The 57,671-nt window shown below is 30.0% G+C and carries 41 protein-coding genes and 3 tRNA genes (1 of these 44 running past the window's edge); 25 read left to right on the forward strand and 19 right to left on the reverse strand.

The window, feature by feature from the left end; genetic code table 11:
• From JAO71_RS14765 to JAO71_RS14790, 6 genes are all read right to left on the reverse strand, one after another.
• Nucleotides 1-5,906 (reverse strand): choice-of-anchor L domain-containing protein (locus JAO71_RS14765; protein WP_203001563.1); only part of this gene is annotated, 5,906 nt, incomplete at its 3' end.
• Between the two features lie 394 nt (nucleotides 5,907-6,300).
• The gene (locus JAO71_RS14770; protein ID WP_028290406.1) at nucleotides 6,301-6,672 is read right to left on the reverse strand and encodes a methylglyoxal synthase; all 372 of its coding nucleotides are present in this window, start codon (nucleotides 6,670-6,672) and stop codon (nucleotides 6,301-6,303) included.
• Between the two features lies 1 nt (nucleotide 6,673).
• Complete coding sequence (locus JAO71_RS14775; protein ID WP_203001565.1) at nucleotides 6,674-7,537, reverse strand: N-acetylglucosamine kinase; 864 nt, start codon at nucleotides 7,535-7,537, stop codon at nucleotides 6,674-6,676.
• A gap of 94 nt (nucleotides 7,538-7,631) precedes the next feature.
• On the reverse strand, nucleotides 7,632-8,633 hold the full coding sequence (gene gap / locus JAO71_RS14780; RefSeq protein WP_116822594.1) for a type I glyceraldehyde-3-phosphate dehydrogenase: 1,002 nt from the start codon (nucleotides 8,631-8,633) through the stop codon (nucleotides 7,632-7,634).
• Nucleotides 8,634-8,661: 28 nt separating this feature from the next.
• Nucleotides 8,662-9,648, reverse strand: a complete 987-nt coding sequence (gene pfkA, locus JAO71_RS14785; protein WP_028608147.1) for a 6-phosphofructokinase — start codon at nucleotides 9,646-9,648, stop codon at nucleotides 8,662-8,664.
• Between the two features lie 160 nt (nucleotides 9,649-9,808).
• Complete coding sequence (locus tag JAO71_RS14790) at nucleotides 9,809-14,182, reverse strand: translocation/assembly module TamB domain-containing protein (protein ID WP_215906998.1); 4,374 nt, start codon at nucleotides 14,180-14,182, stop codon at nucleotides 9,809-9,811.
• Between the two features lie 194 nt (nucleotides 14,183-14,376).
• On the opposite strand from JAO71_RS14790, the gene tsaD reads away from it, so the two are divergent.
• The 7 genes from tsaD (at nucleotide 14,377) to JAO71_RS14825 (ending at nucleotide 20,317) form a co-directional block, all read left to right on the forward strand.
• Nucleotides 14,377-15,399, forward strand: coding sequence for a tRNA (adenosine(37)-N6)-threonylcarbamoyltransferase complex transferase subunit TsaD (gene tsaD, locus JAO71_RS14795; protein ID WP_116822593.1), 1,023 nt, complete (start codon nucleotides 14,377-14,379; stop codon nucleotides 15,397-15,399).
• 82 nt (nucleotides 15,400-15,481) lie between these two features.
• On the forward strand, nucleotides 15,482-16,114 hold the full coding sequence (locus JAO71_RS14800; RefSeq protein ID WP_116822592.1) for a peptidylprolyl isomerase: 633 nt from the start codon (nucleotides 15,482-15,484) through the stop codon (nucleotides 16,112-16,114).
• Nucleotides 16,115-16,819 carry a 16S rRNA (uracil(1498)-N(3))-methyltransferase gene (locus JAO71_RS14805; RefSeq protein WP_116822591.1) on the forward strand — a complete coding sequence of 235 codons (705 nt, stop codon included), beginning with the start codon at nucleotides 16,115-16,117 and terminating at the stop codon, nucleotides 16,817-16,819.
• A gap of 5 nt (nucleotides 16,820-16,824) precedes the next feature.
• Nucleotides 16,825-17,466: a DUF4159 domain-containing protein gene (locus tag JAO71_RS14810; protein WP_054850809.1), complete on the forward strand. Its 642-nt coding sequence runs from the start codon at nucleotides 16,825-16,827 to the stop codon at nucleotides 17,464-17,466.
• Between the two features lie 42 nt (nucleotides 17,467-17,508).
• Nucleotides 17,509-18,015 (forward strand): TrmH family RNA methyltransferase, encoded by a 507-nt coding sequence (locus JAO71_RS14815; protein WP_203001567.1) that lies wholly within the window; start codon nucleotides 17,509-17,511, stop codon nucleotides 18,013-18,015.
• A 24-nt stretch (nucleotides 18,016-18,039) separates the two neighbouring features.
• Nucleotides 18,040-19,134 carry an AI-2E family transporter gene (locus tag JAO71_RS14820; protein ID WP_203001569.1) on the forward strand — a complete coding sequence of 365 codons (1,095 nt, stop codon included), beginning with the start codon at nucleotides 18,040-18,042 and terminating at the stop codon, nucleotides 19,132-19,134.
• Nucleotides 19,127-20,317, forward strand: a complete 1,191-nt coding sequence (locus JAO71_RS14825; RefSeq protein ID WP_203001571.1) for a THUMP-like domain-containing protein — start codon at nucleotides 19,127-19,129, stop codon at nucleotides 20,315-20,317. Before JAO71_RS14820 ends, JAO71_RS14825 begins: the two co-directional genes overlap by 8 nt.
• A 2-nt stretch (nucleotides 20,318-20,319) precedes the next feature.
• Here JAO71_RS14825 and JAO71_RS14830 read toward each other — a convergent pair whose 3' ends face one another.
• From JAO71_RS14830 to JAO71_RS14850, 5 genes are all read right to left on the reverse strand, one after another.
• The gene (locus tag JAO71_RS14830; protein ID WP_203001573.1) at nucleotides 20,320-20,739 is read right to left on the reverse strand and encodes a hypothetical protein; all 420 of its coding nucleotides are present in this window, start codon (nucleotides 20,737-20,739) and stop codon (nucleotides 20,320-20,322) included.
• A 268-nt stretch (nucleotides 20,740-21,007) separates the two neighbouring features.
• Nucleotides 21,008-21,081: transfer RNA gene (locus JAO71_RS14835), tRNA-Arg, on the reverse strand.
• Between the two features lie 29 nt (nucleotides 21,082-21,110).
• Nucleotides 21,111-21,185 (reverse strand) — tRNA-Pro (locus JAO71_RS14840).
• Nucleotides 21,186-21,226: 41 nt separating this feature from the next.
• A tRNA-Ser gene (locus JAO71_RS14845) sits at nucleotides 21,227-21,315 on the reverse strand.
• A 92-nt stretch (nucleotides 21,316-21,407) separates the two neighbouring features.
• The gene (locus tag JAO71_RS14850) at nucleotides 21,408-23,450 is read right to left on the reverse strand and encodes an HD family phosphohydrolase (RefSeq protein ID WP_203001574.1); all 2,043 of its coding nucleotides are present in this window, start codon (nucleotides 23,448-23,450) and stop codon (nucleotides 21,408-21,410) included.
• A 124-nt stretch (nucleotides 23,451-23,574) separates the two neighbouring features.
• Between JAO71_RS14850 and JAO71_RS14855 the strand changes: the two genes are divergently transcribed.
• Nucleotides 23,575-24,753, forward strand: a complete 1,179-nt coding sequence (locus JAO71_RS14855; RefSeq protein ID WP_203001576.1) for an acetyl-CoA C-acyltransferase — start codon at nucleotides 23,575-23,577, stop codon at nucleotides 24,751-24,753.
• A gap of 9 nt (nucleotides 24,754-24,762) precedes the next feature.
• Nucleotides 24,763-25,512: a C40 family peptidase gene (locus JAO71_RS14860; RefSeq protein WP_203001578.1), complete on the forward strand. Its 750-nt coding sequence runs from the start codon at nucleotides 24,763-24,765 to the stop codon at nucleotides 25,510-25,512.
• 54 nt (nucleotides 25,513-25,566) lie between these two features.
• On the opposite strand, the gene JAO71_RS14865 is transcribed toward JAO71_RS14860, so the two are convergent.
• Entirely contained in the window at nucleotides 25,567-26,790 is a 1,224-nt protein-coding gene (locus JAO71_RS14865; protein ID WP_203001580.1) for a tetratricopeptide repeat protein, read from the reverse strand.
• A gap of 31 nt (nucleotides 26,791-26,821) precedes the next feature.
• Nucleotides 26,822-29,374, reverse strand: coding sequence for a DNA gyrase subunit A (gyrA, locus tag JAO71_RS14870; protein ID WP_203001582.1), 2,553 nt, complete (start codon nucleotides 29,372-29,374; stop codon nucleotides 26,822-26,824).
• A 259-nt stretch (nucleotides 29,375-29,633) separates the two neighbouring features.
• Here gyrA and JAO71_RS14875 point away from each other — a divergent pair, with 259 nt between their 5' ends.
• Together JAO71_RS14875 and JAO71_RS14880 are read left to right on the forward strand one after the other, a co-directional pair.
• Nucleotides 29,634-32,189 (forward strand): ATP-dependent Clp protease ATP-binding subunit, encoded by a 2,556-nt coding sequence (locus tag JAO71_RS14875; RefSeq protein WP_203001584.1) that lies wholly within the window; start codon nucleotides 29,634-29,636, stop codon nucleotides 32,187-32,189.
• Between the two features lie 423 nt (nucleotides 32,190-32,612).
• Nucleotides 32,613-32,993 (forward strand): hypothetical protein, encoded by a 381-nt coding sequence (locus JAO71_RS14880; protein ID WP_116822584.1) that lies wholly within the window; start codon nucleotides 32,613-32,615, stop codon nucleotides 32,991-32,993.
• Here JAO71_RS14880 and hutH read toward each other — a convergent pair.
• On the reverse strand, nucleotides 32,985-34,493 hold the full coding sequence (gene hutH / locus JAO71_RS14885; protein WP_203001586.1) for a histidine ammonia-lyase: 1,509 nt from the start codon (nucleotides 34,491-34,493) through the stop codon (nucleotides 32,985-32,987). The genes JAO71_RS14880 and hutH overlap by 9 nt on opposite strands.
• Nucleotides 34,494-34,621: 128 nt before the next feature.
• Between hutH and JAO71_RS14890 the strand changes: the two genes are divergently transcribed.
• Nucleotides 34,622-35,674: a TlpA family protein disulfide reductase gene (locus JAO71_RS14890; RefSeq protein WP_203001588.1), complete on the forward strand. Its 1,053-nt coding sequence runs from the start codon at nucleotides 34,622-34,624 to the stop codon at nucleotides 35,672-35,674.
• Nucleotides 35,675-35,743: 69 nt separating this feature from the next.
• Here JAO71_RS14890 and JAO71_RS14895 read toward each other — a convergent pair whose 3' ends face one another.
• Complete coding sequence (locus JAO71_RS14895) at nucleotides 35,744-37,300, reverse strand: NAD(P)H-hydrate dehydratase (protein ID WP_116822581.1); 1,557 nt, start codon at nucleotides 37,298-37,300, stop codon at nucleotides 35,744-35,746.
• 225 nt (nucleotides 37,301-37,525) lie between these two features.
• Here JAO71_RS14895 and thrA point away from each other — a divergent pair, with 225 nt between their 5' ends.
• The 9 genes from thrA (at nucleotide 37,526) to JAO71_RS14940 (ending at nucleotide 47,006) form a co-directional block, all read left to right on the forward strand.
• On the forward strand, nucleotides 37,526-39,967 hold the full coding sequence (thrA, locus tag JAO71_RS14900) for a bifunctional aspartate kinase/homoserine dehydrogenase I (RefSeq protein WP_116822580.1): 2,442 nt from the start codon (nucleotides 37,526-37,528) through the stop codon (nucleotides 39,965-39,967).
• A 61-nt stretch (nucleotides 39,968-40,028) separates the two neighbouring features.
• The gene (locus JAO71_RS14905) at nucleotides 40,029-40,952 is read left to right on the forward strand and encodes a homoserine kinase (protein ID WP_203001590.1); all 924 of its coding nucleotides are present in this window, start codon (nucleotides 40,029-40,031) and stop codon (nucleotides 40,950-40,952) included.
• Nucleotides 40,953-41,001: 49 nt separating this feature from the next.
• Nucleotides 41,002-42,294: a threonine synthase gene (gene thrC, locus JAO71_RS14910; protein ID WP_203001592.1), complete on the forward strand. Its 1,293-nt coding sequence runs from the start codon at nucleotides 41,002-41,004 to the stop codon at nucleotides 42,292-42,294.
• Nucleotides 42,295-42,313: 19 nt separating this feature from the next.
• Nucleotides 42,314-42,697, forward strand: a complete 384-nt coding sequence (locus JAO71_RS14915; protein ID WP_116822577.1) for a VOC family protein — start codon at nucleotides 42,314-42,316, stop codon at nucleotides 42,695-42,697.
• A 35-nt stretch (nucleotides 42,698-42,732) separates the two neighbouring features.
• The gene (locus tag JAO71_RS14920; protein WP_203001594.1) at nucleotides 42,733-44,388 is read left to right on the forward strand and encodes a hypothetical protein; all 1,656 of its coding nucleotides are present in this window, start codon (nucleotides 42,733-42,735) and stop codon (nucleotides 44,386-44,388) included.
• 255 nt (nucleotides 44,389-44,643) lie between these two features.
• On the forward strand, nucleotides 44,644-45,681 hold the full coding sequence (locus tag JAO71_RS14925) for a hypothetical protein (protein WP_203001595.1): 1,038 nt from the start codon (nucleotides 44,644-44,646) through the stop codon (nucleotides 45,679-45,681).
• A gap of 155 nt (nucleotides 45,682-45,836) precedes the next feature.
• Complete coding sequence (locus JAO71_RS14930) at nucleotides 45,837-46,214, forward strand: hypothetical protein (RefSeq protein ID WP_116822574.1); 378 nt, start codon at nucleotides 45,837-45,839, stop codon at nucleotides 46,212-46,214.
• Between the two features lie 109 nt (nucleotides 46,215-46,323).
• Nucleotides 46,324-46,482 (forward strand): hypothetical protein, encoded by a 159-nt coding sequence (locus JAO71_RS14935; protein ID WP_162874818.1) that lies wholly within the window; start codon nucleotides 46,324-46,326, stop codon nucleotides 46,480-46,482.
• 8 nt (nucleotides 46,483-46,490) lie between these two features.
• The gene (locus tag JAO71_RS14940) at nucleotides 46,491-47,006 is read left to right on the forward strand and encodes a peptide-methionine (S)-S-oxide reductase (RefSeq protein WP_116822573.1); all 516 of its coding nucleotides are present in this window, start codon (nucleotides 46,491-46,493) and stop codon (nucleotides 47,004-47,006) included.
• 41 nt (nucleotides 47,007-47,047) lie between these two features.
• Here the strand turns inward: JAO71_RS14940 and JAO71_RS14945 are convergent, their stop codons facing one another.
• Nucleotides 47,048-47,911, reverse strand: coding sequence for an EamA family transporter (locus JAO71_RS14945; RefSeq protein ID WP_028608107.1), 864 nt, complete (start codon nucleotides 47,909-47,911; stop codon nucleotides 47,048-47,050).
• A gap of 221 nt (nucleotides 47,912-48,132) precedes the next feature.
• Here JAO71_RS14945 and JAO71_RS14950 point away from each other — a divergent pair, with 221 nt between their 5' ends.
• The 3 genes from JAO71_RS14950 to JAO71_RS14960 all read left to right on the forward strand — a co-directional run bounded on the left by JAO71_RS14950 (nucleotide 48,133) and on the right by JAO71_RS14960 (nucleotide 54,653).
• Nucleotides 48,133-48,648, forward strand: coding sequence for a hypothetical protein (locus JAO71_RS14950; RefSeq protein ID WP_203001597.1), 516 nt, complete (start codon nucleotides 48,133-48,135; stop codon nucleotides 48,646-48,648).
• 1,493 nt (nucleotides 48,649-50,141) lie between these two features.
• Nucleotides 50,142-51,083, forward strand: coding sequence for a hypothetical protein (locus tag JAO71_RS14955; protein WP_203001599.1), 942 nt, complete (start codon nucleotides 50,142-50,144; stop codon nucleotides 51,081-51,083).
• Nucleotides 51,084-51,632: 549 nt separating this feature from the next.
• A complete protein-coding gene (locus JAO71_RS14960) occupies nucleotides 51,633-54,653 on the forward strand; it encodes a cellulase family glycosylhydrolase (protein WP_203001601.1) in 3,021 nt (1,006 codons plus the stop codon).
• Between the two features lie 264 nt (nucleotides 54,654-54,917).
• Here the strand turns inward: JAO71_RS14960 and JAO71_RS14965 are convergent, their stop codons facing one another.
• From JAO71_RS14965 to JAO71_RS14975, 3 genes are all read right to left on the reverse strand, one after another.
• Nucleotides 54,918-55,274 carry a hypothetical protein gene (locus JAO71_RS14965; protein ID WP_028290369.1) on the reverse strand — a complete coding sequence of 119 codons (357 nt, stop codon included), beginning with the start codon at nucleotides 55,272-55,274 and terminating at the stop codon, nucleotides 54,918-54,920.
• A gap of 432 nt (nucleotides 55,275-55,706) precedes the next feature.
• Complete coding sequence (locus JAO71_RS14970; RefSeq protein ID WP_051419235.1) at nucleotides 55,707-56,177, reverse strand: hypothetical protein; 471 nt, start codon at nucleotides 56,175-56,177, stop codon at nucleotides 55,707-55,709.
• A 14-nt stretch (nucleotides 56,178-56,191) separates the two neighbouring features.
• Nucleotides 56,192-56,608, reverse strand: coding sequence for a hypothetical protein (locus JAO71_RS14975; protein WP_028290368.1), 417 nt, complete (start codon nucleotides 56,606-56,608; stop codon nucleotides 56,192-56,194).
• 383 nt (nucleotides 56,609-56,991) lie between these two features.
• Here JAO71_RS14975 and JAO71_RS14980 point away from each other — a divergent pair, with 383 nt between their 5' ends.
• Nucleotides 56,992-57,671: the 5' portion of a hypothetical protein gene (locus JAO71_RS14980; RefSeq protein WP_203001604.1), read on the forward strand. 112 nt of this gene lie beyond the right edge of the window; 680 of the gene's 792 nt are visible here — the first part of the coding sequence; its start codon is at nucleotides 56,992-56,994; the stop codon falls past the right edge of the window.

Consider the following 57,671-nt stretch of genomic DNA (forward strand, 5'->3'; position numbering starts at 1 on the left):
GAATCTAACTGGTTTAAAATCTCTGCATTATTTAATTCTAAATCAAAAACCGCAATACCATCTGTATCGTTATCACAAACTTCTAATGGACTTGGGTCTGTGATTTGTGGGGTTGGGTAGACGATTAAATTTAAAAATACAACCGAAGAACAATCATTATTATAATTATTAATAGATACGTAAATAGTTTGATTGTTTTCTACAATATTATAATATGGACTAGTTAAAGCATTGACACTAAGTTGTGCGTCACTTAACGTTTCATGATAAGATAAATCTATTCCAGGTGCGACTCCAATAATTGCTTGTTCTGCATCTGTTAATGTAAACACTCCAAAACCATCACTATCTGGATCACAATATGTTAAAGATGTTGTTGATAACAAAGCACCAGAATTATTGACTATTAAATCAAAATCACCAACATCATAACAACCTGTTAACTGATTTTCTAAACGAATGTAAATAGTCTCTGGATTACTAAAATTTTGATAAGATTCTGGATTATTGATTGCAGCATTACCTAATTGCGCATCTATTAAAGAATTATGATACGTAACCATTGTATCAGCTTGATTATTTATAATAATATCATCATTTGAGGTTAAATCAAAAGCTTCTGTATTATCAAAATCATTTTCACAGATTACTATATCATCAACAGGATTTACTATTGGAGAGGTGTTAATAGTAATAGCAAAACTATTTTCGTCTGTACAATTATTAGGAGCTGTTAAAGCTTCTGAAAAAACATATAAAGTTGTTGTTGCAAAAATTTCTGTACCAGCAGTAATCATATTACCAGTTCCGTAAGGTCCATCTGTTTCTGTGTAATAATTATTATTTGGAGATAACATTGGTAATATATAGGAATCACAAGCTTGAACATCCATTGGATCATCTGCAACCGGAGAATAATCTATGGTTACAATAAAGCTATTCTCGTCAAAACAATTATTTGGTGATGTTGCTGTATCAGAATACACATATAAAGTAGTGGTTGTTGTAATTGATGTCCCTTCTGCAACTAAATTACCTACACCATTTGGTCCTCCTGTTGCAGTATAATAAGTATTATTAACAGACAATTGAGGTAATATATATGTATCACAAGATTGTACATTTGCAGGCGAGTCTGCTACTGGTGTAACATCTATTGTAATATTAAATATATTTTCACCTGTACATTTATATGGATCAACGCCTGACTCTGTATAGATATATAATGTCGTTGACATAGTGATTGTATCACCAGCTGCAAGCATTACTCCTGATCCGTTTGGTCCTCCTGTTTGTGAATAATAAAAATTATTTGGAGATAAAACAGGTAAAACATACATATCACAAGACTGAGCATCTGATGGATTATCTGCTATTGGAGAGGTATTGATTATTATGTCAAAATTATTTTCGTCAATACAAAAATTTGGTCCTGCACCTGTTTGACTATAAACAAATAGCGTTGTCGAGTTTGTAATAATATCACCTTGATTTAATAAAGTTCCTGTTCCTGAAGGACCTCCTGTAGCTGTGTAATAATTATTATTAGCCGATAACTGTGGTAAAACATAAGTATCACAGACTTGTACATCTATTGGTGCATCTGCGGTAGGTGTTGTATTAACAGTAACTTGGAAACTATTTTCATCTGTACAGTTATTTGGTGTCGAACCTAATTCTGTGTAAACATATAAAGTTGTACTGTTGGTAATTTCAGTTCCTGGTGCTACTATATTTCCTGATCCATTAGGACCTCCTGTTGCTGTATAATAGTAATTATCAGGAGATAAATTAGGCAAGAAGTATGAATCACATGATTGGACATCTGCTGGAGCATCTGCTGTAGGAGAAACATCAATAGTTATATTAAAAACATTTTCATCTGTACAGTTATTTGGACTTGTAGCTGTTTCAGAAAACACATACATTGTTGTTGTAGTTGTTATGGCTGTACCTTCAGGAACTAATAAACCTGTACCATTTGATCCTCCTGTCGCTGTATAATAAAAGTTATTAGGAGATAAATTAGGTAATATATATGAATCACAAGCTTGAACATCTACAGGAGCATCTGCTACTGGAGTATCATCGATTGTTATGGTAAGCATATTCTCGTCAGAACATATGTTTGGAGAAACACCATTTTCAGTAAACACATAAAGTATTGTGGATGAATTTATAACTGTTCCTTCAGCTATAATAGTTCCGCTTCCACTTGGTCCTCCTGTTGCTGTGTAATAAAAATTATCTGTAGATAATATTGGTAAAATATAACTATCACAAGCTTGAACATCTGCAGGTGCGTCAGCAACTGGAGAGGTATTGATTGTAATTACGAAAGTGTTTTCATCTGAACAATCATTTGGAGCAACTCCATTTTCTGTATATACGTACAATGTTGTTGTGTTTGTAATAGCTGAACCTTCTGGTAACATTGTACCGCTTCCATTTGTTCCTCCTGTTGCTGTATAATAAAAATTATCAGGTGACAGTATTGGTAAGGTATAAGTGTCACAAACTTCTACATCTGAAGGAGCATCTGCTACAGGTGATGCATTTATTGTGATATTAAACATGTTTTCATCAGAACACATATTTGGAGCCATACCAATTTCTGTGTAAACGTATAGTGTTGATGACGTGCTAATTACTGTCCCTTCTACAACTATAGTTCCGCTTCCGTTGGGTCCTCCAGTTTCTGTATAATAAAAATTATTAGCTGATAATACAGGTAATATATAATTGTCACAGGCATTAACATCTATAGGAGCGTCCGCTACAGGAAAAGGGTTTATGGTTACTGTAAATGTATTTTCGTCTGAACAATCATTTGGAGCAACACCATTTTCTGTATAAACATATATTGTGGTTGTTGTAGTTATTACAGTACCTTCAGCTATAATGGTTCCGCTTCCGTTTGATCCTCCTGTTGCTGTGTAGTAAAAATTATCAGCTGACAATGTTGGTAATGTATAAGTTTCGCAGGCTTGTACATCTGTAGGTGCATCTGCTACGGGAGATGTGTTTATGGTAATATTAAATAGGTTTTCATCAGAACACATGTTAGGTGCTGTACCTATTTCAGAATATACATAAAGCACTGAAGATGTTGTAATCACTGTACCATCAGCGACTAAAGTTCCACTTCCGTTTGGTCCTCCTGTTGCAGTATAATAATTATTGTTTGTAGATAATGTTGGTAATATATAATTATCACAAGCATTAATATCTGAAGGAGCATCTGCTACAGGAAAAGGGTTTATGGTAATTGTAAATACATTTTCATCTGAACAATTATTTGGAGTAACACCATTTTCTGTATAAACATATAGTGTTGTGGTGGTTGTTATTACTGTTCCTTCAGCAACGAGAGTTCCACTTCCAGTTGGTCCATCTGTTGCTGTATAATAAAAATTATTAAGCGACAATGTTGGTAATGTGTAAGTCTCACAAGCTTGAACATCTGTTGGTGCATCTGCTACAGGTGAAGTATTAATGGTTATATTGAAACTTTTTTGGTCAAAACACTCATTTGGTGCTATTCCAGTAACTACATATACAAATAAAGTTGTAGATGTTGTAATAACTGTACCTTCATTAACTATTGATCCACTTCCGTTAGGTCCATCGATTGCTGTGTAATAAAAATTATTAGCTGCTAAAGTTGGTAAAACATATGAATCACAGACATTAATATCTGGAGAGGAATCTACGATTGGAAAAGGATTAACAATAATATCAAAAGTTGTTTCTGCAAAACAAGTTGGATTTGAATTATTATCAACTCTAACATAAATAGTCTGTGAGGGACTTGCTGTATTAATGTAAGCTGTTGGATTAACAATTGGGCTAACTCCACTAGTACTTTCTAATTGTGTTTCATAAAAACTTACAGTAAAATCTGCTGAATTTTGACCATTTAATATGTCTATTTCTTGAGAAGTAAGATCAAATGTTTCTACACCATCATTCATTGAATCATCACACACTTGTAAATCATTAGGTTGTGTAGCAGTAGCAATAGCATTAACTACTAAATCAAACTCTGCAGTTGATGAAACCTCATAACAAGTTGGATCTGTAACACTTTCTACTCTAACAAAAATAGGTTGAGGATTAGTTGTATTTATATAACCATCACTTAAAGCATTTGTACCTGAATTAGCATTTGCTAAATCTAAATAATAAGTGACACTATATAAAGTTGGATCTAGTGAACCCAAAATAGAAGCATCTTGATTTGTTAATGTGAAAGCTTCAAAACCATCATTTGAACTATCATCACAGACTTCAAGGTTTGAAGTTGTATTAATTTCAGGATATAAAACATTTAATGAAAAAGAATCAATTGAATAACAACCACCACTAATATTTTCAATTCTAACATAAATAGTTTGACCATTTGTCCCTGAATAAGAAGTAGTATTAGAAATAGGAGCAAAATCTAGTTCTGCCTGAGAATATGAGGTGTGAAAGGATACCATTACAGTACTCGGATCCTGAGTTCCTATAGCAGAGGTTTCATTGTCGGTAAAATCAAAAAGTGCAACACCTGTACCATCATCACATAAGCTTAAGTCTGTTAAACTTTGTATTGTTGGGCTAGGAATAAACTCGATTAAAATTGAGTCCGAACTTACACAAGAACCAGAGTGTGTTATATCAACACTATAAGTACCTGTTTGTGTTACATCCAAAGTAGATCCTGTTTCACCAGGAATTAATACACCATTAAAATACCATGAATGAGAATTTGATGGAAGTTCTGTATCCAAAGTTATAGATGTAGACTCACATTGTGCTGTTCCGTTTGCGATGGTAATATCATCACCCAAATAACCACCGACATCAAATGATTTTGCTTTTAAGAACACAGCAGAATTATAAGAAGTGTCATTATAATCTGCTATTATAATTTCAAGTGTATAGGGTACATTTGGAATAACTGTTGCAGATGCTGTCATGGGTTTTGTATATCCTCTTAAACTAATAGGATCGTCTACAAGAGGCAAGCCAGATGTACCGTAATAAGAATCGAAATATTGAGGATTGACTGAGGCGCAACTGGCATTATAAGTATTATCTCTGACTGTAAAAGTTGACACAAAATCTGTAGTACCAGGCACTAACGCAAGGTTTGATTCTACATTGGTTACCAAATTTGTTAATTTAAAAACTAAAGCATCTCCATAAGTACACTGAAAACCTCCATATTCATCTGAAGCAAATAAAAAATCAAAACTTATTGTATTTTTAATAGTAGTGAAATTAAAATCAATTAACGTAGCATCATTAGAGTCTCCAGGATTCATATAAGGAATCATGTCTTCCAAAATGCTACTTCCTGCCCAACCTCCACTACTAACTGGTCCCGTTTTTGGACCTACTAAATCCATTGCTGAACCTGTTGTTAAAACAACTCCAGATTCAAATGGAAAAACACCTGGATCTGCTGTAAAATAAGCAATACCATTCTCTTGACCAACACTAACTCCTGTAAAGTAACTAAAACTTGTTATGTCTGCACAGGTATTAGAAACTAATACATCTGTTACTAATTCATTAAAACTATACGTAGTTTGGTCTATAGTAATATATTGTCCAGCAGCAGCAGCACTCTGATTTATGTCAGAAATTTCTTTTTTTTCTATATTACTTTTTACAGTATTAGAATTTGAAGATATTTTATTAAAAGCGGTAATTGAAATACCATCTTCTACAAAACATTGGTTATTATTTTGTATTGATGAATTTAAAATGAGGTTCTCATTTAAACTATCGATTTCTGAAACAAAAGAAACTTTGTAAGCATGTAATGCATTTGGAATATCATAATTATTTGATATTGCTGAGGGATTAAAATAACCTGATACAGCAAGTGCTGTGAGGAATATTAGGCTTTTCATAAATAATAAAATGGAATAATAATTAACTAATAGAGTTTAAAAATACTATTAAATTAATTTGTAACTAGCTAAGTAGTTACTTTTTTTACTCGAAAAATGAATAAATAAATTCCTAATGTTTTATATTATTTTTTTATCAACAAATAAATGATATTCAGCATTTTAATAATAATTACAGATAATACTTACTGAAAAATTAAAAAAAACAAATGTATATTAACGTATTTATATGCACTTTATAAAGCATTAACAAAATCATTCAAACACCTTAAAATCAATAGTTAACAAAAATTTTCTTACAAAAAAACAACCCATAAAATAGTTGATAATTTTGTAGATTAAAATCAACTATTTTATGGGTTAATGTTAGGTTTCTTTAAAAAGAAAAAAATATTTATGATGTTTTTAAGGCATTTATAAACAATTCTGCACTTGCCAAATTAGTAGCTAATGGTACGTCATGAACATCACATAAACGCATTAACATTAAAACATCAGGTTCGTGTGGATGCTTTTCTAGTGGATCTCTAAAAAAAATAACCATTTTACATTTACCTTCAGCGACTCTTGCTGCAATTTGTGCATCTCCTCCTAAAGGTCCAGATAACATACGTAAAACATCAAATCCTGCTTTTTTTACTTTTTTACCAGTGGTACCTGTAGATATTAAAGTAATTTCTTTTTGATGAAAAACAGCTTGATGCTCGTTTAAAAACTGAACCATTTCGGCTTTTTTACCATCATGAGCAATAATTGCTATTTCCATATTATTCTAATGTATTAGTATGAAAGGCTACTAACCCTTCGATTGGTCTTCTTTCAAAATTACCAACCTTAAAGTTTAATTCTTCTGCAACAGCTTTAATTTCATCTTGACAGAAAAATGCAATCGAACCAGCAAAATGAACAGGAACTGTTTTTAATTCTTCTTTGAATTGTAAAATCATGTTTTTAGCAAATCGTCTTATACCAGATTTTATTAAATTGATAATATAATCAGAGTCTTTATTTAAAATCATAAACTCTGCAAACTGTGCTAAATATGCATTTGGATTAGGTTGTTTGTAAAGGTTATATTTGATATAATCTGCGTCTAAATTATATTTATCTGCAAATGCAATTTTAATTTCTTCTGGCATATGATTAAAATAATAATCACGAATTAATTCTTTACCATAGTAATTACCTGATGCATCATCCATAAGTGTGTAACCTAATGATTTTACACGTTGATGTAATATTGAACCGTCATAATAACTACAGTTAGATCCTGTACCTAAAATACAAACTACAGCTGCTTCTGTTGGTGTATTAATGGTAGCATACACTGCTGCCATAGTATCTTCATCAACTAAAATTTCTGCATTTGGAAAAAATTCTTGTAAGGCTGTTTTTAGTAATAAACATGGATTTTCTGTTCCGCAACCTGCTCCATAAAAAAAGACGTGAGATACTTCATTTTTATTATCAAACAGAGGTGTACTTTTTTTTAAAATTTTACTTATTTTCTTTTCAGAAAGTATTGCAGGATTTAATCCTTTGGTTCTTATTTTTTCAAGTAATTGGTTACCGTTTTTATCAACTGCAATCCAATCGCACTTTGTAGATCCACTATCAACAACTAAAATCATATATTAAATATTTATGGTAAGATAAAAAAAAGCACAGTAAAAAAGATACATATATCTAATTACTGTGCTAAAATTATTTAAAAAATAACACGTTTTATAGCGTGTTAATTTTTTGTGCTAAGTCTACTAATTTATTTGAATATCCAAACTCATTATCATACCAAGATACTAACTTAAAGAATGTAGAGTTTAACTCGATAGCAGAATCTGCATCAAAAACACTTGTTTTAACTTCACTTACAAAATCTTGAGATACTACAGCTGCTTCAGTATAACCTAAAACACCATTCATAGATCCTTCAGATGCTTTTTTCATGGCAGCTTTAATGTCTTCTAAAGACGTTTCTTTTTTAGTTTTAACTGTTAAGTCAACTACAGATACATCTACTGTTGGCACTCTAAAAGCCATACCTGTTAATTTACCATCTAATTCAGGAATTACTTTTCCTACTGCTTTAGCAGCTCCTGTTGATGTTGGAATAATATTATTTAAAGCACTACGTCCTAATCTATAGTTTTTACGAGAAGGTGCATCTACTGTAAATTGTGTAGAAGTTGCAGCGTGAATTGTTGTCATTAAAGCTTCTTCAATACCAAAATTATCTTCTATAACTTTAGCTATTGGCGCTAAACAGTTTGTTGTACATGATGCATTTGATACGATTGTATCTGAAGCTGTTAATTTATCATCATTTACACCCATTACAAACATTGGTGCATCTTTACTTGGTGCAGAGATTACTACTTTTTTAGCTCCACCTTCAATATGGTAGTTAGCAGTTTCTAAAGTTGTAAAAATACCTGTACATTCTGCAACTACATCAGCTCCAGCTTCATCCCATTTTAAATTTTTAGGATCTCTTTCTGCAGTTACTCTAATTGTTTTACCATCAACTATAAGGTTACCATCTTTAACTTCAATAGTACCATCAAATCTTCCGTGTACAGAATCATACTCTAATAAGTATGCTAAATGGTCTACATCTAACAAGTCGTTAATTGCAACAACATCTACGTCGCTACGTTTTACTGTCGCTCTAAATACTATACGACCTATTCTTCCAAATCCGTTAATTCCTAATTTTAATGTTGACATATTGTTATTTTGTTTAATTCAATTTATATTAAGTGGTCATTATGTCTGACACACGTATTAATTCTTCGTTTATTTTTGATTTTCCTTTTACTGCTTGTTCTAATGGTGTTAAGTCAATTTTATCATTAACCAATCCTACCATGTAATTAGATTTTCCTTCTAGAAGACTTTCAACTGCTTTTACACCCATTCTACTAGCTAAAACACGATCAAAACATGAAGGAGATCCACCACGTTGCATGTGTCCTAAAACTGAAACTCGTACTTCGTACTCTTCCATATTTTCTTCCACATAATCTTTAAGTTCAAAAACATTTTTACCAATTTTATCACCTTCTGCAACAACTACAATACTGGATGATTTACCTGACAATTTACTTCGTCTTAAAGATTCTAATAACCTGTCCAAACCTAAATCTTCTTCAGGTATTAATATTTCTTCAGCTCCTGCTCCAACACCTACATTAAGAGCAATGTGTCCAACGTCACGTCCCATAACTTCTACAAAAAACAATCTGTTATGTGAGCTGGCAGTATCTCTAATTTTATCTATAACTTCAACTACTGTATTTAAAGCTGTGTCATAGCCAAGTGTGTGTGAAGTCCCATAAATATCATTATCTATGGTTCCAGGAATACCCATTACTGGGAAATTAAATTCTTGATTAAAAATTAAGGCTCCTGTAAATGTTCCATCTCCACCAACTGTGACTAGTGCGTCCACGTTGGCTTCTTTTAAAGCTTCATAAGCTTTTTGACGACCTTCTTTAGTACGAAACTTTTTTGATCTAGCCGATTTTAATACTGTACCACCTTTATTAATAATGCCTTTTACATTACGTGCAGTAAGCTCTTTAAAATCACCTTCAATCATACCTTCATAACCACGATAAATACCTACACACTCTATATTATAATAGGCACAAGTTCTGGCTACAGAACGTATTGCTGCATTCATTCCTGGAGCATCTCCTCCTGAAGTCATAACAGCAATTTTATTTATTTTTTTTGACATATTTTTCTCTTAATAAAGTAAATCTACTAAAGAAAAATAATATATAACATTGGTTTTACTAAAATTTAACGATAAGCCTAAAACTATAACGTTTTCGTTAATAACTTAATAAAAAACAGTAGGTTAAATTGAATTTATGGATAAAATAAGATGATAAAATCTACTCTTCATCAAAGGACATATCATCAGGAAAAAATGTGCCTTTATCGTTTTGAGGTTGTGGAGTATTTGAAGGAGACTCTTCTTTTTTATCTTCCTCCTTCTTATTAGGATTAAAAATTTTGTGCAATAATTCTCCAAAAGTATCAAATGAAACGCTGTAAGATAAACCTACACCTTGAGTATACCCTACTTCTTCACCAAAGTTTCTGATACTATTTTCACGATTAAAAACTTTTGCAGTAAGCGTACCTTCTTCATTTAATAAAAAATCGACTTGAACATCTCCTGCAATTACAGAATCACCAAGACCACCAACAGGCACACCTACTTTACCATTTATTAATACACGATCTGATATTTGTGTTTGTAAAGTTAAACCAACACGATTATCTGTTTGATAATCTGGATTGTTTTGTCCAGCTTCAAAATTAACACCTATATTAAATTTACCATCACCTGTAGAAAGTAGATTATTAACTAAACTATTTAAACGTTCTGTTAAAGTACCTGTAAAATTAACATCGTCCAAACCACTACTAAAACCTCCTGTAGTAATTAAGTATAATGCTTGACTCTCTCTTTCTTCTTTTGAATCTAATCTATAATTTAACTCAGATTTTATAGTTGATTCTGTTGTTGGAAATGCATAACTATAGTCTATAGTTGGACGCTCTAGTTGATCTGACAATTCAATTAATAAATCTACAGGAATACTTCTACTAATTGGGTTATCTAATAAAGGAGAAGGGTTTGCTCGTGTTGAGTATTTAGCTTTTATATTGATGATTGCTTCCAGAGGAGACCCATTCCATTGTAAACTACTTACATATGGCACAACAGTAAATTTCTTCTCAATAACTCCTCCATATAAGAAATTATAGAACCCTTCATAAACTACAAAATCACCATACATATCAAACTTATCATTGGTATTAATTTCAATTAATAGACCTCCTACACCACGACCACTAATAGTACTACCAGATGTTTTGTCTATTAAAATTTCAATTTCTGCATCTTCAGTAACATCTAATTCAAAATTAAGATCTAATCCAGATTCCTCAGCTACTTCAAAAGCAACTCCATCTTGTTTTGCTTGCTTTTCTTCAGGACTTAAAAAATGAATAATAGAATTGTCTCCAAAAGACTCGTTATCATTTAATGGAATTTTAAATACAGTTCCTTTTTTAGTTTCACCAATAACGTTAATACTTAAACTCTCTGTTGGACCATAAATTCTAGCCGAACCACCAATAAAACCGGTTCCGTAGTACAAAGATTCTTCAGTTTCTTTTGTATCTAAAACTAATAATCTAGGTGTTTCAAGATTTAAATCTAACTTCCATTTTGAAAAATTAGTATGACTGATACTTCCATCTAAAACCGCTTTAGAGTTTTCTTTTACATCAGTAATTTTAATAGTATTAAAATTAAAGGTTTGATCTTTAAGTGTAACAGAGGCTTGATCTTGGAAAGCATAATCTACATTTAAGTAAGGTACACCAATACCACCATTATCTATTTTTAAAGAACCATTAAAACTTGGTTTATTTAGCTTACCAATCACTTTAACATTACCATAAACGTCACCTCTAATTTTATCTAATACACCTTCTAAAAATGGGTTTAAAATCTGAAGATCAAATTTATTAAAGTCTAAATTAACACCAATTAAAGCTTCGTCATTTTTAATATTTACATTCCCTTTAGCTACAAAAGAATTAGTATCGTCATCTTTAATTTTGGCACTTATCAAATAGCTAGACAAATCTGCATTTCCTTTAATTTTGGCATCGAATGCACCATAAAAGGTATTATTTACTTCTAAATCATCAATAATTAAAGCAGCATTTGGTAAATAGTTTCCGTTTTCTTGTAGGACATCCAAATTACCATTAATATTACCTGCTAATGATAAACCTGAAATTTCAGGAATAATTTTATTTAAATCTACATCTTTAAAATCTAACTTTAAATCTTTATAAGTAGAGTCTCTAACAATACCAGCTAATTTAATCTCTTCGTTTTGATGATTCAATACAAATTCTTCAATTTTGAAATCTTTAAAATCACGATCAAAAATGACTTTATTAAATTTATTTTTATCCTCATTAATTAACCACTTATTATTTTTAAAAGTTACATCACTCTTTTTAAAACCTAGTACTGATAAATTATCTTCGTTAATTGTATGGTAAAAACTTAGGTTATAAGCATCATCGTTACGTTTTCCTCCTTTAAATTCTGAGCGCATAAATAACGTATCATTAAGAGTTACGTTAATTAAATTAAATTTTGAAATGTTGTAATGTTTGGTATAAACGCTATCTACTTCTACGTAAGTATTAAACAGTGGATTGTTATTATCTACTTGCACCTCTATAGTGTTTGCAAAATAATCTAAAAGCTTGATTTTTGGAGATTTAAAAGTTAATTTAAATGCTTTTTCATTACTTTCTACACGTCCTTTAATAAAAGTATTTGCTCCTACTTCTACTTCTGGTAAAAAGACCTCAATAATTTTATTATAAATTTTAAAATTGAAATCTACGTATTGGTTTTCCTCTATGTTATTTGGTACGTAGTTAGCATATATACTTTTAAGCGAATTTTCAAAAAGAAGCTCTAAATCATTAAATTTAAAGTTTCCGCTTAATTGACCTTCAATAATTTCTGGTGAATTTACTTTTATAAATCTTTCATTTTCTAAAAATTCTGAACTTATTGCAAAATCTTTAAAAGTGTAAGTATCGTTTTCGTTTTTATAAATTGTGTTTTTAAAATTTATACTACCAACAGCGTCGTCTATATTGGTTGCACTCATTTTCATATCTACAATTCCTGTAAATTCTGATTGTTGATCTCTTTTGTAAAAATTTAAAGCTTTAAAGTTAGCATAGTCTACTTTAGCCACAAAGTCAAAAGTTTTCACCTCTTGAGACAGGTCTGCCAAACCATCAAACTCTAATTTTAAATTTTTATCTAAAGACAGTAATTTTCCGTTAAATTTTCTTTGTTTGTATTGACCATTAACTGCAATGTTTTGATAATTGTAGTTATTGTAATTAATACTATAGACGTCTCCTTTTAATTGTGTTTTTAAGTTATTCTTTTTAAAACCAACACCATCAACATCTACATTAAAGGAGGTTTTACCTAATTTAGGATCATCTAATAAAATACCTAAATCAAATTCGTCAAGAATAACATTACCTTTGTATGAGGCATAATCTATATTGTCTATATCAGACATTTCTAAATCACTATTTACAATACCCAATGAGGTTGCAATTTGTAAATTTGCTTTGATAGTATGAGGTGTGATATGGCTTTTACCAACTGCTGTAAAATCTCCTAATTTACCAAATAATGACGGAATAGACTCGCCTAAAACATTAGGTAAAAGGTCTTTTAAATCTCTATAATTTGAAGATAAATTATCAAAATCACCTTCCATAGAAAAGTTATTAGCTTCGCTATTAAATAGGTTTTTAAAGTTTATATTTCCATAAATTTTGGTGTTTCGACTGGTTTCTAACTTTAAATTCTCAGTTGTCAAATTATTAAGAGTACCAGATAATACAGTCGAAAAATTAGCGCGTTGATTTTTACCAAATTCGTTATAAAATACATTTAATTCATCTAATAAAACACTACCATCTGTAAAGTTAGCAGACACTAATACTTTGTCTTCAAACTCTTTAAAATCTTCACGATTATAATTAAAACGCAATGCTCCTTTTACAAATGATTCTGGTGTTTTAATATTTAAATCATCAAAACGCATTTCTGATAAGGTGTAAGAAAAATTAGATGTTAGATTTTCTAACTTTAAACCTCGACTATCATTAAATTGCATGGTATTGATACGTGATCTAACATCACTACCATCAATAACAAAATTGGTTCCGTTTAAGTTTATATTATCAAATTGTAATATTTCTGGAGTTGTTTTGTTTTGATCAATCAGTCTAAATGTACCATTACTAATTGTAATGTCGCTAGAAGACATTAAAAACGTACTTTTTTCTTTTCTTGGGTTATTGTCATCAAATCTAGCAACAAAAACATCAAGATTGGTATCAGATTCGTCTTTATAAGTTACTATATTAAAAACTAAATCTTCTAAATCTATATCACCAAAATTAAGTGTCCCTTGACTTAATTTTCTAAAATTAATAATAGAGGTATTTAACTCTGAAGCACTTATTAATGTGTCTTTTTTATAATCTTTAATTAGGATGCCTTTAATTTGCACGTCACCATTAAAATGCAATCCTATTTTTTCAATATTAATATTGGTTTTATATTCTTCATTTAACCAATTAGTTGACCACTTACCTAAACTTGTTTGCACAGCTGGAATAGACATCACTAATATAAATATGACGAAAAGCAACAGTAAAATTGCTATAAGTTTACCTACTATTTTTAGAAATTTTTTGATACGTTTTTTAAGCTTAAAATTTATTTATAATATCTTACTTTTGCTTTAAGTAAAACAAATGTAATTTAGTTGTTAAACAATACACCAAAATTAACAATTATTATGCCTAAAAATAACTAATGACTTCACAAAATATTTATATCCTCGGAATTGAAAGTTCTTGCGACGATACTGCAGCTTCTGTTATCCTTAACGGAAAGATCTTAAGTAACATTGTTGCAAGTCAAAAAATCCATGAAGAATATGGTGGTGTTGTCCCAGAATTAGCTTCTAGAGCACACCAGCAAAACATTGTTCCTGTGGTTGATCAAGCTTTAAAAAAAGCAGGCATCACTAAAGCACAACTTAGTGCTGTAGCGTTTACTAAAGGACCAGGTTTAATGGGTAGTTTATTAGTTGGTACTTCTTTTGCAAAATCTTTAGCATATGGTTTAAACATACCGTTAATTGATGTCAACCATATGCAAGCTCATATTTTAGCGCATTTTATTGAAGAAGACGGTTTTAACAAACCTCCTTTTCCGTTTTTAGCAATGACTATTTCTGGTGGACACACACAAATAGTCAAAGTCAATCATTATTTTGATATGGATGTTATTGGAGAAACCATTGATGACGCTGTTGGAGAAGCCTTTGATAAAAGTGGAAAAATTTTAGGTTTAGGATATCCTGCTGGTCCACAAATAGATAAACTTGCTAAACTAGGTAACCCAAAGGCTTTTAAATTTACTAAACCAAGAGTAGATGGATTAAACTTTAGCTTTTCTGGTTTTAAAACTGCAGTTTTATATTTTATCCAAAAACAAGTCAAGCTAAATCCTAATTTTATCACAGAAAATTTAAACGACATTTGTGCCTCAATACAATATACCATTATTGGTATATTAACAGACAAACTTAAATTAGCTGTAAAACAGACAGGTATTTCACACATAGCAATTGGTGGTGGTGTATCTGCAAACTCTGGAATTAGACAGGCTTTAAAAGATGGAGAAGCTAAACATGGTTGGACAACTTATGTCCCTAAATTTGAATTTACAACTGACAATGCTGCTATGATTGCTATTGTTGGTTACTTAAAATTTTTAGATGGTGACTTTGCCGAGCAAAATGTAATGGCTAACTCTAGATTAAAAATTTAAATTACTGTGTTAAATCAGTACGAATTTTATCCTATAAAACTTTATTTTTTTGTTTTTTTGTCAAAACAAACATAATTCAAACATGAAAAACCTACTTAAGCTTGCCATTTGCCTACTAACCATTACAACTGTTGCGCAAAAATCATTAAAAAAAGAATTAGATACAATTGCAACCGTTGAGCAAGCTGAAAAGTTTTTAGAAACTAAAAAATCTCGAAAAAATAAAATTTTAGTTTTTAACGAAGCTAAACATAAAACCAAATTAGCAGCAAAACTTTTAAATAATAGCGTTGGAAGTACAGAAGTTGTTAAAACAGAGTTTAATACCACACATTATAAAATTGTAGATAAAACTAACGACAGACATTACAGAATTAGTTACATCTTTTTTGATGGAAATCAAGTTGAAGCTTCAAAAATTGTAAAATATAAAAACAACATTTTACAATCATATAAAGATGGTATAAGCTTTGACGACTTAGCAAAACGATACTCGATGGACAAAAACGCAAATCATGGTGGTGATTCTGGTTGGTTAAAAGAAGGAAGCATGCCTGCTGAAGTTGAAGAACAAGCTTTTAATTTAGATAATAAACTTGGTACATTATATACAGTTAGAATTGCAGAACCAAATGCTTTTTATGTTATTTTAAAAACCGAACGCATTAAAAAGATAAAAGAAATTAAAGTTTTAAAAGTGATAGCTAAAGACTAAATGCAATTATTTTACAACCAAAATATTCAAGCAGATACCAAACAATTTACGTTTCCTAAGAACGAAAGCAGACATATTGTAAAAGTCTTGCGTAAACAAGTTGGAGATATCCTTAACATTACAAATGGTAAAGGGTATTTATTTAAAGCTGAAATCACTATTAGTGATCAAAAAAATTGCGTTGTAACTATTATTGAAACAACTTTACAACAACCGCTAGATTACACCTTACATTTAGCGGTTGCACCAACAAAAATGAATGACAGATACGAGTGGTTTCTTGAAAAAGCTACCGAAATTGGCATAACAAGCATTACACCTATTATTTGCGATCATAGCGAAAGAAAAATAATAAAGGCGGAACGTTTTGAAAAAATTATTCAGTCAGCTATGAAGCAATCTTTAAATTGCTACTACCCTATTTTAAATCCTGCAATGTCATTTAAAGAATATTGTAATCAAGACTTTTCTGGTGATTTATATATTGCTCATTGCGAAGAAACAGATAAAAAATCTTTAAAATCTCAAGTAAAGCCTAATACTGAAATTACAATCTTAATTGGACCCGAAGGCGATTTTTCTGTAAAAGAAATTAATACTGCTATCCAAAATAAATTTATTCCTGTAACTTTAGGACAAACACGACTACGTACAGAAACTGCTGCAATAGTTGCATGTCATAGTGTTGCATTTATAAACGAATAAAATTTATGAAATTAAGACTTACTATTCTCTTTACATTTTTCACACTTTTAATGTATGGTCAAGATTTAGCCATTCTTAAATACAAAGGTGGTGGTGATTGGTATAGTAATCCAACTGCTTTACCCAATTTAATACAATTTTGCAATAATAATATTAATACACAAATGACTGCTAAACCAGAAACTGTGGAAGCAGGAAGTATTGATATTTTTAGGTTTCCGCTGTTGCATATGACTGGACATGGAAATGTGTTATTTGATGATGACGAAGTAGATAATCTTAGAAATTATTTAAAAGCTGGAGGTTTCTTGCATATTGATGATAATTACGGAATGAAACCCTACGTTATCAAGGAATTGAAGAAAATTTTTCCTAATCAAGAATTAGAAGAATTACCCACAACTCACCCAATATTTAGTAGTGCTTTTATTTTTAAAGATGGACTACCCAAAATACACGAACATGATGGTAAAAGACCACAAGCTTTTGGACTGTATCATGAAACTAGATTGGTAATACTTTTTACTTTTGAGAGTGACTTAGGTGACGGTTGGGAAGATCAAGAAGTACATAACGACCCTGAAGACGTTAGATTAAAGGCTTTAAAAATGGGAGCAAATATTGTAAAATATGCTTTTGAAAACTAAGTGTTTATTTTAAACATTTAGATAACATTTGATAAAAATATCATGCAACATACACACTATACGTCTACTTTTACGCAAAAAAAACATCCTATTACAATAATTTGCGAAAACGTTACAAATGCACCAAATATTGGTAGTCTATTTAGAGCTTGTGATGCTTTTGGTATTGAAAAATTAATATTCTGCGGAAGTGATATTCCTTTAGGTCGAAAAATGACTAAAACATCACGTGCCACAGAAAAAGTTGTAAATTATCAGGTAGAAGAAACCATTCTACCAATTGTAACTAAACTTAAAACTGAAGGTTTTACAGTTATTTCTTTAGAGATTACTACAAATAGCCAAGCTTTAAACCAATACAAATTTGACACTTCAAAACCTATTGCTTTGGTTATTGGAGATGAAAATTTTGGAGTTTCGGAAGAGATCTTAAAACTAAGCGATGCAACACTTCACATCAACATGTTTGGACAAAATAGTAGCATGAATGTCGTACAAGCAACCAGTATTTGCCTGTATGAAATTACCAAACAATTTTCAACTAAATAAAATTCAAAATTTTATATTTACAAGATGACAGCAAAAACAATATCAAACGGAATTTTAAGAGCAGTTGGAACATTATTGTCTGTTGCCATATTGGTATGGTTTATATACAAAATACAATCTGTAATTGTCTATTTAGTAATTGCAGGTATTATTGCATTACTTGGTAGACCTTTAGTTGTATTTTTAAAATCACGTTTAAAGTTTTCTGATACTTTGGCTGTTGTTGTTTCAATGATTGTTTTTTTAGCTATAGTATTTGGACTAATAAGTTTGTTTATACCATTAATTATAGAACAAGGACAAAATTTAGCTTTACTAGATATTGAATTACTTCAAACTAATGTTGAAAACCTATATAAAGAAGCTATTAGTCATTTTGGTTTAAACTCTTCAGAAGTTGAAGAGTCTATAAAAGACTCAAAATTTATGTCTAATATTAATTTTGGTGTCATTCCTGAGTTTTTAAATTATGTTATTGCAGGCTTTGGTAGTTTTAGTATAGGCTTGTTTTCGGTGTTATTCATCTCTTTCTTTTTTCTAAAAGATAGTAAATTAATGAGTACAGGATTAATTACTGTACTGCCAAAAAAACATGAAAAACGCTTAAGAAAATCTTTCGTTACCATTCGTGATTTACTAACAAGATATTTTGGAGGATTACTATTACAATTATTAATATTATTTACTATTTATTCTATTGTACTATTAATTTTCGGAATTCAAAATGCAGTAATAATAGCAACACTATGTGCACTTTTAAACATCATACCATACATTGGACCAATAATAAGTGCTTTTTTGTTAATATTATTAAGCATGTCTAGTAATCTTGGACAAAATTTTAGTGAGGTAATACTTCCTAAAACTATATATGTTATGATTGGTTTTGTCATAGCACAATTGGTAGATAACTTTTTTAGCCAACCATTTATATTTTCAAAAAGTGTAAAATCTCATCCCTTAGAAATATTTTTAGTTATCATAATTGCTGGATTATTATTTGGTATTGTTGGCATGATAGTAGCAATCCCTTCCTACACTGCAATAAAAGTAATAGCTAAAGAATTTTTATCAGAATACCGAGTAGTAAGTAAATTGACGGAAGGTCTAGATGATTAATTTAAATAAAGACATTTTAAAACCAAACATTCAAGAATTTATAAATCAAAATATAAATTCTGATGTCTCAGAATTAGCTTTAAAAGGAATTCCTTTTCCTGATAGTTTAAAAAAAGATATTATTACACAAATTGAAGCTAAACAAAAATGTAAAAAAAAGCTTCCTACTTGGTATAATAGCTCCAACATTTACTTTCCCACAAAATTAAATATTGAACAAACCTCTTCTGAAGCAACTGCTAAATACAAATCAGAACTCATCTCTGGAGAACTTCTAATTGATTTAACTGGTGGTTTTGGTGTAGACAGTCTCTATTTTTCAAAACAAGTTAAAAAGGTTGTTCATTGCGATATAAACGCTGTTTTATCAGATATTGTTAGGTACAATTCAAAAACATTAAAACTAAATAACATTGATTTCTATAATCAAGATGGTTTAGAAGTATTAAAACAAATAAATCAAAAATTTGACTGGGTTTATGTGGACCCTTCAAGACGCGATGATGACAAAGGTAAAGTGTTTTTATTAAAAGATTGTTTACCAAATATTCCAGATAATTTAGATCTTCTTTTTAAATACACTAATAATGTTATGATAAAAACATCTCCATTATTAGATATTTCTTTGGGAATAACACAACTTCAAAACGTTAAAACCATTCATTGCGTAGCTTTAAATAATGAAGTAAAAGAAATATTATGGATTTTAGAAAAAGATTTTATTGGCGAAATAGAAATCCAAACAGTCAACCTTGATAAAAACGACAAACAAAAATTTAATTTCATTTTAAATAATGAAGCTGAGCAAATACCAGATTATAGCCTTCCTCTAAACTATCTTTACGAGCCAAATGTAGCTATTTTAAAATCTGGAGCATTTAACACAATTGGAAGTCAATTAAACTTGAATAAACTACACAAACATTCACATTTATACACTAGTAAAGATTTAACAACATTTCCTGGTAGAAAATTTAAAATTGAACAAATTATACCATACAACAAAAAAGAATTCAATAAACAGCTTGGATTAAAGCAAGCTAATATCACAATTCGTAACTTTCCTGAATCCGTTTCACAAATAAGAAAAAAGCTTAAAATAAAAGATGGTGGGAAAAACTATTTGTTTTTCACCACCAATCTTGATAATTCTAAAATTATTATTCTTTGCTCTAAAATTTAATTTTAAAGACTATTTATCACTGGTGAATCTATTTTATTAATAGAATTAATAACAATTTCTACCTCAGAGCAATTACTCATATCTATAAAAACTTTATCATCAGAAACTCCTGTAGTGTTACTAGTAACATTAAATACGGTTGCTCCTTCAGGAAAACTAACCCAAGTAGTAGAAGTATTTGGTGCTATATTAACTAATTCAATTAAATTATTATTTAAATCTATAATCTGAAATGTAAAAGCAACACTTCCATTGTTTGTAAGTTGAGATTGCGGATCTTGGTTATCACAAGATTGACTATTTACAACCGAATAAGAATTGGTAGACTCTTCATTTGCTGTATCCTCTAAACTATCTACAGTACAACTAGAGACAAATAATATTAAACAAATTTTTACTGATAATCTTACTAAATATTTCATTTTACATTTAATTATTTAAACACTATTTAATGTGTCATATTTGGGGCTGCAAAAGTACTTTTAGAAGAAAGAAATAAAAGCCTAAAAATGAATTAATTAGTACAAATAGATAAACATCATAAAAAATCGGTTTAACTACTTAATTCAACTAAAAATAAGACACTAAAACACTATTAATCATAACATTAAAAACATCAGAAGCAAAAATTCGATATTATAAAAAGTGTTAAAAACAAAAAAGCCTCACTATTTCTAGTGAAGCTTTAAGTGAGCCCTTCAGGATTCGAACCTGAGACCGCCTCCTTAGAAGGGAGGTGCTCTATCCAGCTGAGCTAAGAGCCCGTAGTTTTATTGTTTCTACGAAAACAGTGTCGGGGTGGCAGGATTCGAACCTGCGGCCTCCACGTCCCAAACGTGGCGCGATAACCGGGCTACGCTACACCCCGAAAATGGTTATCTATTATTCAAATTAAATTTGAAAATATTGCGGAGAGACAGGGATTCGAACCCTGGGTAAATGTTTCCACCTACGACGATTTAGCAAACCGCTCCTTTCGGCCACTCAGGCACCTCTCCGATTATGTAATGAACTATGCAATTAATTGCGGGTGCAAATTTATAATACTTTATTAAATTTCACAACCTTTTTTAAAGTTTTTTTTCAAAAATTATTCTGGATATTCAATTCTTAAATGGTAAATATTTGCAAGCTTGCGTTTTAGCACTTTTTTAATCGATTCAATTTCTTTAAAAGTTATATCAGCATTTAAAAATTGTCCACTATCTTTTTGCTTATTTATTATATTTTCAACAAAATTATCAATTTTACTTGATGTTGGATCTTTTAAACTTTTCGAAGCAGCTTCAACACTATCACACATCATTAAAATGGCTGTTTCTTTACTAAAAGGCTTTGGACCTGGATATGTAAAATCAATAATATCTACATTTTCATTGTTTGCTTTTTCTTTCATATAAAAATAATAAACTTGACTAGTACCATGGTGTGTCCTAATAAAATCTATAACTCTATCCGGTAAATTATATTTTTTAGCTATTTCTATACCGTTTAAAACGTGATTAATAATGATTTTAGCACTTTCTCTTGGCGTAAGTTCATCATGTCTATTAATACCTGACGATTGGTTTTCTGTGAAATATATGGGTGATTTCATCTTTCCAATATCATGATACAATGCACCAACCCTTACTAACATTGCATTTGCTTCAATTTCGTTTGCAGAAGCTTCAGCTAAATTGGCAACGTTAAGCGAATGGTGAAATGTACCAGGCGCTTTATTAGATAATTCTTTTAATAATTTTGAATTTGTGTCTGATAATTCCAATAATGAAACATCAGAGATTAAGCCGAATAATTTTTCGTAAACATAAATAATGGGTTGTACAAATAATGTAGCTAGTCCACATAGGATAAATAAACCAAAGGTTTCCCATTTTAGATTATCTACACTAGCTTCATGTATTACAAAAAATGCAAAATATGCAATAATATACACTAAGGTTATTTGTCCTACTGATATAAAAAGATTTGCCCTTTTATATAATTCTGAAACCGTTAAAATTGTAACTATACCTGCAATAATTTGTAAAAACATATACTCATAACTATTAGGTACTATTGACCCTAATAATAAAACGGTTATAACGTGTGTAAATAATCCCAAACGTGCATCAAAGAAGGCTTTTAGGACTAAAGGCAATATAGTAATTGGAACTAAATACACATACTCCGAATTGTAATTAACAATCAATGTTGTTAATAAAACCATTACAAATACGTTAAAAAATATAAAAGTCACTTTAGTATTATTTTTATAAACATCTTTACGATATTTTCTAATAAAAAGTAATAACATAAGTAAAGCTAATGAAACCAGTAATGTGTAAGCAAAAACAATCCAATTGTAACTTGATTTACTCCAAACTTGACTTTCATACTCTTTAGATAATGATGTCAAAACCTGAAACTTTTCATCATTTACAACTTCACCTTTTGATATTATCAAAGTTCCTTTATCAACTACTCCCCTATTTTTAGAAATTTTATCTAAAGCCTCTTTTAAGACATTATCAGATAGTGCTTTGTTATATGTTAAATTTGTTTTTATAACGTCAAAGAAAAGCGCTGTAAGTTTATTTGAATAGGTTTCTAAACTAGTTCCTTTAAGTTGTTTCTCTATACTGTTTTTTAATGTTCCTAATTTTTGTAAATTCTTATATGTAGTGGTTTGTTTTTCAACATTGTCAATTAAAATAACAGCTTTGTTAGAATTTTTTAAATCTAAATTTTCATTTAATATACCATATTTATAAAAAGTATTTAAAATTGAATTTGCTTTGCTTTTTAATCCTTTGTAATTGTTTAAAGAATCATTAAACGTTTTATTAAATCCTTCTTTAAAATCCTTTATAACTTCAGCTTCTATTCCTTTTTCTTTATTAAAAAAATGAGTAGTTTGATTTGTAATTAAAGTTTCTTCTTTTTTAACTTCATTAGTAGATTTTTGAATACCAAAATTAAAAGGTGCATATAAATTTTCTGTCTGCCAAGGCTTACCTTTTTCAAAGTTATATTTAAAACGACCACTCTTCGGGAAAAAAAAGACAATTAAAATAGTGGTCACTACAAATAATAATATCTTATAAAACTGTGAATGATTTTTATAGATAGCGTTAATATGATCTTTCATGCTTGTAATATGGTGTTTTTCAAATGTAATAAATTATAATAGTACATAAAGTTATAATATGAAGAATAGGCTGAAAATTTCTAAAAAAATTAGTAATTTCGTCCTTTAACAAATTTCATTAATTATGAGTAAAAAAGTCGTTATTGTCTCTGCAGCTAGAACACCAATTGGTAGTTTTTTAGGTGCTTTAAGTACTGTACCTGCTACTAAATTAGGTGCAATTGCTATAAAAGGAGCTTTAGATAAAATAAATTTAAAACCAGAATTAGTAGAAGAAGTATTAATGGGTAATGTAGTGCAAGCTGGTACAGGTCAAGCACCTGCAAGACAAGCTGCTATATACGCTGGAATACCAAATACTGTCCCATGTACTACTATTAATAAAGTTTGTGCTTCTGGTATGAAAACCGTTATGCAAGCTGCACAAAGTATTGCTTTAGGTGATGCAGATGTTATTGTTGCAGGTGGTATGGAAAACATGAGTATGATTCCTCATTATTTTCATGCAAGATCAGCAACCAAATTTGGACCAGCCACTTTAATTGATGGAATACAAAAAGACGGTTTAGTTGATGCCTATGACCAAAATGCAATGGGTGTTTGTGCAGATGCTTGCGCAACTAAATATGAATTTACAAGAGAGGATCAAGATGCTTACGCAGCAAAAAGTTATACTAGATCTGCTTCTGCTTGGGACGCTGGAAAATTTGATAATGAAGTGGTACCTGTAGAAGTACCTCAAAGACGTGGAGAACCTATTATTGTTAGTAAAGATGAAGAATTTACTAATGTTAAAATGGAAAAAATACCTAATTTACGTCCGGCTTTTTCTAAAGACGGAACAGTAACTGCTGCAAATGCATCTACAATAAATGATGGTGCTGGAGCAATGGTATTAATGAGTGCAGAAAAAGCAGAGGAATTAGGTTTAAAACCTTTAGCTACAATAACAGGATATGCTGATGCTGCCCATGAACCAAAATGGTTTACAACTGCACCATCAAAAGCATTACCAAAAGCATTAAATAAAGCTGGAATATCAATTGATAATGTTGATTATTTTGAGTTTAATGAAGCTTTTTCTGTTGTTGGGTTAGCTAACATGAAAATATTAGGCCTTAACGATAGTAACGTTAATGTAAATGGTGGAGCTGTATCATTAGGTCATCCATTAGGATGTTCTGGTGTTAGAATACTAATTACATTATTAAATGTTTTAGAACAAAATAATGCAAAAACAGGAGCTGCAGCCATTTGTAATGGTGGTGGTGGTGCTTCAGCAGTAATTATAGAACGTCACTAAACCCTAATAATGCAATTCGGAATTTGTAATTTAAGTATTGTTCCTTTAAGACTTGAGACTTCTGATACAAGCGAATTAGTCTCGCAAGTATTATATGGAGACACCTTCAAAGTTTTAGAGCAACGCAAGCAATGGAGCAAAATAAGATTAGCTTTTGACAAATATGAAGGCTGGATTGATAATAAGCAATATCTTGAAATTACTGAAGAACAATACAAAGATCTAAATAATAATACTTTAAAGTTATCCACAGATTTAGTTGAATTTATACAAGATAATAAAGATCAATTAAACACTATAGTTTTAGGATCTTCTTTAAATGGTTTAGAATTATTAAAACATACTTTTGAAGGGGTTTTTGTTGAAAATGAATTACCTAAAAATGAATTAATTACTACCGCTTTTAAATATTTAAACACCCCATATCTTTGGGGAGGAAAAACTCCTTTTGGCATAGATTGTAGTGGATTTACACAAATGGTCTATAAATTAAATGGGTACAAGTTACTACGTGATGCCTCACAGCAAGCCACTCAGGGTGAAGCTTTAAGTTTTATAGAAGAAAGTGAACCTGGTGATTTAGCCTTCTTTGATAATAATGAAGGAAATATCACACACGTTGGCATTATCATGCAAGATAATTACATTATTCACGCACATGGTAAAGTACGAATTGACAGATTAGACCATACAGGTATTTACAACGTTGATAAGCGACTACACACACATAAACTTAGAGTCATTAAAAAGATTATATAATAAAAAAGCCTTCATTTAAATGAAGGCTTTTTTTATGAGAAATCGATTAATTTCCTAATCTCTTAAAGCTTTTGCTTTTGCATCTTCTCCAATAGCACTATAAATACTTGCTAATGTTGATTTAACATCAGGGTTTTCAGGATTAATTGCTAATACTTTTTCTAAATAAGGAATTGCTTCTTTATATAAATTAGTACGCTTGTCTTTTAGCTCGTCATATTTTCTATTGTCAGCAGCAGATGTACCTAAACCGTTCATTTGATCTATAATAGACTGCTCTTCACTTAATACTAAAGCTGCTAAATTAGTTAGTGTGTTAGTGTTTTCTGGGTTTAACTTCAAAGATTTAAGGTAATATTCTTTAGCTTTTACTTTATCTCCAGAATCATTAGATAATACAGCTAAGTTATAAAGTAAATCAGCATTGTTTGGATCTCTTTGTAAAGCTAAACTAATTAACTCTTGGTACTTTTCAGTGTTACCTAATTTATATTGTAAGTTAGCTTCCGTAACTATTAAATTAGAATCTTCCGGATTAGCTTCTCTAGCTTTTTTCATTGCAGCTAAAGCTTTATCATCTTCACCTTTACCAGCATAAATTAAAGCTATATTTTTAGTAATTTCTCCAGCTTTAGACTCGGTTGTTCTTTCTCCAGGACTAATATGAGTCCCTATTTTAACATAGCTATCTCTTGTTGCTTTATTAAAAATTTCTTCTTGACCACTAGCTTTATTAATTGCAAAATACTGTGTTTCAACACCTGTATAACCCAAATCATTTAACTTTAAATAATATTTTAAAGCGCCATCCATATCTTGGTCATTTAAAGCACTAGAAGCTGCATAGTATAAATAGTTTTCTTCAGTTTTATTTACATTATACAAATTCTCAAAAGCTAAAGCAGCTTTTCCATACTGTTTAGCTGTATAAAAGTCGTTTGCTTTAGTTATTAAATCATTTTCAATTGTACGTTTGAAATCTTCAACTAATGGTGTTTCATTTTCATCAAAATACTCTAAATACTTAGAAACTTTCTCTAAATCAGCGGTTGTGTTAGCTCCATTGGCAAAATATGCTTTTGCTGCAGCTAAGTTATATTTGTTTTTTAACTTACTGTCCATAGCACTTTCCATAGACTCTAGCTGACCTACTAAAGCTTTAGCTTCAGCATAATTATTGTTTTTTACAGCTTTTTCTAAAGCCTTAATTTCCTTTTTCTGCCCAAAAGAAAATACAGTTACAAGTAATGCTACAGCAAGTATTAATTGTTTTTTCATTGTTTACTTTTTTTAATATAATTTGTTAAGGTTATTCTTCTTCAGAATTATCAATAGTCGTGCCATCTTCTAAATTGGCAGTGTTTTCAAGGTCATCTGACGGATTTTCTATATCCTCATCTTCATCTTTCATCACTTTTGCAACAGCTGCAATAGAATCTTTACCCTTTAAGTTAATCAATTTAACTCCTTGTGTAGCTCTTCCCATTGTACGTAAGCTTTCAACAGCCATACGTATTGCAATTCCTGATTTATTAATAATCATAAGGTCATCAGTGTCTGTTACTGTTTTAATAGATACTAACCCTCCTGTTTTTTCAGATATTGAAATGGTTTTAACACCTTTTCCTCCTCTGTTAGTAATTCTGTATACTGCCTCACCATCTTCTGGATCATCAATATACGTACGTTTACCATACCCATTTTCAGAAACTACTAAAACAGTTTCTTCTTGTGGATTTTCTACTATTACCATTCCGATAGCTTCATCTTCAACGTGTGCTAAAGTAATACCTCTTACACCTGAAGCATTTCTACCCATTGGTCTAGTTTTAGCTTCCTCAAACCTGATAGCCTTACCAGATTTAAGGGCTATCATAATCTGACTATTACCAGTCGTTAATTTAGCTTCTAGTAATTCGTCATCCTCTTTAATAGTGATGGCGTTAATACCATTAGTTCTTGGTCTAGAATATTGTTCTAAGGCAGTCTTTTTAACTTGACCTTTTTTAGTTGCCATTATGACATAATGACTATTAATATACTCTTCATCTTTTAAATCTTGAGTACATATAAATGCCATTACTTTGTCATCTTGCTCAATGTTTATAAGATTTTGAATTGCTCTACCTTTTGACGTTTTACTTCCTTCTGGAATTTCATAAACACGCATCCAAAAACATTTTCCTTTTTGAGTAAAGAACAACATATATTGGTGATTGGTTCCAACAAATAAATGTTCTAAGAAATCTTCATTTCTAGTTGTAGATGCTTTTTGCCCTACTCCTCCTCTATTTTGTGTTTTATATTCTGTTAAAGAAGTACGTTTAATATATCCAGCATGAGAGATGGTAATAACAACTTGCTCATCAGGAATCATATCTTCAATACTTAAATCTCCTCCTGCATATTCAATTGTAGATCTACGCTCATCACCATACTTATCTTTTACAACAAGTAACTCGTCCTTAATGATTTGCATTCTGCGTTCCTTTTTATCAAGGATATCTTTAAGGTCTTCAATGGTTTTCATGATTTCTTCATACTCACTACGTAATTTGTCTTGCTCTAGTCCTGTTAATTGACGTAGACGCATTTCGACAATTGCTTTAGCTTGTATTTCAGATAACTTGAAACGCTCTATTAATTTAGTACGAGCTTCATCTGCATTAGAAGACGCTCTAATAAGCGCAATTACTTCATCTATATTATCTGATGCAATAATTAATCCTTCTAAGATATGTGCTCTTTCTTCAGCCTTTCTTAATTCATATTTAGTACGTCTTACTACAACATCATGTCTGTGTTCAACAAAATAATGAATTAGCTCTTTTACATTAAGTAATTGTGGCTTACCATTAACCAATGCAATATTATTAACACTAAAAGAAGATTGTAAAGCTGTGTATTTGTACAACTTATTTAGTACAATATTTGGTATTGCATCGCGTTTTAAAACGTAAACAATACGCATACCATTTCTATCTGACTCATCACGAATAGTAGAAATCCCTTCTAACTTTTTGTCATTAATTAAGTCTGCAGTCTTTTTAATCATGTCTGCTTTATTGACTTGATAAGGAATCTCATCTACTATAATACATTCACGACCTTGAACTTCTTCAATGTTAGCTTTGGCACGCATAACAATACGTCCTCTACCAGTATGAAATGCTTCTTTGACACCATCATAACCATATATAGTTCCTCCTGTAGGAAAATCTGGAGCTTTAATATGTGTTATAATTTCGTCTATTTCGATATCAGGATTATCAATATAAGCTATTGTACCATCTACAACTTCTGATAAGTTATGTGGTGGCATATTAGTAGCCATACCTACAGCAATACCTGAGGCTCCATTAATTAATAAACCAGGAATACGTGTTGGTAAAACGGTAGGTTCTTCTAACGTATCATCAAAGTTTAATTTATGATCTACAGTTTCTTTATCAATATCTGCCAACATGTCTTCAGATATCTTACGCATACGTGCTTCTGTATAACGCATTGCTGCAGGACTATCTCCATCAACAGATCCAAAGTTACCTTGACCATCTACTAACATGTAACGTAAACTCCATTCTTGAGCCATACGTACCATAGTATCATATACTGAGGTATCACCATGTGGATGATACTTACCTAAAACCTCTCCAACTATTCTTGCAGACTTTTTGTGCGCAGAACTGGCTCTAACACCTAATTCATGCATTCCATATAATACACGTCTGTGTACTGGTTTTAAACCATCTCTTACGTCTGGTAATGCACGTGACACAATGACTGACATTGAATAATCAATGTAAGCCGATTTCATTTCGTCTTCAATGTTAATTGGAATGAGTTTTTCTCCTTCTGCCATATATATTTTTAATTAATATTATTCATTATTTCAAAACACGCTAATATAAAACTTTCATTAGTAATGATAAGTGTTTTAAGTCTCTTTTTTAACGTTTTTATTAACAATTTAAATATCTATTTTAATTAATAAGATAATTGTAGTTTATTTTTAAATTATACGTACTTTCAATCTTCAAACAATTAACATATTATTTAAGGTATAGTTTTTGCCATTACTAATTATGTTTACTATTTTTAAAGCTGAAAGGAACAAATATATGGATGACAATTTTTCACCAAGAGTTAAAGATGTTATTGCTTATAGCAAAGAGGAAGCATTACGCTTAGGACATGACTTTATAGGCACAGAACACTTAATGCTTGGTTTATTAAGAGACGGAAACGGAAAAGCTATTAATATTTTAAACTCGTTAGATATTGATTTAAATCACTTAAGACGAAAAGTAGAAATATTAAGTCCTGCAAATCCTAATACCACAATAACTTCTAACGAAAAGAAAAACTTACACTTAACACGTCAGGCAGAACGTGCGTTAAAAACAACTTTTCTGGAAGCAAAACTGTTTCAAAGTACATCAATTAATACTGCACATTTATTATTATGTATTTTAAGAAACGAAAACGACCCTACAACCAAGCTTTTAAATAGGCTAAAAGTAGATTATGATAACGTTAAAGAACAATTTAAGTCAATGATAACAAACGACGATAACTTTGAAGATATTACTGGAGCTCCAAAAGCCGAGTCTTTTCAAGACGACTCTCCTTCTGAAGACTCTGGTTCTAAAGACATATTTAACACTCCAGGCGCTAAAGGCAACAAGAAATCTAAAACACCTGTTTTAGATAATTTTGGACGCGACCTTACAGCAATGGCTGAAGAAGGTAAATTAGACCCTGTAGTAGGACGAGAAAAAGAAATTGAGCGTGTCTCTCAAATACTTTCTAGACGTAAAAAGAACAACCCATTACTTATTGGTGAACCTGGTGTTGGTAAATCTGCAATTGCAGAAGGTTTAGCTAACAGGATTGTTAAACGTAAAGTCTCACGTATTTTATTTAATAAACGTGTCGTTACTTTAGATTTAGCTAGTCTTGTTGCAGGAACCAAATACAGAGGACAGTTTGAAGAACGCATGAAAGCTGTAATGAATGAACTTGAAAAAAATGATGATGTCATTTTATTTATAGACGAAATTCATACTATTGTTGGAGCTGGTGGAGCAACCGGAAGCCTTGATGCTTCCAACATGTTTAAGCCTGCTTTAGCTAGAGGCGAAATACAATGTATTGGTGCTACAACCCTTGATGAGTATAGACAATACATCGAAAAAGATGGTGCTTTAGAGCGTCGTTTCCAGAAAGTTATAGTAGAGCCTACAACTGTAGAAGAAACTATTGAAATACTAAACAATATTAAAGGTAAATATGAAGAGCACCATAATGTAGAATATACAGATGAAGCAATTGAAGCTTGTGTTAAATTAACTAACCGTTATATGACTGAGCGCTTTTTACCAGACAAAGCTATTGATGCTTTAGACGAAGCTGGATCACGTGTACACATTACTAATATTGACGTACCAAAACAGATTATTGAATTAGAGAAAAAACTTGAAGAAGTTAGAGAAACTAAAAATTCGGTAGTTAAAAAACAAAAATACGAAGAAGCTGCAAGACTACGTGATGACGAAAAACGTCTTGAAAAAGAATTAGCAGTTGCTCAAGAAAAATGGGAAGAAGACACCAAACAACATAAAGAAACTGTTACAGAAGACAATGTTGCTGACGTTATATCTATGATGACAGGTGTACCTGTTAACCGTATTGCACAAACCGAAAGTAATAAGTTGGCTCAATTACCTGAATTAATTAAAGGTAAAGTTATAGGTCAAGATGAAGCTGTTGCCAAAGTTGTCAAAGCCATTCAGCGTAATCGTGCTGGACTTAAAGATCCAAACAAACCAATTGGTTCGTTTATCTTTTTAGGGCAAACAGGTGTTGGTAAAACCCAATTAGCTAAAGTGTTATCAAAACAATTATTTGATAGTGAAGAAGCTATGGTTAGAATAGACATGAGTGAATACATGGAAAAATTTGCTATATCTAGATTAATTGGTGCACCTCCAGGATACGTAGGTTATGAAGAAGGTGGACAATTAACAGAAAAAGTTAGACGTAAGCCTTATGCTGTTATACTTTTAGATGAAATAGAAAAAGCGCATCCTGATGTTTTCAACATGTTATTACAAGTATTGGATGATGGCTATTTAACAGATAGTTTAGGTCGTAAAATAGATTTTAGAAATACCATTATTATAATGACTTCTAACATTGGAGCTAGAAAACTTAAAGATTTTGGAACAGGAATTGGTTTTGGTACTGCCTCTCAAAAATCTCAAGAAGACGCTAATGCAAGAAGTGTCATTGAAAATGCTCTTAAAAAATCATTCGCACCAGAATTTTTAAACCGTATTGATGATGTTATTGTATTTAATGCACTTGAAAAAGAAGACATTAATAAAATTATTGATATAGAATTAGAAAAACTATTAAAAAGAATTGATGGTTTAGGTTACACATTAACCTTAACAGATCCAGCAAAGGATTACATCGCTGAAAAAGGTTTTGATAAACAATATGGAGCACGTCCATTAAAACGTGCAATCCAAAAGTATATTGAAGATGCTTTAGCTGAAGAAATAATTACTGCCAAACTAAAAGAAGGTGATAAAATAATTATGGATTTAGATAGTAATACTGAAGAAATTACTATTGATATTGAAAAAGCTGAAAAATCTACTGAATCATAATTTATATCTAATAAATTTCAAAGCCCATAACTAATGTTATGGGCTTTTTTTATTAAATAGCTGCCTAAACAATTATGAATAAGCCTATTAAACCATCCTTTGTATGATATAAATAAAAAACACATAATGATTGCTTAAACAATAGATAATTTAAGTGTGGAAAATTAATTTTATAAAATTAGAAGATGCTATTATTTGGAGCAAAAACAAATTGAAATCATTAAAATTAGATTAAATAATTAAATAATTCGTATTAAAACGATTAAAGACACCTTTGAATTGTCAATTTAAAAATTTGACTTTTAAACAGTTAGCTGATATTTTCACAACAAAAACTATTTTAGTAATTACCTTTTTAAGTATATTTGCATCTTCAAAAAAAACACGTATATTATATAAGTTGTTTTTAAACTAAAAATTTTAATGTATACAAAAACTAAATTATCATTCTGTACTCTTTTAGTTTCTGATAATGTTATTATTTCAGAAATTAATGAAGGTGTACACATGAATAAAAAACATGCTACCCAAATCATAAAGTTTGTTTTAGATGTTTTTGGAGATAGACCTCATGTTTATATTTCTAATCGCATCCATTCATACTCAGTAGACACAATAGTATATTCTGATGTTTCTAAAGTTAAAAGCTTAGTTGGTTTTGCTGTAGTGTCTAATACATTAGCTGCTAGAAATGCAGAAATTGAAAGATTATTTTTAAACAAACCTTTTGAAATTTTCTCAAAACTAGAAGAGGCTACGACTTGGGCAAACCAAATTCTAAAAAATCAAATTAAACTAAAATAATTCGCTTGAATCAATTCCAATAGTTTGAATAAATTCAATAGACGCTTGTATGTCATCATGCAAAACTTCATCTTCTTTTATAAAAGGCACCACCACTCTATAGCTTAACAAAAATTGTTCAATAAACTCACTAGACTTTAAAGGTGCTCTAAAGGCCAAAGCTTGAGACGCATTAAATAATTCTATAGCCAAAACACGCTCTACATTATTAATTAAAGTATAAGCTTGCGTTGCTGCATTGGCTCCCATACTAACATGATCTTCCTGTCCATTACTAGAAACAATTGAATCTACAGATGCAGGAGTTGCCAATTGTTTATTAGCACTAACTATACTGGCTGCCGTGTACTGCGGAATCATAAAACCAGAATTTAAACCTGGATTATCTACCAAAAATGCTGGCAAACCCCTAAGTCCTGAAACTAACTGAAACACTCTTCTTTCAGAAATATTACCTAATTCTGCCATAGCAATTTTCAAATAATCCAAAGCTAAAGCTAAAGGTTGACCGTGAAAATTTCCTCCAGATATGATTTCATCTTCAGAAGCAAAAATATTAGGATTATCAGTAACCGAATTAATTTCGGTTGTAAACGTTTTTTCTACAAATGCTAAAGTATCCTTAGTTGCTCCATGTACTTGTGGTATACATCTAAAACTATAAGGGTCTTGTACATGTTGTTTTTGCTGAGTAATTATTTGACTACCTTCCAAAAAATCATTAACCCGTTGAGCTGTTTTTAGTTGTCCGTTATGAGGTCTAACCATATGAATTAAAGCATTAAAAGGCTCAATTCTACCATCAAAAGCTTCAATAGACACACTACCAATTAAATCTGCTAAATATGATAATTTATACGCTTTTAACAATAAAGCTGTACCATAAGCAGTCATAAATTGTGTTCCGTTTAATAAAGCCAATCCTTCTTTAGACTGTAAGGTTATTGGCTGCCAATTGTATTGTTTTAAAACTACTTCTGCTTCTACAATGTTTCCATTATACTGCACCTTCCCTTTACCAATTAATGGTAAAGACAAATGCGCCAAAGGAGCCAAATCTCCTGATGCACCTAATGAGCCTTGCGTATAAACTAATGGTAAAATATTATTATTATAAAAAGCTATTAAGCGCTGTACGGTTTGTAATTGTACTCCAGAATGTCCATAACTAAGCGATTGTATTTTTAATAACAACATTAGTTTTACAACAGATTCTGGCACTAAATCTCCTGTACCACATGCATGAGACATCACTAAATTTTCTTGTAACTTAGTTAAATTTTCGTTATTAATTTTTACATTATATAACGATCCAAAACCAGTATTAATTCCATAAATTGGTCGTGTTTCTGACTTTAGCTTTTCATTTAAATAAACTCTACATTCTTTTATTTTATTTATTGATTCTTCAGATAATTCTAAAGTTTTTTGTTCTAAAATAATAGCTTGTATGGTAGCTAAATCTAATGGCTTAGAAGAAATAATATGCGATGTAATCATGTGTTAGTTTTGTCTATTCAAAAGTCATCATTACTATAATAATATGCAAGTAATTGTTAATAATTAAAAAAAAACTTTACTTACATAATTATTCTATATATTTTTGGGTTTAAACTAAAATTATTACAATGAAAAAACTATTAGTTTGCGTAGCAGCTTTATCTATTGTTGCTTGCAAAAAAGAAGCACCTAAAGATTATGCTACTTTATCTGGTAAGGTAGAAAACAAAAACAGTGATTCTTTATTTATATACCAAGGAAGAGACTTTAAAAAAACCATTATAGTTAATGAAGACGGAACATTTAGTGACACACTAAAAGTAAAAGCTGGTGTTTATGGAGTTTATGACGGTAAAGACCAAACTAATGTATTTCTTAAAAATGATGCTGATATTACAATGAATCTTAATGGAGAAAACGTACGCGAAAGTGTTAGTTTTTCTGGTAAAGGATCTGAAAGCTCTGTATTTTTAGTTGAAAAATTTAAATTTGAAGAAGATTTAATCGATATTGAAGTATTAAAAAATCTTGACGAAAAAGGTTTAGACACTAAAATGACTAGTGTTAAAGATGAAATGTTTGCTTTTTATGACAAAAACAAAGCTGTAGACTCAACGCTTATTGCACAAGCTAAAGCACAAACCGAGCCAATGCTTAAAAGTTTAAAAGCATTTGTTTTAGGAGGAATTAACCTTAAAAAACAATTACCTGCAGGAACACCATCTCCTACTTTTGAAAATTATGAAAATTATGAAGGTGGCACAACATCATTATCTGATTTAAAAGGTAAATATGTTTATATAGATGTTTGGGCTACATGGTGTGGACCTTGTATAGGTGAAATACCAGCTTTACAAAAACTTGAAAAAGAGTATGAAGGTAAAAACATAGCTTTTGTAAGTATTTCTACAGATAATGGTAGAGGTTACAGAGCAGCAAGTAAAGAAGAATCTTTTGAACTTTCTAAAGAAGGATGGAGAAAAATGATTGCTGAGAAAAACATGAGTGGAATTCAGTTATTTGCTGATAACGCATTTCAATCTGATTTTGTAACTGGTTATAAAATTAACTCTATTCCAAGATTTATTTTAATTGGACCTGAAGGAAACATTGTTAATCCTGATGCACCAAGACCATCATACTCTAAAATAAACGAGTATTTTAGTTCTTTTGGAATCTAAGAAACAACAAAAATATATTCATAAAAAAAGCGAACTTTAAAGTTCGCTTTTTTTACACCTTAGTTATTCTTATTTCTTATCATCATTAGCTTCATCTTCAATTTTAGGCTGTTCTGGTTGCTTAAATAAATCTAGATAAGCCAACGGAATTCCTTCAATTATATGACTAGCTATAAAACTTTGATAGCCTAAATTTTCAATTAAAACATCTGCAGATTTCCCATGTAAATACACACCAAAAATTGTAGCAGCTAAAGCGTCATAACTTTGTGCTATTAAACCTGTGATTATACCAGTTAAAACATCTCCTGTTCCTGCTGTTGCTAAACCAGGATTCCCTGTTGTATTTACATAAAACTTATCTCCAAAAACGGTTATTGTGTTTGCGCCTTTGATAACAACAATACATTTATACTGTTTAGAAAATGCTTTTGTTTTTTCTAATTTATCAAAATCATCTTCCCATTGACCTATCAAACGTTCCAGTTCTTTTGGATGTGGAGTTAAAACAGTGTTTTCTGGCAATAATTTTAATAATGATTTCTTTTTAGATAAAATATTAAGTCCATCTGCATCAATAACTAACACTGTTTTATTAGTCTTTAAAAACACTTCAAAAGCAGTAATGGTTTGCTTATCTGAACCTACACCTACTCCAAATGCGATAACGTTTGGTGAAATATTAAAATCTATAGAGGTGATTTTTTCTTCGTCTTTATCTGTAATTACCATTGCTTCAGGAAAACCAATTTGTAAAGGCAAATAACCACATTTTGGTGTGTAAGCAGTAACTTTTCCTGCTCCTATTGTCAATGCTCCTCGACTAGCTAAAGTTACAGCTCCAATTTTACCATAACTTCCTCCTATAATTAATGCGTGTCCAAAGGTCCCTTTATGACTGTATTTTTGACGTGGTTGATAAATTGGCAAGACTTCATTTTTACCAATTAGTTCAGCTTCTGTTGGTGTTGTGTATAAATATTCCGGATCAATACCAATATCTAAAACTTCCCATTGTACAGTATATTTAGCTGTTTCTGGTAAAAAGAAAGCTAATTTTGGCGTTTGAAAACTTAATGTATATCCTGCATTAACAACACTTTCTGGATCTTTTGGCGCTTTGTCTGTTGCCAAACCAGAAGGTATATCTATTGATAATACAAAGGCTTTTGTAGATCTAAAATAATTAAAAAATTGTTTAATCCATCCATCAACAGGTCTGTTTAAACCAATACCAAAAATAGCATCTACTATAATGTCCTTTTCGTTAATAGCTGGTAACTCACTAGCATCATTTAATAATACAGGCCAATCTTTAGTAGTATTTTTAATACGCTCGTAATTATTTAAAAAATCTTTAGATCGTGTTGTACTATGGTTTACAATATAAGTTTTAACATTGTATCCATGGGTAATTAAGTGCCTAGCTACAACCAAACCGTCTCCTCCATTATTACCAATTCCGCAAAACACATGAATGGGTACTTGAGCACCTTGCAAACGCATATGTAGCCAATTAAATATTTGTGTACCTGCACGCTCCATTAAATCTGTAGAAGTAATTCCTTGTTTTTTAGAGGTTAACGCGTCTCCTTCATAAATTTGTGCTTTCGAAAATATTTTCATTTTAATAATTTATTGGCTATTAATTGACAATGTCGTAAAAATCGACCTTTTGTTTTTTTGATAACAGTAAAAGTAATACATTTGATAGGTATAGACGCATAAAATGAAAAAAAGACAAACCATTTTCACATCATTTTTTATTATTACCCTTTTGGGTTAAGCTATATATATTCCTTCCGTTTAGGTAGTTTTTAACAACTACAAGTCACAACTAAAAATATTACAATGAAAGTATTAAAATTTGGAGGAACCTCTGTAGGTTCGGCTCAGAACATTAAAAAAGTTATAGATATATTACAAAAGGAATCTTTGTCTAATCCTTTAGTCTGTGTGGTTTCAGCTGTTGGTGGTATTACTGATAAGCTATTAGAAGCTGGTGCTTTAGCCAAACAAAAAGACAAAAAATATAAAACTGTTTTTGATAAAATAAAAACAATTCATTATAAAGTTATAGAAGAATTAACACCAGACTCAACGACTATAAAAAAGGAAGTTGACACAAAGTTTGAGGATTTAGAACAACTTTTAAACGGAATTTTTTTAATTAACGAATTATCTCCAAAAACCTCTGATAAACTTGTAAGTTTTGGTGAGTTACTATCGTCTTTTATCATAGCAAAAACCATGGAAAACATGGGTTTAAATACTATTATAAAAAATAGTCAAGAATTAATTGTGACTAACTCAAACTTTACAAAAGCAGAAGTTATTTACGATGTGACTAATAAAAACATTATTGATTATTTTAACCAGGCAACGCAACAAGTTACCATTTTACCTGGATTTGTATCTAAATCTCATTTAGGAGAAATCACGACTTTAGGTCGTGGTGGATCAGATTTTACTGCTGCAATTATTGCTGCTGCCTTGAAAGTTGAACAATTAGAAATCTGGACAGATGTTAGTGGTATGTACACAACAAATCCAAAATTGGTTAAACAAGCGTACCCAATTAACAACTTGTCTTATCAAGAAGCTATGGAGCTGTCTCACTTTGGAGCTAAAGTATTGTATCCTCCAACAGTACAGCCTGTTTTAAATTTAGCTATCCCAATACATATAAAAAATACATTACATCCAGAAGCTAACGGAACTGTAATTTCTAATCAAAATAATGGTAGCGATCTTACTGTAAAAGGAATTAGTCATATAGACAAAGTTGCACTTTTTACTTTAGAAGGAAGCGGAATGGTTGGTATACCAGGTTTTTCTAAACGCTTATTTGAAACTTTAGCTAGCGAAAAAATAAACATCATATTTATCACACAAGCCTCATCAGAGCATTCCATCTGTTTTGGTATTGATGAAGGTAATGCCGAAACTGCAGAATTGGCAATTAACAACACCTTTGAAAACGAAATTTCATTACACAAAATTAACCCTATTATTGTTGAAAAAGGCTTATCTATAATTGCCTTAATTGGTGATAACATGAAAAGTCATCAAGGCATTAGTGGTAAGTTATTTAGCACTTTAGGAAAAAACAATATTAATGTAAGAGCTATTGCTCAAGGTGCTTCAGAAAAAAATATTTCTGCAGTAATTAACAATAACGATGTCAGTAAAGCTTTAAACAGCTTGCATGAGCGCTTTTTTGAAGTAAACACAAAACAACTTAACGTGTTTATAACAGGAATTGGTAATGTTGGAGAAAAACTAATAGACCAAATCCATCAACAACACAACTTTTTAAAGAAAAACCTAAAATTAGACGTCAAAATTGTTGGAATGGCTAATTCCCGAAAAATGATATTCAATCCTAAAGGTATTGATTTAAATAATTGGGCTTCTCAATTTCATCATGCTGATAAATCTAGTATTGAAGGCTTTTATCAAAAAGTTATCGAGCTAAATTTAAGAAACAGCATTTTTGTTGACGTCACTGCAGACAAAGATGTTGCTGCTGTCTATGAAAATTATTTAAAACAAAGTGTTGCTGTTGTAGCATGCAACAAAATTGCATGTTCAGACAAATATGCCAATTACAAAAATTTACAAGATTTATCATTAAAATATAACGCCTCATTTTTATACGAAACTAATGTTGGTGCAGGTCTACCAATTATCAACACTCTTAATAATCTTGTCGCTTCTGGAGACAAAGTTATAAGTATTCAAGCAGTTTTATCAGGAAGTTTAAATTTTGTGTTTAATAATTTTAGTGATAAAAAGAATTTTCATGATACTGTAAAACAAGCTCAATTTGAAGGCTATACAGAACCTGATCCTCGAATTGATTTAAGCGGAATTGATGTGGCTAGAAAAATTTTAATTTTAGCTAGAGAAAACGGAATACCTATGGAAATTGAAGATATTGTTAACGACTCATTTTTAACTAAATCTAATTTAGAAAGTACTTCAGTTGATAATTTTTACGACACATTAATTGAAGAAGAACCACATTTTCAAAAACTATACGCAGACGCAAAAGCTAATAATTGCCAATTAAAATATGTAGCCGAATATAAAAATGGTAAAGCCAAAGTAGGCTTACAACAAATACCAGAAGGACATCCATTTTATAATTTAGAAGGAAAAGATAATATTGTAATGTTTTATACACAACGTTATCCAGAACAGCCTTTAATTGTTAAAGGTGCTGGAGCTGGAGCAGATGTAACTGCCTCAGGACTATTTGCTGACATAATTAGAATAGCAAATAAATAAACTCTTTTATATATTTTAAAATAATTGTCGCTTTAGCGAAAATGACAAAATATAGTTTTAAATGAACGAAATTAAAATATTCTCACCAGCAACGGTAGCCAATGTTTCGTGTGGATTTGATGTGCTAGGTTTTTGCCTAGATACCATTGGTGATGAAATGGTAATAAGAAAGACTAATGAAAAAGGAATAAAAATCACCAAAATAGTTGGTGCAGATCTTCCTTTTGAAACCGGTAAAAATGTAGCAAGTGTTTCGGCTTTAGCCTTATATAATGATGCTAAACCTGATTGTGGTTTTGAAATTGAAATTTACAAAAACATAAAACCAGGAAGCGGAATTGGAAGTAGTTCTGCAAGTGCTGCAGGAAGTGTTTTTGCTATAAACCATTTATTAGGCAACCCTTACAACGCTACACAATTAACAGGTTTTGCAATGAAAGGTGAAGCAGTAGCTAGTGGTTGTGAACATGCAGACAACATTGCTCCTGCACTTTTTGGTGGTTTTACTTTGGTAAAAAGCACATCGCCTTTACAAGTATTGCAATTGCCAACACCTAAGGATTTGTACGTTACAATAATACATCCACAAATTGAAGTTAAAACCTCTGAAGCTCGTGCTATTTTACCACAAGACATTCCGTTACAAAATGCCATTACACAATGGTCAAATGTTGGAAGCTTGGTACACGCATTACACACCAATGATTATAATTTAATTAGCCTGTCTTTAAATGATGTGGTTGTTGAGCCTTATAGAAGCCAATTAATCCCTCATTTTGATTTGGTTAAAACCGAAGTCTTAAAAGCAGGTGCTTTAGGTGCTGGAATTTCGGGTTCTGGACCTTCGATATTTGCACTATCAAAAAGTAAAACTACTGCTGAAACTGTTGCAAAAGCAATGACACAAGTTTTTACCAATACAACTATTGCATTTAATACTTATGTGTCCAAAATTAATACTCAAGGGATGAAAATTATTAGTTAAAACCTAACTATTAATTTAATAAATACAAACTAACAAAACATCACAAAAAATGAAATATTATAGTCTTAACAAAAAAGCACCTAACACAACGTTTAGGGATGCTGTAATAAAAGGATTGGCTCCAGATAAAGGTTTATATTTCCCTGAAAATATTACGCCATTACCTGCTTCATTTTTTGAAAATATTAATGATTTAAGTTATAATGATATAGCTTTTGAGGCAATACAGCAATTCGTTTCTCCAGATATTCCAAAAGACGTTTTAAAAACTATTATTGCAGAAACTTTATCTTTTGATTTTCCTGTTATACAACTCAACGATAATATTTCTACCTTAGAATTATTTCATGGTCCTACTATGGCTTTTAAAGACGTTGGAGCACGATTTATGGCTAGATGTTTAGGCTATTTTAACCAAGACAACACTAACGAAGTTACTGTTTTAGTAGCCACTTCTGGTGATACAGGAGGAGCTGTTGCTAATGGGTTTTTAGGTGTAAAAGGTGTAAATGTTGTAATATTATATCCTTCAGGAAAAGTTAGTGATATACAAGAAAAACAATTAACTACATTAGGTCAAAACATAAAAGCTTTAGAAGTAGATGGTGTTTTTGACGATTGTCAAGATATGGTCAAACGTGCTTTTTTAGACACAGATTTGACTAGTAAAATGCAGTTAACCTCTGCCAACTCTATTAACGTTGCGCGTTGGTTACCACAACTACTCTATTTTATGTTTGCTTACAAACAATTATATAAAACAAAAAAAGAGATTGTATTTTCTGTGCCAAGCGGAAACTTTGGAAACGTGTGTGCTGGTATGATGGCACAACAATTAGGTTTGCCAATTAAACACTTTATTGCATCAAATAATCAAAATAATGTGGTAACTAATTATCTTAAAACCGAGGAATATACTCCAAAACCATCTGTACAAACTATTAGTAATGCTATGGATGTTGGTAATCCTAGTAATTTTATTAGAATACAAGAAATATATAAAAACAATTTTAGTACACTAAAAAATAATTTATCGTCTTATAGTTTTACTGACAACCAAACTAAAGACGCATTAAAAGAAATTCATGATCAATATAACTACGTTGCAGATCCTCATGGTGCTGTTGGTTATTTAGGTTGTAAAGCGTATTTAAAAGAGCATCAAAATACGCATTGCGTATTTTTAGAAACTGCACATCCAACAAAATTTTTAGATGTTGTAGAAGAAGTTATCAAACAAAAACAACCATTACCTGTTCAAATTGAAGCTGTAATGGATAAAACAAAAGTAGCGACTAAAATTAGTACGTATGACGACTTAAAAACGTTTTTATTAGACTAATAATTTATCTAAAAAAATCATGTTTAACTTATCTTTAAATCACATTGCTATATCTGTTAAAGACGTTGATAAATCTGTAATGTTTTATAAAAAAGTATTACAACTTAGTGAAGTTAAAAACACAGCATCAACCTCTAAAACCAGATGGTTAGTATTAACAGATACCAAGCAGATACATTTAATACCAAGACCAGAATTAGAAGTCTTCACTAACAAAGCGGTTCATTTTGCTTTAGCTACAACAGATTTTGATACTATTTTAAAACATCTGCAAGCGCTTGGTATTCCGTTTTCAGACTGGAAAAACACACCAAAAAAAGACTATATACGTGATGATGGTGTCCAACAAATTTACTTTCAGGATCCTGATGGTTATTGGATTGAAATTAATAATGCTATTTAATTATACTTAACACTTAATAACTTTAAAAAAATTAAATGATAAAACCTAAATTAATTTTTGTGATGCTGCTTATTGTATCCTCATGCACATCGCAGAGTAATGAATCTGAAGTGTTAGAAGTTATTACTCAGTCTATGGTTGATGCAGAAGAAAAACGTTGTGTTGACTTATATGAGATAGAAAAAATAGATACTAGCATTAAAAAGTATCTTGACACTACTAATTTAGAAGTCGTAAAAAAAAATAGTATTAAAAATTTAAATTATTTCTTAGATGATAAAAACACTATTATTGAACAGCTTAGATTTTACAGAGAACAAGAAAACGAAGATTTTAAAGAAATAACTAAAACCTATACAAAAGAAGAGGAAGAATATCTTGAAGATAAAAACACCTATTTAGAACTTGTAAACGATAACCACTTAAAATACAGAGATACGGTCCAAAATGGTGTGTTTTTCAATCAAATTTTCAAAAATAATAGAGCTTCTTTAAAAACGGTAGTTAGAAATAATGGTGCTACTGTTTTTAAGTTTGGAAACCAGCAAAGCATTCAGCCTTTTTATTATTTAAATTTTGACTCTGAAAAAGATTTAAAAATCTTAGCTACCTATTACCATGATGGTACAAAGGATAGTGTACCAACACCAATTGAGCCTTATTCGTTTCCGTTAAACTCAATACCTGTTAAAGCAATGAAGCATGTTGACAGCTTAACATTAGAATTTAAAATTAAGTATGTTTCAAAAATAGATTCAATTCAATTTAATAAAAACGAAATTGGTGTACAAAAAGAAGGTTTTAAACTTCTTAAAATGGAAAAAAACTATTTGGAGTATGAAACACCAAATGACTACTACCCTTATCACAAAGGATCCATTTTAAAAGTAAAATATTTTAATAACAATGGTGATGTACTAGACAATAAATATAGTATTAGTAATTGCTCGATTGAAACACCAGAAGAAGACTATAATGAAAGACTATCTAACAGTAAAAACATTGAAAAACACATAAAAAATGTAGACTCAAAAAAAGAAGCCTATTTGATATTAAAATACCTAGCAATTAAACGCTTAAATGCAGAGTATGCTAAAACTAAAAAAGTAAAAACTACCGTAGAAGGTAATATTGACGCTTTAACACTTTATCTAGAAAACACAAGGGATACAATTACTTTTGTTACGACATTAAAAAATATATCTCCTGTAAAAAACATTTATATTCATGAGCTAGAGGATCAAACACAGTTTATAGACAAAAATGGACAAATAACCTACTCAATCCCATCTCCTATTTACTTTTTATATTCGCCTAAAACAGATAGCCATTCAGACACTTATTTTTTTACTGACACAGACAAAGTTAAGGATAGAGAATACTATTTTATAAATCAAGATAAAGCTACAGTTACAAAATTACCATATGATAGTTTAGAGTTTTTATATCCTTCTGTAATAGCAGCAGAGTTAGCTACTGATAATAGAAGTTATAAACTACTGTCGGCTAAAACAAGTCAACTATTATCAGATAAAACATTTGATCGTTTTCTAGAAATGTATTATACAGGTAAAGGCATGCTGGCTTATGCCAATGATGAGGCATTTATCCTTTATGACCAAAACGAAAAACTAATTGATAGAGAGAGTGAAAATGTTACTAAAATTATTCTAAAAAAAGAAAATTACTAACGTCTAAAGAATATAGTTCAATAATTTTATCATTCTGGAGTACATCCTAAAAATCAAATAATAAAATTTTTATATGGGTTACCTAGCTATAAAAGTCAAACAGTATTTGTAAAGTATTAAGCTAAAATTTATTGATTAATTATACCTTTGATTAAATCAAAATATTACAGTATTTTCGGACAAAATTAATAATACGTAGTATAATTTATTTAAAATGTATTAAACATTTAAAAATCAACCAAATCAAATATTATAATGAAAAAAATTTTATTAGCTCTAGCAATATTTACTGTTAATTTCTGTTTAGCACAGAATGCAAAAAATGAAGGATGGTATATACAAGAGCTTCACTATCCTGAAATTAATTTACCTGTAGATTATAAAAACTTTAGTATTGAAATTGAAGAAAACAATGAAAACATAAAACTAAATGATAATGGTAAACAAAAGCTAACATCATTTAATAATCCTAAATTAGAAAGTTTAATTAAATCATATTTTGAATTACCAGGTTATACAAAATCTGATAATCCTGACTTTATTATTAAATTTAATAATCTAGGCCTAAAGCACATTGTAAGTTCTACCGAAAAAAAAGCTTACGGTAAAGATGCTAAAAACACTTACACTGGTATAATTGAAATAAAATCTGAAGTCGAGGTAACAGTAAAAGACCTAAACGATAGTATCATTTTTACAAAAAAGTATTCTAGAAAAACTAAATCTGAAAGTATAGGTGTTTATAAAAATAGTGGTATACCTAATAAAACTTTAGCAACAACATTAATTAAAAACCAATATCAAAATAATGCTCGAGATTATAGAACCTCAAAGAATGTATCAGAAGCAGGATATATAATCCAAGATATATCAAAATCTTTAAAAGCTTTATTTTCTAGTTATTACGAGTCTAAAAGAGTAAATCTTTTTCGAATTAAAAAAGAAGAAAAATATGGTATTGATAATAATACTCAAGTTGACAAATTAGTAGCTTTAAACAAGGTAGATTACTCTGATAGCTATAATCAAGAATTACACAAATTAGTTAATGAAAGTATTGAAAAATTTAATACCGAAATTGCTAAAATTAAAAACAAAGAAGATAAAAAAGAAAAAAAAATCTACTGGACTTTATTATCTAACTTATCTGGTGCATATTATGCTATAGGTGATTACGAAAAAGCTATTGAGTATGCTAAAAAAAGAATGGAAGTTGACTATAATAAAAAATGGAAATTTAATTTAGAAATAGCCGAAAGCCGTAAAAAAATCACAGATAAAAACAAATCATAAATTAAATATCATTATCAAAAAAACTACCTGATTTAGGTAGTTTTTTTGATAGGTATCATTTTATATACTAAATTTATTACTCTACTTTTAATCACTTAATCACTATTAAGTGAATATTTAAGCATAAATCAAAATAACTATTTACTATTACATAGATGGGCACGATAAAAATAAACAGCACAACAGGAGCTAAAATATTTATTGACAATGTAGCCTCAGGTACAATAAATAAACAAAGTAAAACATTTAATGTTAGCAATGGTCAACATCAAATATATGCAAAAGCAGCTTGGTGCAGTAGTCAACCATTAACAGTAAATGTAACAGATCAAAAAACAACTATTGTAACACTTAACAGTTTTAAACATGAAACCTTGTTTAAAGCTGCTTTCATGTTGCTAGCTGGATTACTTTTGTTTACTAAAAATATGATATTTGCAGTTTTTGCTGCAATAGTATTTTTATATCCATTATACTATTTAACCTTTGGAAAAAACAATTATTTACAATTATCAGAAAAAACCATAACTTAATCTTTTATACCAAAAGATATGAGACAACTTAAACCCTTACTAATAGTATTAGAATTAAGTAATTTTTGTTTAGGACAAAGCTTACCTGAAAAACTTAGCGAAACTGATTATGGAACGTATAGCAAAACAGTTATTTGAAAAAATATCTCTTAGCAAAAAGGAAAACACAAAATTATACTATAATTTTTTTGAAGATAAAAACCATGGAAATGCTTTGCATCAAGCAGTTTATGATGTTTTTGAAAAGATTTTTAAAAGCGTAAAATAATTATTTATATGTTATCAAAACAAATCATATATCTTGCAGGTGGTTGTCTTTGGGGAGTTCAAGAGTTTTTAAAACACATTCCTGGAATTATTAATACTCAAGCAGGTAGAGCAAATGGCACAACTAAATCTACTAAAACAGATTATGATGGTTTTGCAGAATGCGTAAAAACTACTTTTGACAGTAATATCGTTTCAGTTGAAGATTTAATAAATTATTTATTAGAAATCATTGATCCTTATAGTATTAATAAACAAGGAAACGATATAGGTCAAAAATATAGAACAGGTATCTACAGTAATAATACAAGACATTTATTGAAAGCAAAAACACACATTAAAACAATTGAAGATAATCTAAATAAGGAAAATAAAACACAAAAAACAATTGCTATTGAGGTGCTTCCATTAACTAATTTTATTCCAAGTGATACAGAACACCAAGATAGATTAACCTTGCATCCAGAAGATTATAGTTATTGTCACATCCCTTTAGACGTATTACACAAGTACAAGAACAACTAATTTGACAGACTTAAAGAAGTTAAATTAAAAAGAAAAAATTACTACTTTGTGGCTTTTGTTAAATACTCATTTAATACAAGAGAAGCAAAAATAAGACTTCCTCCAATTATAATTTTAACAACATTGGCCTCTTTGTTCCATAAAACAAGGTTGACAATTAAACCCAACGGAATTAATGCATTATTCATAATTGCTAAAGACCCTGTGTTTACTTTAACAACACCTTTATTCCAAAAATAATACCCCAAACCAGACGCAACAGCGCCTAGATATATTAAAATTGCCCATTGCAAAGCTGTAGTTGGTAACTTTTGGGCTGAACCAAAAATAAAAAACGCAATAAAAGCTACTAAAAATGCACCAATAAAAAACAAGCCAAAAATGGTATGCTTTGGTTTGGTTTGTAATTCTGGTGTAGATTTTAGTAAATACTTGTATGTTACTTGACCAATAGCAAAACAAAGATTAGCGCCTTGAGTAATTAAAAAGCCTAAAAAAACATGTTCACTAATACTTGAGTATTGTATATAAGCAGCTCCTAAAACAGCTAATAATGCAGTAAAAAGATGTACTTTATTAAACCGTTTAATTAAAATGTCATTTAATAAAGTAATGTAAATTGGTGTTAATACACTAAACAATAACACTTCTGGAACAGTAAGAAAATTAAACGACTGAAAGTAAAAACAATACATTAAACCTAATTGAACAGACCCAATACCAATTAGCTTGATAATTGTTTCTGTTTTGATGCCTTTCAGTTTTAAAAAAGGTAAAAATAGCATTGTAGCAATACCTATACGTACCAATACAGAAAACCATGCATCCACATGTCCCGAAAGATATACACCAATTAAACTAAACGAAAAAGCCCAGATAATAGTAACAAAAAATAAATACTTCATATGGAAACAAAGTAAAACATAAATAGAATTATAAACAAAAAGATTGTAACTCCCTTTTTACTGTAAAAAAACAAGTAATATAAATCACTTGAATTTAAAGTAATTAAGTATTTTAATTTATCGATATAAAAAAATAACTTACATCAAAAATAAACAAAACAAACAACTATATTGTTTGTTATATAAACAGTTGTAAGCAATTTGAGAAAAACCGAAAACCAATGAATAAAATCCTATCATTAATACTAATTTTGTTTCTAAACCAAAGTTGTAAAGAACATAAAAACGAATTACCAAAGTCCATTAAAATCATCACGAAATTTAGAGTTTTAGACGAAAAAATTAGTCCGAATAATATGAACTGTTCTAAAAAAAGTGTTCCGTTTTTAGAAATGAAAAAAAATGATTGCTCATTCTTAATTGGAATTTATGAATTTGACATAGAAAAGAAATATCTGATAGACGACAATGGAAACCTAAAAGAATTCTTGAAATATTTATCCGAAGGTCCATTAGCATATTCATTGAACGAACTGAATTCGGATAAGAAATTTAAAGAATACGAAAATTTAGAAATATTTAATGTTCAAGTCTCAAAAAATCAAACTGAAATAATAGATTCCAAAGACACTTTAGAAATTGAACAAGTTTTTATATCTGAAAAATTAATATTAATGAAAAATTCGGAAAATATTGGAAGAAGAATATTGTATGAATATGAATATGAATATGAATAAAACTGCTTAAAATAAAATACTGTGATACAAAAAATAATTTTTTTAACTAAAATACTTCCGTAAGAATCATAAATAATACAATAACAAAAAGTGTAAACGGAATCATAGAAAGACAAAATAAATGAATTACAAACTTTTAATTTAAATAATAGCCCTAACTATTTCACTTGTAAGTTTAGGATGGAATATATTTAACAAAATCAAGAGTGAGAAAAAGAAATTACTAATTCAATGTTATAAAAGTAAAGAAAAAAATACTTTTAAATGCGTATTGACTTTGACTAATGTTGGAAATAAACCTATTTTTATAAGGAAAATTGAATTGCACGAAAAAAAAATAAAAAATCATTTAAACGCAATTTGGATTATAGTAAGTATCAATAAGGTTTCGAAAACAAACCTATACATTCAGAACATTGGCAAACATTAATTTTTAAAGACACTAAACATTTCAAATTTTATAATCCTAAAATTCAGAAATTTAAGAAAACTAAAATCACAGTTGTTGACCCAAAAGAAAAAAAAATCTCAACTAAATGGTTTGAAAAAAATAACTTACATTGATTAAAAATGGAAACAACAATACAAAATATAGTTATAGAAATAGCACAGGAATTAGATTGTGGATTTGACTAATATTAAAACTCTAAAACTCTCGAAATAATTCCCATTCCAAGTTTGTCACAGTTTATAGACAAAGACGACTTTAAAGAAGCTTTTAGTGACAGTTTAGAAAAAGTCGAAAAATATAAAACGGATTTTATAAAAATTGAGACTTTAGAAAGCTTTGAGTCATTTAAAATTATAGACTTTTTATTGAACAATTATCTGACCAAAATCTAAAGTCAGAATTGGAAAATGTATTAGTAAACAAAAAACCATTTCAGAATTTTAAGCATAAAATAGACCATTCTGAATTTAGATAAAGTTGGTTTGAATTTAAGTAAAGTGAAATGGAAAAAATAGTAAAAACGAAATTAAACAGGTAAAAAACCAATACATAATAAAGTTCTTTAGTAAAAAAAAAGTGTTTTTTTACTAAAGAACTCCTGAAATTATTATTATAAATTAGTCCTGATTTTTTTAATAGCAAAAGCCTGTTTTAATAATGTATTACAAACAGTTATTAATGCTATTTTTTTTGCTATTTACTTTAGCTATTCATCGTCCTTGTATTGCTTTGTAATACTTCTTGTATTTACAGGTATTAAAACTGTTTATAAATAACAACTTTCTAAGTTTTTGATTTCCTATTTCACTAATTCGTGAACGTCATTTTCCCCTACTCCTACTTTGACGGATCATTAGTATTAGTCCAATGTAATTAAACAATTCACATCCGTTTGTAGATCATTAAAAAAATCATCATAAATAAAAAAACACTTCAAGCTTCATGACTTTCTAACGTTTTAATGGCAGTAGTCAATTAAAAAAAACAAACAATTATAATTTTAGAAATTTGTATATTAAACCATAACCCAAATACAAAAATTATGAACAACCAATTTAAATCAATAAGAGTAATCACTCTTAGCATCATCGCACTTTCTGGTGCAGTATTATCTTGTACTGACACTTTGGAAATAGAAGCGGAACTAAACTCAATAGTAGATGATAAAGAACTTGTAGATAGTTCTATGTTAAATACTAAAGTAGCAACCTCAAATTCTGTGTGTACGACAGCAGGAACAAACACAACGCGAGAATATACATTTACTGGTGATGTAAATAGTTCTATTAACACAAAAATTGATGATAGAACTTGTACTTATAATTACACGCAATTAACAGAGAATGGTATCATCAAAGGTGTTTATAAAATTAAAGCTAATTCTAACCATATGGATGATCTTCAACCAAGAATAGAACGTGCCTCACCAGTGGTTTCAAATGTTAAAAATGGAAATTACGTATCATTTAGTGGTTATATCACAATAAATAGAGCAGGACATGTAGCTGGCCAAAATATTAGTACAACTTCTGTAAAGAATCAGTCTGGAACTTACATTATTCAAGCCAAAGGTAAACATTCTGGAGGTGGAGGTAGCAAAGATCCAGCTATCTGTTTATTAAGAGCTGTACCAAGATTTACTGGCAATACCCAATCTTCCTTTGATATATATAGAGAAGAAATTACAACACGCGGTGGCATAGGGCTAAGTGGTAGACAACTAATATTTTTAAAAAATATACCGGCAAATGTACGCACCAAAATCACCTTAAAAACAGGTTTCGAATTGAAAGGAGTTGCTCCTAATGAGTTTTTAAATCATTATGTCAACATAACTATTGGAACTAGCACTTACAATTGGGATGTACCAGAACCAAGCAAAGCTCTACAAGCTAAATACCGTTTTGGTGCATACCGTGTTAAAGGTGGAGAGGCGGAAATAAAATGGGATAATGTAACTAGAGAATTTGTAAATACACCTTAGTTTGACCGTTATTTTTTTATTTAAAATAAAAGAGGTTAGCTTTTGGTAACCTCTTTTTTGTTTTAATATTTTAAAACATATAATTACTAAATATAAATTGTTGTAAATGTTATTTTACCAAAATTTATTATTACATTTTTTATACTATCAAAAAGTCTATGCGTGAAGTAGCTTAGACTTAATGAATAAATTCTTAAAGAAAAAGTATAAATATATTCCCTTCAATGTATTTAGTTTTATTTGATATTTTTTATCTAAACAAAGCAGTAAAATGAAGATAACTTAAGCTTATGTTGTTAAAAAAACACTTTTTCTTTCATGTTTTTTTGAACCACTTTATTTTTTTAACGTGAAGAATATGTATCATATTTCTCTACCTAAAAAAGACAAATCAAACCCTAAAATATTTAATAACGTTTTTATAATATTAGATTAAACACATCAAATAATATAAGAATTAAATTCATAAACGTAAAAAATTGAAAAAACCCAATTAACAGTTTTAACGTACAACCATTAAATATTATCCTCAAATTAAATAACCAAATCATGAAAAAAAACCTACAAATGTTTAAAAGACTAATGTATCTACCTTTGTTTTTAATGCTATTCTCTCTAAGTTCAGTAGCTCAATCTCCTGTAGAAAAACATGGTCGATTACAAGTTAACGGAAATCGTATTCTTAATCAGTATGGAGAAATTACAAGCTTAGCTGGCAATAGCCTCTTTTGGAGTAATGCTGGAGACACCTCCGATTTTTATAATGCAGAAACTGTTGATTTTTTAGCAGAAAACTGGAATAGCTCACTTATTAGAATAGCAATGGGTGTAAAAGAAAATTGGGATGGCGGAAATGGCTATATTGATAGTCCACAGGAGCAAGAAACTAAAATTAGAAAAGTTATTGACGCAGCTATCGCTAATGGCATATATGTTATAATAGACTGGCACACTCACGAAGCAGAATTATACACAGATGAGGCTATAGACTTTTTTACCAGAATGGCAGATCTTTACGGAGATACTCCAAATGTAATGTATGAAATTTATAACGAGCCTATATACCAAAGTTGGCCTGTTATTAAAAATTATGCAGAGCAAGTAATTGCTGGTATACGTTCTAAAGATCCAGATAATTTAATAATTGTAGGTACTAGCAATTATTCTCAGCAAGTTGATGTAGCATCAGCAGACCCAATATCTGATAATAATGTAGCATATACATTACATTTTTATGCAGCATTTAACCCTCATGATAACTTAAGAAATGTAGCACAGACTGCATTAGATAATAATGTTGCTTTATTTGTTACAGAATGGGGTACAATTTTAAATACCGGACAAGGTGAACCTGACCAAGAAAGTACTAATACATGGATGGCCTTTTTAAAAGAAAGAGGTATAAGTCACGCTAATTGGTCTTTGAGTGACAAAGCGTTTCCTGAAACAGGGTCTGTAGTTCAAGCAGGACAAGGTGTACCTGGTTTAATTAACAATCAACTTACAACATCTGGTGATATTGTAAAAAATATCATCCAAAACTGGGATACAGAGACCGCTTCAGAACCAACAACAACACAATGTAATACTATAGAATGTATTAGAGTTGCAATGCAAACAGCACAAGCAGGAGATGAAATTATAATTGCCTCTGGAAACTACAATTTTCAAAACAAGATACAAGGTGCCTTTAACCGTAGTGCATACCTTTACGGTAATGCTAATGGAAGCAGTACAAATCCTATTATATTAAGAGGAGAAAGCGCTACAAACCCTCCTGTTTTTTCAGGATTAGATTATAATAATGGCTATCTTTTAAGTATTGAAGGTGATTATTGGAACATTGAAGATATAGAGTTTAAAACAGGGTCTAAAGGTATTGTTCTTGACAATTCTAACGGTAGTAAATTAAAAAACCTTGTTGTACATGATATTGGAGAAGAAGCTATTCACTTGCGTGATGGATCTAGCAATAATAGTATAGATGGTTGTACTATATATAATACAGGTAGAACTAAACCTGGTTTTGGCGAAGGTTTATATGTAGGCTCAGATAAAGGACAACATGACACTTATGAAAGAGCTTGTAATGATAATACTATTGAAAACTGTACAGTTGGACCTAATGTAACAGCAGAAGGCGTAGATGTTAAGGAAGGTACAATGAACACTATTATAAGAAATTGCGTGTTTTCTGCAGAAGGAATTTCAGGAGTAAATAGCTCAGATGCTTTTATTGATTTAAAAGGAGCCTATGGTTTTGTATACAGAAACACGTTTAACGTTGATGGTTCTGAAGTTATAAATACTGGAGTAGACTTTTTAGATAGAGGTACAGGATTTAATACAGGTTTTAGAAATGCAATATTTGAAAACACATATAACCTTGGCAGTAGAGCTTCAGAAATTTCAACTGCTCGCAAAAAACAAGGTTCTCCTGAACAAACTCACGTTTGGGATAATATTAGAAACCCTAATTCTGTTGATTTTCCAATAAGTGATGGTACAGAAAATCTAGTAAATCAATTTTGCCCAGATTGGAATATAGAACCATGTAATCCTATTGATGAAACCAATCAAGCACCTACAATAAGCTTCCTATCTCCTATTAACAATATTACTTTAGTTGAAGGTTATAATTTACAAGTTGAAGTTAATGCTACTGATGCAGATGGAACTATTGATAATGTAAAACTATTTATAGATAACAATTTAGTTAGACAAATAAATTCTACTTCATATAAATGGGGCCATTCTGAATCTCCAAACACAGATGAACTTAATGGTCTTACAGAAGGTACTTATGCCTTTAAAGCTATTGCAACTGATAATGAAGGGCTGTCTGCAGAAACGGAATTTGTATTAACTGTAATAGCAGTACAAAACCCATCTGAAACTTGTAATTTTAATACACCTTCTCAAAATGGTTTAGAAGATTTTGACAATAAAAAGTTTTCTAATGTTTTTGTGTTAGGATCTGGTGGACCCTCTTTAAGTAATTTGAAAACATTTACTATTAATTGGAATTCGCAATACAATGGACTCTATCAATTTTCAATAAACACAAATAATGGTGTTCCTGATTATTATATAAATTTAAAACCAAAAATTACCTTTCAGTTTAAAAATGAAAATCCCGAAATGTCTATTAGTAATAGCTTAATTCCTAATTTTGATGGAGATTACTGGGTAACATCAGATAATGGTAACTTTGTTATGGTATCAAAATCTAATAATTTTACATTATATTTTAGTAACGACTCTTCTACTCCTACTTGTAATGTTATAAGTAGCAACCAACGTAGTCAAACAATTAAAATTAATAATGATTCTGGTACTAATTTTAAGCTTTTTCCTAATCCTGCTTCAAACGAAACTATTTTTGTTAGTTCTAAAAATGAAAGACTAGTATCTGTTGAAGTTTATGATTTACAAGGAAAATTATTAATTAGTCACAATGATGATAGTACGTTGCTAAAATTAAATATTTCTGAAATTTCATCAGGAACTTATGTTATAAAAATTACAGGCACAACATCTAAAAAACGTTCTTTATTTGTAAAAAAATAGTACTTAAAAGACTATTAAAAATTAATAACAATAAAAGCGGAATATCTATTATTTAGGTATTCTGCTTTTTTTTTTATATGTTTTTTTACATCTTCTAAATATAAAAATCAAACCACTAAACTTATGATTCAAAATTCATAACAAGCCATAATGTAATCTCACAATCCTTTCTATTTGGTTTATATTTATAATATGCAACAAAAAAATCTATCCATTAAAAAATAGGTAAGAAATAAAATGTATTCCTTACCTATTTTATTAATCTTAACATTTACCAAATGATTGACTTATAACTGTAATACCTGCGATTACGATAGAAATTTTAACTCCAGTTGGGATTCCCCAAGTTGTACAAATACTAATACAAGCCTGTCCGACAGAACCGCTTGGTATACTGACCGGAAGGGTAAAACAATGTTTACCAAAACCTAAAGGTAAATTGATACAAACACTATGTCCTTCTGTTGTTATTTTAATACACTCTGCACTAACCAACATACAACCACCACGACTTGTATCAAAACTAGAGTTTTTAGCATCTAAGACACTACCTTCATATGTTTTTTTTGCTGCATCTACTGCATTTGCTATTGCTTCATCATTAAACGAATAAGTTGCCATAATATTATTTTTTTTAACTATAATCCTACTCTATTTATTTTAGGTTTTTCGGAATCCTCCTTAGTAAACAAAAATTGATAGTAGCTACTTATTCAAATATTTTTTTGTGATTACATTACAAATGTCTAATATTTTTTAAAACTTAAAAAGAGTGTAAATACCTGATTTTAAGCAACAAGTATTTATACGTACAAACAACTATTTAAAGTTTAGAATCTAATAGTAAAACAAGTATTGATCATAATATAGATTGAAATCTAATTATAACATACATACATTTTGGATAAACTATATTCTAAAAACTAAGTTTTCACAAAAAACTATGTGTACAATTAGTATTGATTAAAACTAATAAGACAAAACAAAAATATGCTGTATTCAGAATATCAAGTAAAATCCTGAATACAACATATAATTTAATACATAAAATACTTATGAAGTACAGTTAAAAAACGGATCCCACCAGAAATATTTCATTGGAGCTCCTCCAACGGATACACCAATTTTTAATTGATAGGTACATTTACCCTGTACCATAGCAGTTCCAATCCATTGATAAGAAGATATTGCATCTTGCTTTTGAGGGTATCCAAAATTTCCAAAAATATTGACACCTGATGATACTTCAAAACCTACGATTTCAACATTGTCACCTTGACTACCTGCAAGATCTATAGGAAAAGTATTAAAACCAATACCAAAACCTGCAGTTACATTTGAATTTAATTCTAATCCACCTTGACCGGAACTCCCTCCAACTGCATTATTATCCATCATATAAATTCCTTTTCCTGCATATTGACCTGATGTTTGACTATATAAAAACACGGTATCTACAGCAACGTTTATGACTCTTGCAGGAATTACTGTTCCTGCAACAAAATTTGTACTATTATTTCTCATAATATTTAGTTTTATTATGCTTCAACTGGAGTGATTACCACTGGAAGCGTTACGGTTATAGATTCAGACCCACCATTGTAGCTAAACTGGATGTTAGAGTCTACAGTTCCTCCAACAGTACCTGTTTCAAGTTTACCAGTAAACGTATTGGATAAACCTGGAACTGGAGCTGGAGGTGTTGCCCAACCTGATTTTGCTCCAACAGCAGTAATAGTAAAATCACCATTAAATTGTGGATCTATAGGCACAACAGTCCAACACACATTACTACCACTAATAACGTTAGTTTTTAAATTTGCTGTTCCTTCACCTGTAGAATCTTGACTTTTATTGCAAACAGCATAGCATCCAGAGGTTGAACCCTGTTTCATACTATTTACATCTGCCCATACTTGGACAAATACCGTACATTGATTTGGTTGTATTGACATCGATTAATTATTTAGTTTTCTTACTCTATTTAAAATTGGCTTTTCAGATTGCGCCATAATAATTAAAACGAATTGTAGCTACTCAATCGATTATTTCATTATTAATTACAACACAAATATCTGATGAAAACTAAGAAATCATTAGAGTATAAATAATGCTTTTCAAAAACAGGTATAAACACCTAAAACATTAAATATCAATAAATTAAATAAGTGTTTATCAAGAAAAACAAAATGCAAAAAAAAATAAAAAACTTGATTTATTATCTACTATTAAAAGGACACCATCTTTTTTAATAAGTATAAAAAGAATTATAATTATCATCTACAAGAAATTGAAATTGTAACTTTGATCGATAAACAAACTAAAAACTAATACAAATATGAATTGGAAAAATACATACAATTTATCAATTGTTATTTTAATTTCCTTAACCGTTCTATTTATAAAAAATATTTTTAATAATTATTTTTTTTATGGCTACTTAAGAAACCTTTTCAATGTTATAGAAATCATAGTCTTTTTTGGCTTTATAAAAACATTAGACAACTCAATAAAAGCTAAAACTAAAGACAAAAAACTACATATTTTTGAATATGCATTATATGTTGTTATAGTAATAAAAATACTGTCTACTTTAATAACATTGTACTATATAGCACAAGCACCTAGATTATTAACACAATTTTTTGTAATACTTACATTATCATTAAACGTAGCTTTAATCTACTTATCTTTTAATGCATTTAAAATTAGAAAACAATTATTTGGAAACTACACTAACAATGGTAATTTAAAGGAAAATAGTTTTGATATTGAATCATTAGAGAGAAAAAAATATACTACAAATTCAGAAAGGTTGAGTCTATGTAAAATTTGTATAAACAAGACATTTGACCCCAAAATAGGTCTATTATGTAATATTGATTATTCTAAACCAAGCTTTAATACTTTTTGTAAAGAGTTTATTGTTGATGAGAAAGAACAAGAAAGAATAATTGAAAATACTACTGTAGAAAAAAAAGGTTTTTTTGGCAGTTGGAAAGGTCCAATAATCATGTC

This window comes from Olleya sediminilitoris (genome assembly GCF_016785945.1).
GTDB lineage: Bacteria > Bacteroidota > Bacteroidia > Flavobacteriales > Flavobacteriaceae > Olleya > Olleya sediminilitoris.

Excerpts from the sequence above, each read along its gene's own strand:
- JAO71_RS14855 (WP_203001576.1), top strand. The coding sequence starts at position 23,575 with ATGAGTAAAAAAGTCGTTATTGTCTCTGCAGCTAGAACACCAATTGGT.
- JAO71_RS14935 (WP_162874818.1), top strand. The coding sequence starts at position 46,324 with ATGGAACGTATAGCAAAACAGTTATTTGAAAAAATATCTCTTAGCAAA.
- JAO71_RS14925 (WP_203001595.1), top strand. The coding sequence starts at position 44,644 with ATGAAAAAAATTTTATTAGCTCTAGCAATATTTACTGTTAATTTCTGT.
- JAO71_RS14860 (WP_203001578.1), top strand. The coding sequence starts at position 24,763 with ATGCAATTCGGAATTTGTAATTTAAGTATTGTTCCTTTAAGACTTGAG.
- JAO71_RS14905 (WP_203001590.1), top strand. The coding sequence starts at position 40,029 with ATGAACGAAATTAAAATATTCTCACCAGCAACGGTAGCCAATGTTTCG.
- JAO71_RS14880 (WP_116822584.1), top strand. The coding sequence starts at position 32,613 with ATGTATACAAAAACTAAATTATCATTCTGTACTCTTTTAGTTTCTGAT.
- JAO71_RS14890 (WP_203001588.1), top strand. The coding sequence starts at position 34,622 with ATGAAAAAACTATTAGTTTGCGTAGCAGCTTTATCTATTGTTGCTTGC.
- JAO71_RS14825 (WP_203001571.1), top strand. The coding sequence starts at position 19,127 with ATGATTAATTTAAATAAAGACATTTTAAAACCAAACATTCAAGAATTT.
- gap (WP_116822594.1), bottom strand. The coding sequence starts at position 8,633 with ATGTCAACATTAAAATTAGGAATTAACGGATTTGGAAGAATAGGTCGT.
- JAO71_RS14940 (WP_116822573.1), top strand. The coding sequence starts at position 46,491 with ATGTTATCAAAACAAATCATATATCTTGCAGGTGGTTGTCTTTGGGGA.
- JAO71_RS14965 (WP_028290369.1), bottom strand. The coding sequence starts at position 55,274 with ATGGCAACTTATTCGTTTAATGATGAAGCAATAGCAAATGCAGTAGAT.
- JAO71_RS14805 (WP_116822591.1), top strand. The coding sequence starts at position 16,115 with ATGCAATTATTTTACAACCAAAATATTCAAGCAGATACCAAACAATTT.
- JAO71_RS14930 (WP_116822574.1), top strand. The coding sequence starts at position 45,837 with ATGGGCACGATAAAAATAAACAGCACAACAGGAGCTAAAATATTTATT.
- JAO71_RS14945 (WP_028608107.1), bottom strand. The coding sequence starts at position 47,911 with ATGAAGTATTTATTTTTTGTTACTATTATCTGGGCTTTTTCGTTTAGT.
- tsaD (WP_116822593.1), top strand. The coding sequence starts at position 14,377 with ATGACTTCACAAAATATTTATATCCTCGGAATTGAAAGTTCTTGCGAC.
- JAO71_RS14915 (WP_116822577.1), top strand. The coding sequence starts at position 42,314 with ATGTTTAACTTATCTTTAAATCACATTGCTATATCTGTTAAAGACGTT.
- JAO71_RS14875 (WP_203001584.1), top strand. The coding sequence starts at position 29,634 with ATGGATGACAATTTTTCACCAAGAGTTAAAGATGTTATTGCTTATAGC.
- JAO71_RS14775 (WP_203001565.1), bottom strand. The coding sequence starts at position 7,537 with ATGATTTTAGTTGTTGATAGTGGATCTACAAAGTGCGATTGGATTGCA.
- JAO71_RS14815 (WP_203001567.1), top strand. The coding sequence starts at position 17,509 with ATGCAACATACACACTATACGTCTACTTTTACGCAAAAAAAACATCCT.
- thrC (WP_203001592.1), top strand. The coding sequence starts at position 41,002 with ATGAAATATTATAGTCTTAACAAAAAAGCACCTAACACAACGTTTAGG.
- JAO71_RS14810 (WP_054850809.1), top strand. The coding sequence starts at position 16,825 with ATGAAATTAAGACTTACTATTCTCTTTACATTTTTCACACTTTTAATG.
- JAO71_RS14830 (WP_203001573.1), bottom strand. The coding sequence starts at position 20,739 with ATGAAATATTTAGTAAGATTATCAGTAAAAATTTGTTTAATATTATTT.
- JAO71_RS14955 (WP_203001599.1), top strand. The coding sequence starts at position 50,142 with ATGAACAACCAATTTAAATCAATAAGAGTAATCACTCTTAGCATCATC.
- JAO71_RS14920 (WP_203001594.1), top strand. The coding sequence starts at position 42,733 with ATGATAAAACCTAAATTAATTTTTGTGATGCTGCTTATTGTATCCTCA.
- JAO71_RS14850 (WP_203001574.1), bottom strand. The coding sequence starts at position 23,450 with ATGAAAGATCATATTAACGCTATCTATAAAAATCATTCACAGTTTTAT.
- pfkA (WP_028608147.1), bottom strand. The coding sequence starts at position 9,648 with ATGTCAAAAAAAATAAATAAAATTGCTGTTATGACTTCAGGAGGAGAT.
- JAO71_RS14865 (WP_203001580.1), bottom strand. The coding sequence starts at position 26,790 with ATGAAAAAACAATTAATACTTGCTGTAGCATTACTTGTAACTGTATTT.
- JAO71_RS14895 (WP_116822581.1), bottom strand. The coding sequence starts at position 37,300 with ATGAAAATATTTTCGAAAGCACAAATTTATGAAGGAGACGCGTTAACC.
- hutH (WP_203001586.1), bottom strand. The coding sequence starts at position 34,493 with ATGATTACATCGCATATTATTTCTTCTAAGCCATTAGATTTAGCTACC.
- JAO71_RS14975 (WP_028290368.1), bottom strand. The coding sequence starts at position 56,608 with ATGTCAATACAACCAAATCAATGTACGGTATTTGTCCAAGTATGGGCA.
- JAO71_RS14950 (WP_203001597.1), top strand. The coding sequence starts at position 48,133 with ATGAATAAAATCCTATCATTAATACTAATTTTGTTTCTAAACCAAAGT.
- JAO71_RS14800 (WP_116822592.1), top strand. The coding sequence starts at position 15,482 with ATGAAAAACCTACTTAAGCTTGCCATTTGCCTACTAACCATTACAACT.
- thrA (WP_116822580.1), top strand. The coding sequence starts at position 37,526 with ATGAAAGTATTAAAATTTGGAGGAACCTCTGTAGGTTCGGCTCAGAAC.
- JAO71_RS14960 (WP_203001601.1), top strand. The coding sequence starts at position 51,633 with ATGAAAAAAAACCTACAAATGTTTAAAAGACTAATGTATCTACCTTTG.
- JAO71_RS14790 (WP_215906998.1), bottom strand. The coding sequence starts at position 14,182 with ATGTCTATTCCAGCTGTGCAAACAAGTTTAGGTAAGTGGTCAACTAAT.
- JAO71_RS14770 (WP_028290406.1), bottom strand. The coding sequence starts at position 6,672 with ATGGAAATAGCAATTATTGCTCATGATGGTAAAAAAGCCGAAATGGTT.
- JAO71_RS14820 (WP_203001569.1), top strand. The coding sequence starts at position 18,040 with ATGACAGCAAAAACAATATCAAACGGAATTTTAAGAGCAGTTGGAACA.
- gyrA (WP_203001582.1), bottom strand. The coding sequence starts at position 29,374 with ATGGCAGAAGGAGAAAAACTCATTCCAATTAACATTGAAGACGAAATG.
- JAO71_RS14970 (WP_051419235.1), bottom strand. The coding sequence starts at position 56,177 with ATGAGAAATAATAGTACAAATTTTGTTGCAGGAACAGTAATTCCTGCA.